Origin of the sequence: Bifidobacterium pongonis (assembly GCF_019331805.1) — a bacterium.
Taxonomy (GTDB): Bacteria; Actinomycetota; Actinomycetes; order Actinomycetales; family Bifidobacteriaceae; genus Bifidobacterium; species Bifidobacterium pongonis.
On record NZ_JAHBBE010000017.1, the window covers coordinates 1 to 53,376 of the forward strand.

General features: G+C 61.4%; 42 protein-coding genes, 1 tRNA gene and 1 pseudogene. 6 read left to right on the forward strand and 38 right to left on the reverse strand.

The window, feature by feature from the left end; translation table 11 throughout:
- Positions 1–539: 539 nt before the first annotated feature.
- On the reverse strand, positions 540–1,478 hold the full coding sequence (locus KIH75_RS05400; protein WP_219055757.1) for a nucleoside hydrolase: 939 nt from the start codon (positions 1,476–1,478) through the stop codon (positions 540–542).
- A gap of 84 nt (positions 1,479–1,562) precedes the next feature.
- Here KIH75_RS05400 and KIH75_RS05405 point away from each other — a divergent pair, with 84 nt between their 5' ends.
- Positions 1,563–1,790 (forward strand): hypothetical protein, encoded by a 228-nt coding sequence (locus KIH75_RS05405; RefSeq protein WP_219055758.1) that lies wholly within the window; start codon positions 1,563–1,565, stop codon positions 1,788–1,790.
- A gap of 79 nt (positions 1,791–1,869) precedes the next feature.
- On the opposite strand, the gene KIH75_RS05410 is transcribed toward KIH75_RS05405, so the two are convergent.
- From KIH75_RS05410 to purE, 9 genes are all read right to left on the reverse strand, one after another.
- Positions 1,870–3,195 carry a NupC/NupG family nucleoside CNT transporter gene (locus KIH75_RS05410; protein WP_219055759.1) on the reverse strand — a complete coding sequence of 442 codons (1,326 nt, stop codon included), beginning with the start codon at positions 3,193–3,195 and terminating at the stop codon, positions 1,870–1,872.
- 198 nt (positions 3,196–3,393) lie between these two features.
- Positions 3,394–4,374, reverse strand: coding sequence for a ribokinase (locus tag KIH75_RS05415; protein ID WP_219055760.1), 981 nt, complete (start codon positions 4,372–4,374; stop codon positions 3,394–3,396).
- A 135-nt stretch (positions 4,375–4,509) separates the two neighbouring features.
- The gene (locus KIH75_RS05420) at positions 4,510–5,952 is read right to left on the reverse strand and encodes an MFS transporter (protein ID WP_219055761.1); all 1,443 of its coding nucleotides are present in this window, start codon (positions 5,950–5,952) and stop codon (positions 4,510–4,512) included.
- A 41-nt stretch (positions 5,953–5,993) separates the two neighbouring features.
- Positions 5,994–6,950, reverse strand: a complete 957-nt coding sequence (locus KIH75_RS05425; RefSeq protein WP_219055762.1) for a nucleoside hydrolase — start codon at positions 6,948–6,950, stop codon at positions 5,994–5,996.
- A 219-nt stretch (positions 6,951–7,169) separates the two neighbouring features.
- On the reverse strand, positions 7,170–8,252 hold the full coding sequence (locus tag KIH75_RS05430) for a LacI family DNA-binding transcriptional regulator (protein WP_219055763.1): 1,083 nt from the start codon (positions 8,250–8,252) through the stop codon (positions 7,170–7,172).
- Positions 8,253–8,572: 320 nt separating this feature from the next.
- The gene (locus tag KIH75_RS05435; RefSeq protein ID WP_219055764.1) at positions 8,573–10,603 is read right to left on the reverse strand and encodes an LTA synthase family protein; all 2,031 of its coding nucleotides are present in this window, start codon (positions 10,601–10,603) and stop codon (positions 8,573–8,575) included.
- Positions 10,604–10,760: 157 nt separating this feature from the next.
- A complete protein-coding gene (locus KIH75_RS05440; RefSeq protein ID WP_219055791.1) occupies positions 10,761–11,168 on the reverse strand; it encodes a Fur family transcriptional regulator in 408 nt (135 codons plus the stop codon).
- Between the two features lie 8 nt (positions 11,169–11,176).
- On the reverse strand, positions 11,177–12,367 hold the full coding sequence (gene purK / locus KIH75_RS05445; RefSeq protein ID WP_219055765.1) for a 5-(carboxyamino)imidazole ribonucleotide synthase: 1,191 nt from the start codon (positions 12,365–12,367) through the stop codon (positions 11,177–11,179).
- Complete coding sequence (gene purE / locus KIH75_RS05450; RefSeq protein WP_219055766.1) at positions 12,351–12,848, reverse strand: 5-(carboxyamino)imidazole ribonucleotide mutase; 498 nt, start codon at positions 12,846–12,848, stop codon at positions 12,351–12,353. Before purE ends, purK begins: the two co-directional genes overlap by 17 nt.
- Positions 12,849–13,039: 191 nt before the next feature.
- Here purE and KIH75_RS05455 point away from each other — a divergent pair, with 191 nt between their 5' ends.
- Positions 13,040–14,896 carry a 1-deoxy-D-xylulose-5-phosphate synthase gene (locus tag KIH75_RS05455; protein ID WP_219055767.1) on the forward strand — a complete coding sequence of 619 codons (1,857 nt, stop codon included), beginning with the start codon at positions 13,040–13,042 and terminating at the stop codon, positions 14,894–14,896.
- A gap of 84 nt (positions 14,897–14,980) precedes the next feature.
- The gene (locus tag KIH75_RS05460; protein WP_219055768.1) at positions 14,981–15,346 is read left to right on the forward strand and encodes a phage holin family protein; all 366 of its coding nucleotides are present in this window, start codon (positions 14,981–14,983) and stop codon (positions 15,344–15,346) included.
- Between the two features lie 112 nt (positions 15,347–15,458).
- Here the strand turns inward: KIH75_RS05460 and KIH75_RS05465 are convergent, their stop codons facing one another.
- The 11 genes from KIH75_RS05465 to alr all read right to left on the reverse strand — a co-directional run bounded on the left by KIH75_RS05465 (position 15,459) and on the right by alr (position 26,360).
- Entirely contained in the window at positions 15,459–16,034 is a 576-nt protein-coding gene (locus KIH75_RS05465) for a DUF805 domain-containing protein (RefSeq protein ID WP_219055769.1), read from the reverse strand.
- Between the two features lie 278 nt (positions 16,035–16,312).
- Positions 16,313–16,386, reverse strand: a tRNA-Arg gene (locus tag KIH75_RS05470).
- Between the two features lie 150 nt (positions 16,387–16,536).
- Complete coding sequence (locus tag KIH75_RS05475) at positions 16,537–17,715, reverse strand: anion transporter (protein WP_219055770.1); 1,179 nt, start codon at positions 17,713–17,715, stop codon at positions 16,537–16,539.
- A 261-nt stretch (positions 17,716–17,976) separates the two neighbouring features.
- The gene (gene dnaG, locus KIH75_RS05480; RefSeq protein ID WP_219055771.1) at positions 17,977–20,040 is read right to left on the reverse strand and encodes a DNA primase; all 2,064 of its coding nucleotides are present in this window, start codon (positions 20,038–20,040) and stop codon (positions 17,977–17,979) included.
- Between the two features lie 221 nt (positions 20,041–20,261).
- Positions 20,262–20,891: an ABC transporter ATP-binding protein gene (locus tag KIH75_RS05485; protein WP_219055772.1), complete on the reverse strand. Its 630-nt coding sequence runs from the start codon at positions 20,889–20,891 to the stop codon at positions 20,262–20,264.
- A 21-nt stretch (positions 20,892–20,912) separates the two neighbouring features.
- The gene (locus KIH75_RS05490) at positions 20,913–21,560 is read right to left on the reverse strand and encodes a hypothetical protein (protein WP_219055773.1); all 648 of its coding nucleotides are present in this window, start codon (positions 21,558–21,560) and stop codon (positions 20,913–20,915) included.
- On the reverse strand, positions 21,557–22,282 hold the full coding sequence (locus KIH75_RS05495; protein ID WP_219055774.1) for a hypothetical protein: 726 nt from the start codon (positions 22,280–22,282) through the stop codon (positions 21,557–21,559). Before KIH75_RS05495 ends, KIH75_RS05490 begins: the two co-directional genes overlap by 4 nt.
- Positions 22,251–22,937: an ABC transporter permease gene (locus tag KIH75_RS05500; RefSeq protein ID WP_219055775.1), complete on the reverse strand. Its 687-nt coding sequence runs from the start codon at positions 22,935–22,937 to the stop codon at positions 22,251–22,253. The genes KIH75_RS05495 and KIH75_RS05500 overlap by 32 nt, the downstream gene beginning before the upstream one ends.
- A gap of 207 nt (positions 22,938–23,144) precedes the next feature.
- Positions 23,145–24,377 carry a sensor histidine kinase gene (locus KIH75_RS05505; protein WP_219055776.1) on the reverse strand — a complete coding sequence of 411 codons (1,233 nt, stop codon included), beginning with the start codon at positions 24,375–24,377 and terminating at the stop codon, positions 23,145–23,147.
- A gap of 1 nt (position 24,378) precedes the next feature.
- Complete coding sequence (locus KIH75_RS05510) at positions 24,379–24,981, reverse strand: response regulator transcription factor (protein ID WP_219055777.1); 603 nt, start codon at positions 24,979–24,981, stop codon at positions 24,379–24,381.
- A gap of 20 nt (positions 24,982–25,001) precedes the next feature.
- Entirely contained in the window at positions 25,002–26,360 is a 1,359-nt protein-coding gene (gene alr, locus KIH75_RS05515; RefSeq protein WP_219055778.1) for an alanine racemase, read from the reverse strand.
- Between the two features lie 286 nt (positions 26,361–26,646).
- On the opposite strand from alr, the gene KIH75_RS05520 reads away from it, so the two are divergent.
- The gene (locus KIH75_RS05520) at positions 26,647–28,155 is read left to right on the forward strand and encodes an amino acid permease (RefSeq protein WP_236028069.1); all 1,509 of its coding nucleotides are present in this window, start codon (positions 26,647–26,649) and stop codon (positions 28,153–28,155) included.
- 880 nt (positions 28,156–29,035) lie between these two features.
- Here KIH75_RS05520 and KIH75_RS05525 read toward each other — a convergent pair.
- The 6 genes from KIH75_RS05525 to KIH75_RS05550 form a co-directional block, all read right to left on the reverse strand.
- Positions 29,036–29,521 carry a GNAT family N-acetyltransferase gene (locus KIH75_RS05525; protein WP_219055792.1) on the reverse strand — a complete coding sequence of 162 codons (486 nt, stop codon included), beginning with the start codon at positions 29,519–29,521 and terminating at the stop codon, positions 29,036–29,038.
- 163 nt (positions 29,522–29,684) lie between these two features.
- On the reverse strand, positions 29,685–30,170 hold the full coding sequence (locus KIH75_RS05530; protein ID WP_219055779.1) for an S-ribosylhomocysteine lyase: 486 nt from the start codon (positions 30,168–30,170) through the stop codon (positions 29,685–29,687).
- Between the two features lie 147 nt (positions 30,171–30,317).
- On the reverse strand, positions 30,318–32,291 hold the full coding sequence (gene recQ / locus KIH75_RS05535; protein WP_219055780.1) for a DNA helicase RecQ: 1,974 nt from the start codon (positions 32,289–32,291) through the stop codon (positions 30,318–30,320).
- A 94-nt stretch (positions 32,292–32,385) separates the two neighbouring features.
- Complete coding sequence (locus KIH75_RS05540; RefSeq protein WP_219055781.1) at positions 32,386–35,229, reverse strand: ABC transporter ATP-binding protein/permease; 2,844 nt, start codon at positions 35,227–35,229, stop codon at positions 32,386–32,388.
- A gap of 291 nt (positions 35,230–35,520) precedes the next feature.
- Complete coding sequence (locus KIH75_RS05545; protein ID WP_219055782.1) at positions 35,521–36,702, reverse strand: cystathionine gamma-synthase; 1,182 nt, start codon at positions 36,700–36,702, stop codon at positions 35,521–35,523.
- A 140-nt stretch (positions 36,703–36,842) separates the two neighbouring features.
- Positions 36,843–37,853 carry a pyridoxal-phosphate dependent enzyme gene (locus tag KIH75_RS05550; RefSeq protein WP_219055783.1) on the reverse strand — a complete coding sequence of 337 codons (1,011 nt, stop codon included), beginning with the start codon at positions 37,851–37,853 and terminating at the stop codon, positions 36,843–36,845.
- Between the two features lie 575 nt (positions 37,854–38,428).
- On the opposite strand from KIH75_RS05550, the gene KIH75_RS05555 reads away from it, so the two are divergent.
- Positions 38,429–40,012 carry a hypothetical protein gene (locus KIH75_RS05555; protein ID WP_236028070.1) on the forward strand — a complete coding sequence of 528 codons (1,584 nt, stop codon included), beginning with the start codon at positions 38,429–38,431 and terminating at the stop codon, positions 40,010–40,012.
- 60 nt (positions 40,013–40,072) lie between these two features.
- Here the strand turns inward: KIH75_RS05555 and KIH75_RS05560 are convergent, their stop codons facing one another.
- From KIH75_RS05560 to hisS, 11 genes are all read right to left on the reverse strand, one after another.
- Complete coding sequence (locus tag KIH75_RS05560; RefSeq protein WP_219055794.1) at positions 40,073–40,849, reverse strand: ABC transporter ATP-binding protein; 777 nt, start codon at positions 40,847–40,849, stop codon at positions 40,073–40,075.
- On the reverse strand, positions 40,842–41,696 hold the full coding sequence (locus KIH75_RS05565; RefSeq protein WP_219055784.1) for an ABC transporter ATP-binding protein: 855 nt from the start codon (positions 41,694–41,696) through the stop codon (positions 40,842–40,844). Before KIH75_RS05565 ends, KIH75_RS05560 begins: the two co-directional genes overlap by 8 nt.
- Complete coding sequence (locus KIH75_RS05570; RefSeq protein ID WP_219055785.1) at positions 41,693–42,550, reverse strand: ABC transporter permease; 858 nt, start codon at positions 42,548–42,550, stop codon at positions 41,693–41,695. Before KIH75_RS05570 ends, KIH75_RS05565 begins: the two co-directional genes overlap by 4 nt.
- Positions 42,550–43,527, reverse strand: coding sequence for an ABC transporter permease (locus KIH75_RS05575; protein WP_219055786.1), 978 nt, complete (start codon positions 43,525–43,527; stop codon positions 42,550–42,552). The genes KIH75_RS05570 and KIH75_RS05575 overlap by 1 nt, the downstream gene beginning before the upstream one ends.
- 562 nt (positions 43,528–44,089) lie before the next feature.
- Entirely contained in the window at positions 44,090–45,745 is a 1,656-nt protein-coding gene (locus tag KIH75_RS05580) for an ABC transporter substrate-binding protein (RefSeq protein WP_219055787.1), read from the reverse strand.
- A 234-nt stretch (positions 45,746–45,979) separates the two neighbouring features.
- The gene (locus tag KIH75_RS05585) at positions 45,980–47,095 is read right to left on the reverse strand and encodes an amino acid ABC transporter permease (protein ID WP_219055788.1); all 1,116 of its coding nucleotides are present in this window, start codon (positions 47,093–47,095) and stop codon (positions 45,980–45,982) included.
- 6 nt (positions 47,096–47,101) lie between these two features.
- Positions 47,102–47,779 carry an amino acid ABC transporter permease gene (locus tag KIH75_RS05590; protein ID WP_219055795.1) on the reverse strand — a complete coding sequence of 226 codons (678 nt, stop codon included), beginning with the start codon at positions 47,777–47,779 and terminating at the stop codon, positions 47,102–47,104.
- The gene (locus tag KIH75_RS05595) at positions 47,779–48,606 is read right to left on the reverse strand and encodes a glutamate ABC transporter substrate-binding protein (RefSeq protein ID WP_219055789.1); all 828 of its coding nucleotides are present in this window, start codon (positions 48,604–48,606) and stop codon (positions 47,779–47,781) included. Before KIH75_RS05595 ends, KIH75_RS05590 begins: the two co-directional genes overlap by 1 nt.
- An 11-nt stretch (positions 48,607–48,617) precedes the next feature.
- The gene (locus tag KIH75_RS05600; protein WP_338024298.1) at positions 48,618–49,415 is read right to left on the reverse strand and encodes an amino acid ABC transporter ATP-binding protein; all 798 of its coding nucleotides are present in this window, start codon (positions 49,413–49,415) and stop codon (positions 48,618–48,620) included.
- A gap of 430 nt (positions 49,416–49,845) precedes the next feature.
- Complete coding sequence (aspS, locus tag KIH75_RS05605) at positions 49,846–51,645, reverse strand: aspartate--tRNA ligase (RefSeq protein ID WP_219055790.1); 1,800 nt, start codon at positions 51,643–51,645, stop codon at positions 49,846–49,848.
- Between the two features lie 29 nt (positions 51,646–51,674).
- Positions 51,675–53,054, reverse strand: coding sequence for a histidine--tRNA ligase (gene hisS / locus KIH75_RS05610; RefSeq protein WP_219055797.1), 1,380 nt, complete (start codon positions 53,052–53,054; stop codon positions 51,675–51,677).
- Between the two features lie 198 nt (positions 53,055–53,252).
- Between hisS and KIH75_RS10370 the strand changes: the two are divergent.
- Positions 53,253–53,376 (forward strand): annotated as a pseudogene (locus KIH75_RS10370) (amino acid--tRNA ligase-related protein); the annotation flags it as partial.

Consider the following 53,376-nt stretch of genomic DNA (forward strand, 5'->3'; position numbering starts at 1 on the left):
ACCTCCGCCCCCGACATCAAGGCCGCGCAGGACAAGATCTACGCGATCATCGACAAGCTCGACACGACGGGAATGTTCTACCGCCACGACATCGGCTCCAAAGCGCTGGGCGTGTGACGATGGCGCGTTGGCTTCGTTGCTCCTCGGTCGACATATCAACATATGCCTTCCCTCGGTGCGCCTTGCCACCGCGCGCATCGTCACACGCCCAGGCCACGCGGCATGGCACGTTGGCGGCGTTGCCCCTCGGTCGACATATCCAACATATGCCTTCCCTCGGTGCGCCTTGCCACCGCGCGCATCGTCACACGCCCAGGCCACGCGGCATGGCACGTTGGCCGCGTTGCCCCTCGGTCGACATATCCAACATATGCCTTCCCTCGGTGCGCCTTGCCACCGCGCGCATCGTCACACGCCCAGGCCACGCGGCATGGCACGTTGGCTAGCCAGCTAATGCACAGCGCAGCCGCATAACCGACCAACACCCGCAAGCCCCGACCGGTTCATCCGGCCGGGGCTTGCGTTTTCAGGGCAACCGATCAGTGCTCGTGCGCGTAGTGGCGGAACACGTCCTTCAGCATGGCCGCGAACGCGTCGCGATCCACCTCCATGCCCACCTTGTGCTTCGGCATACGCTCATCGTCGGGCGGGGCGATCACCGTCTGACCGATGTTCTCGGCATCGTCGCCGTCCTCCACATACACGTACCGTTCCTCGAACGTCACCAGATCGGGGTTGATGACGGATGCCACCGCCACCGCATCGTGGATCACATTGTTGTCGCTGCCGGGCACACGGCTGCGTTCCTCGGAGAACGTGGCCAGATCGTGCAGCATGCGGCTGGCGCGCGACTCGCCTTCGATGGCGAGCAGATCGCGGAAATCATCCTCGTTCAACGACGCGGCATGGGTGATGTTCAGACCGATCATCTCCACCGGCATCTGTTCGAACACCTCACGTGCCGCGGTCGGATCGATCCACGCGTTGAACTCGGCGAATTCGGTGATGTTGCCGAACGTGCCGCCGCCCATAATGCAGAACCGGTGGATGTACTCCGGCAGATCCGGATGTTCACGCAGCGCTATCGCGATATTCGTCAGCGGGCCGGTGGCGAACAGAATCAGCCGACCCTCCGCCTTCACCGCCTCCTCATAGATCACATCCCATGCGGGTTCCCTGTCGGGCTCCTTGACCGGCTCGCGGAACGCCACATTGCCCACGCCCGACGCGCCATGCACGTTCGCGGCGGTACGGTCATACGCCTTGCGCAGCGGCCGTTCGGCGCCGAAGGCCACACGGCAGTCGATGCCCAGCGTGTCGGCGAGGCACAGCGCGTTCCCTCGCGTCAGCAGCGCGGGCACATTGCCTTCCACCGCCGTGATGGCGACGATATCGAATTGCGGGCATGCCGCCGCCATCGCGATGGCATAGCTGTCGTCGACGCCGGGATCGCAGTCGATGATGATTGGGGTTGTCATGATGGTCGCTCCTTGTATTTCATGCATCGCATTGCCATGCGGATGCGGTTGACGTGATCGGTGTGATTCGGACCGATGCGGTTGATGGGATTGGGACTGATGGGATTGGGACTGATGGGATTGGGACTGATGGGCTCGGGACTGGTGTGCTCGGTGAGATTGATGGGATGGATGGGATTGGATGGATTGAAGGGACTGAAGGGGTTGAAGGAACTGGACGGATCGACCTACCCGATGGGACTGCTGCGGCTCGGACCGATGCTCGGACCGATGTGGTTGATGAGGTTCGTGCGGGCGGCAATCGGAAGATGAGAAGTGAGGGTGACGGTCGTTGGGTTCATTATGCTTACGCATGATTTGGCTCCATCATAGTATTCGAGTGTTCAGGTATTCAATGGACGAACAGGCCGACCATGCCGGCGGACAGCAGCGAAACGAGGATGCCCGAGATGAGCATGCGCCCGACCTGCTTGGAAATGGCGTCGTTCTTCTCCTTGGAGACCATGCCCTTGAAACAGCCGATGATCATGCCCAAGGTGGAGAAGTTCGCGAACGAAGTGAGGAACACCGTCAGCACCGCCTTATAATGCTCCGGGAACTGCGCAATGCCGCCGGAAATCTTCCCCATAACCACGAATTCGTTGGTGACGAGCTTCAATCCCATGAGCTGCGAGCAATCCCAGCTGGTCGTCGGGTCGAGGCCGAGCAGCCACGCGAACGGGTACATGATCGTGCCGAGGATCGATTCGAGTGACAACTGGTTCCAGATCATGCCGAGCAGCTTGTCGATCAGGGCCGCGAGCGCGACGAATGCGATGACGTTGGCGGCGATGATGAGCACGAGTCGCCCGGCGGAGAGGATGGAGTCACCAAGGAAGGAGAAGAATGGTTCCTTCGGGGCGGTCGAGGGGTCGCGCCGGTACAGTTTCCTGTGCCAGGGCAGCGCCTGGTAGGCGGCGATGGCTTGTTCCTTGGCTTCGCGTTCCTTGGCGTTCAGCCCGGCGAACACGTCCTTGTCCTCGTCGGCGGCGTGGATGACGTCCTCCTGTGCGCTGACGGCCACCGGATACAGCATGTGGCTGATGATGAGCGCGTTGATGCAGTTGAGCGGAATCGCGGTGATCACGTATTCGCCCGGCACCATCTGGATGTATGCGCCGACGATGGCTGCGGTGATGCAGCTCATCGACATCATGGCCAGAGTGACGTTGCGCCCCGCTTTCATACGTCGCAACTGTGTTTTGGAGATGGCGAGCGCTTCGGTGTTGCCGAGGAACATCATTTCGACGGCGAAGAAGGTTTCGAATTTCGGCCGCCGGGTGATGAAGCTCAGTCCTCGTCCGATCCAGGTGATGACCCATGGGAGGAAGCCGATGTAGGTGAGGATATCGAATAGCGGCACGATGAGGAGGATCGGCAGCAGTGCGCTGACGATGAAGTTGACCGGCGCGGGGTCGACGCCGTTCGCACCCACCCAGTTGCCGATGGCGAAGCTGATGCCTTTGAATGAGATGGCGACCAGCTGCGCGAAGCCATCGGCGGCGGCTTTCACCGCGTCACGTCCCCATTGGAAGCTGGTCAGCAGCCAAGCGACGGCGAGGTTGATGGCCACCATGAAGCCCACGGATGTCCAGTCTATTGATGCTCGGTCCCGTGAGAATACCCAGCCGACGGCTAGGAACACTATGAGGCCGAGGATGTTGATTGCCAGATACATGTCTCGTCTTTCTTTCACTCGTGTTGTGTTGCCGGGAACGAGCCGTGTGGAGATTCGGCCCGTTCATATGCGCTGTGGCCATGTCGGCTTCGCTGCCGACATCGCCCACGCATGTGTTCGGAGCATGAAAAAAGGAGCCCGTCCGTCATGACCTGCGCTGTCATGACGGACGGGCTCCCTACTTGGTTTGTGCCTCGTTTAGGCGAATCGCGCCTTGATCTGTGCCGCGTTCCCGTACGAGGCCTGAGCGCCGTAACCGGTGGCGGCGTAGGCCGATACGTACGAGGCGAGTCTCGCCGCGTCCTGGAGGCTGAAACCGGACGCGAGACCGGCGAGCACGGTGCCCATGAAGGAGTCGCCGCACCCGGTGGTGTCGACGGCATCGACCTTCACCGGGGCGATACGAGTGATACGTTCGCCTTCGGGGGCCGCGGTGTCGAGCACGACGGAACCGTCGCCGCCCAGGGTGACAATCGCCTCCTTGAATCCGAAGTCGGCCATGCAATCCGCCGCATGGTTCCAATCGAAGTTGTCCCAATCGTCGTCGTCGGGTTCGTCGATGCCCAGCAGCTGGGCCATCTCATGCTCGTTGACCAAGAGCACGTCGGCGGCTTCGACGAGTTCGGCGGGAATCACGGGGGTGAACGGGGAATCGTTCAGCAGCACCTTCACTCCGGCTTCGTGGCACATGCGTGCGGCCGCGGTGACGGTTTCGATGGGGCTTTCCAAGCACAGGCCCAGCACGCTGGACGACACCAGTTCGTCCTTCATGGACTGCACGTAGTCGACGGTGACCTGCGCGTTGGATCCGGGCGAATACACGATGATGTTCTCGCCGTCGGCGTCCACCACGATGACGGTGGTGCCGCTCGGCCCGAGCACGCGGCGCACGTTCGACACGTCGACGCCGGCGTTTTCAAGCTGTTCCAACAGGAAGTCGGCGTTGGAATCCGAGCCCACCGCGCCGAACATGCGCACGGTGGCACCTATTCTGGCGGCTGCGGCGGCCTGGTTGCCCGATTTGCCTCCGGGCAGCAGCTGCAGCGGGCCTCCGGTGATGGTCTCCCCCGGTCCGGGAAGACGCTGCGCGGTAACGGTGTAGTCGGCGTTCATGGATCCGATCACCGAGACCGTGCCGTGGATGCGATCCAATGCGGAAAGTACTTCGGGCGAGCTCATCGTGTATTCCTTCCTTGTGTGGGTTGTCTTTTGGTTTGTCTCGTCGGTGAGTGAGTTTGGGATTCGTCCGGCCCGGGCGGGCTGGTCTGGTCGAGATGGTCCGAAGACCCGCCCGCCCATGGTCGAACGTGGTGGCTACTTGGAAGCCTCGTCGCTTTCCAGCGCGTGGTTGCCTTCGTAGATCTTCTTCCTGAAGACGAAGAACACGATCAGGCCGAGCGCCGCGGATGCGGAGCCGATGAGCAGCAGGTTGGAGTAGCCGGCGGCCACACCGGTGGTGCCGACGATGGAGGAACCGCTGAGCGCGTTGGAGCCCAGGAGGCTGCCGATGATGGCGATGCCGATGGACGGCGACACGTTCATGGCCAGATCGTTCATGCCCACGCCACGTCCGGACTCATCCTTCTCGATGGTGCCCAGCACGGTGGAGACGACCGGGGAGTACATCATGCCGCAGCCGGCGTAGAACACGCAGGCCCACAGGGTGAGCACCACGAAACCGGAGTTCACGCAGAAGGCGGCGCCGGTCCAACCGATGAACATAAGGGTGCCGGCGGTCACGAGACCGGCCTTGATGCCGATCTTGCGGATGATCATGCCAGAGCAGGTGCCCACGACGGCGGCGACCACGAAGGCCCACACGATGTGCAGCGACACCTGGGTGGTGGTCATGCCGTAGATGTTGGTGCCGATGGCGTTGAAGATCGGGCTCAGCGCGTAGTTCACGAAGTAGAACACGAGGATCAGGCAGATGGCACGCAGCCAGCGGGTGTTCTTGAAGAACGCCGGGGTGATGAACGGGTTGGAGGCCTTGTTGATGTAGAAGCCGAACGCCACGAACAGCAGCACGGACACCAGCAGCATCCACCATGCCATGTAGGAGAAGAACAGGGTGAGGAACGCGGTGGCGAAGCCGAAGATCACGAAGCCGAAGCCGTCGACCTTCTGTCCGTTGCCGCTCTTGGACGGCAGCGTCTTGAGCAGGATGGGCAGGAACAGGATGGTCACCGAGGGGATGAGGAACAGGTACTGCCATGCGATGGAGCTGAGCATACCGGCTGCGAACACGCCGATGGAGGCGGACAGCTGGTAGGCGGCGGTGAACAGTCCGAAGAAGATCACCTTGAGATCGTTACGCAGATACTTGGTCGCCACCACCAGGAAGGCGGAACCGGCCACCTGCTCGCCTGCGGTTTGCAGGACTCTTGCGATGATGACGGTCCACAGGTTCGCGGTGAAGAAGAAGTTGGCGATGAAGCCGAACAGGGACCCCACGAACAGGGTGACCAGGCCGACGGTGACGAGCTTGCGCAGCGACACGAAGTCGCCCAGCGAGCCGTAGATGAAGCACACGATGCCGAGCACGATGCTCGGGAACGCGGTGATCAGGGATGCCTGGGCGGGTGCGCCCACATCGGCGCCGACCTGCTGGAATACCAGGTTGAAGCCCTGCAGGCACAGGGTGCCAAGCACGAAGGTGATAAGCAGCGGGATCAGGGCCCGGATGGCCATCTTATTGCTGGTGACCGGGTCGTCGAACGGATCCTTCGGCGCGACGCCGGTGGTTTCGTTGGTCATGGTCGTTCTCTCTTTCCGTTCCTAATACGTGTCTCTGTGGCTCAATCGGCGTTCTTCGCCAGATTGGTGATGCGGGTCATGAACTCGTCGAGGAAGCGCGGCACGTCGACGCCGACAGCGACCTTCATGGTCTTGACCGGGTCGTTGAGGCGGGTTTCGTCGCCGATGGTGCGGCCGCGGGTGGGGCCTTCCAGATCGACCTTCATGTTGATGTCGAGCGTGGTGACGAGGGTCGGATCGACGGCGACGCCCACTGCCAGCGGGTCGTGCAGGCCGCATCCGCCCAGATGCGGGGAGGTGGTCTCGTAGGCCTTGATGTAGAAGTCGGTCATGTCGGCCAGGAAGGTGCCGGCCTTGGTGCCGAGGTCGCGCCAGCGCTGCGTTTCCTTGTAGGTGAGGAGCGTCTGGAGGGTGACGTCGAGGCCGATCATGGTGGTCGGGGCGCCGGAACGGAACAGGTAGTCGGCGGCTTCCGGATCCTGGGAGATGTTGGCTTCCATGCAGGCGTTGCAGTTGCCGGGAACGGTGAGCGCGCCGCCCATGAGCACGATCTGGCCGATCTCATCCTTGATTTCCGGGGCCTTCTTGAGCGCCGCCTCGATGTTGGTCATCGGGCCGGTCGGCACGTAGACGAGGTCCTTGCCGTAGGTTTTGACCGCGTCGATGATGAAATCGACCGCGGACTGCGTTTCGACGGAACGGTTGGAGTCGGGGATGTCGACGTCGCCGATGCCGTTCTCGCCGTGGATGAACGCGGAGATGGGCAGGACGGAGAAGGATTCGGTGGTGCTGGAGTGCGGCAGGCCCTGGTAGACCTTCACTTCCGGGTGACCGAGCAGATCGGTGATCGCGAGTGCGTTGCGCACGCCCTGCTCGACCAGGACGTTGCCGTAGGTGCCGGTGATGCCGATGAGTTCGACTTCGGGGCTGCCCAGCGCATACGAGATGGCCAGAGCGTCGTCGACACCGGTGTCAAGATCAAGGATGAGTTTCTTCATTGGAGTTCGCCTTTCAACTTTGATGGCCCCGTCACTCCGTTAGGGAAATACGTGTGACGCTCCCTTTATGATAAAACGTTTTATCAATTTGACAAAGCACAGCGTGTCGCCTTATTTTCCAAGGAAAATCACCATTTTCGCCGCATTGCGTGGAGCGAACTACCGGCAAGCCGGAACAACGATTCGCGGACGCCCGGAACCCCGAACATCCGCGAATCCTCACCGCCCGCTCACCGTGGAACGCGAGACCAGATGCGGCGTGATCATGCCGACATGCAGCGGCGCATGCTGATCGTCGAACCTGCGTTTGAGCACGTCCCAACATTCCGCCGCCAACGCGTCCACGTTCTGCGAGATCGTGGTCAGATCGTTCGACAGGCCGAAGCGCGCCAGAATATCGTCGTAACCCACGATCGACACATCCTCAGGCACACGCAGCCCTCGCTCCTCCACACGTTTGCGCAAACCCATCGCCATCAGGTCGTTCGCGCAGAACACCGCGGTCACGCCGGCATCCAACAGCCTGTCCGCAGCCTCGTATCCGCTCGAATACCGGTAATCGCCCATCGCCATGCAATCGTCGTCAAGCGGTACGCCCGCACGCTGCAACGCCTCGATGAAGCCTTGGAGTCTATGGTCGACCATGCCGTCCGGGCGTTCGACGCCGATGCAGCCGATCTTCCCGGGCCGCAATCCCCCAGCTCCCCCAGCCGCACCGGCACCGGGAATCGGCTGCCCCTCGGCATCCACGCCAAGGGACGCGAGCAGCGCCTCGGCCGCCAGCCTGCCGCCTTCCGCGTTATCCACGCCCACGCCATCGCAGTACCCGGCATCCACCAGGCGATCCACGAACACCACCGGGCACGGGCATTCCTTCACATCGCGCCGCAGCGCCTCGCCATCCGCGCACGATTCCAAAGCGGGTACGAGGAACAGACCGTCGACGCCACGCGCCGCCACGCCGGTGATCAGCGCATGCTCACGTTCGCGCGAATCGTCGCTGTTGGCCACGATCAACGAATAGCCGTCGCGTATGGCCACATCCTCCAAGGTTTTGAACAGTGAGGAGAAGAACATGTTCTCGATGTCGGGAACCACAAGCCCCACCATGTTCGAACGGCGCGTGACCAACGATCGGGCCGCCTGATTGGCCCGGTAATGCATCGACGCGGCGACCTGCAGAACACGCTCGCGCCGTTCCTCCGAAATCCGCACCGGCCTGCCGTTGAGCACCAGCGACACCGTCGCCGGCGACACCCCAGCAGCAGCTGCGACATCCTTCAATGTTGCCCTGACCGCCATGGTCCGCCCCCTTTGCCGTTTCGCAACCGTTCGCCATGAGCCGCCGGGCATGGGCCTGTTCCCGCCCGCCAGGCGCACGGCAAAAATCTCGTTTCCTCACCAGCATACCGCCGGTAAAACGTTTAACTCACCGAAAAACCGCCATTCGGCACATACAAAAAACGGCGCATATCGGGCGCATACGCATACGCTAAGGGGCGCCTCCCGGCTCGCAGCCGGCGAAGCGCCCCACGCATCATCATCGCCCCAGCGCACCGCCCGTCATCACAGACATCACAGACATCACAAGTCTCACGGGCAGCGCAGCCGGCATGACAACATCACTGTTTCGGCAGGTCCATGAACCCAAGATCCTTCAGATAGTTCTTGCCCGTGGTGATGTCGTACTGGATCAGCTTGTAGTCGTCGACCAGCTGCTGGGTCTCCTTGTCGAAATCGCTTTCGACCATCGGCTTGCCCGACGAATCCAGGTACAGGCTCTGGCCTTCGGGAATGCGCTGCCAGCCTTGGATCTGGTTGACCACCGGAGGCTCCATGGCGGAGATCTTCCCGTGCATCTTGGTCAGGAACGCGATAAACGGCGACACCTTGGCATCCATATGCTCGGCCGCCTGCGCCATGAAGAAGTTCGGCGAGGTGTACTCGCTGTTCTCCACCTTGTTGCCCTGCGACGAGGACGCCTTGTTCGACCAGATGAAGTAATCGGTCAGGTGCAGCGCAAGCGAATTGTTCGCATCCGCGCTGGCCGTCGAATAGATGCCCGGCAGATGGTCGCCGTAGAAGACCACGGTGATGGGCTTGTCGATCTTATCCAGCTGCTCGAGGAACTTCTTGGTCTCCTTGTCGGTGATCGCGGCGCCCTTCTGGTAGGTCTGGATCGATTCCTTCTCGCTCTTGCCCAACGGGGTTCCCGTGGTGGATTCGGCGGTGAACTCGTTGTTCGGGTACCAATCGTGGTACGGCATGTGGTTCTGCATGGTGATGAGTTGGATGAACTGGTTGCCCTTGGTCTTGCGCAGCTCCTCCAGGGTGCTCTCATAGGCGGCGGCGTCGGAGACGTACGGGCTGGTACCCAGCTTGTCCTGATGGGAGATGATGTCCGGGCCGGTCAGCGTGTAGAAGTGCGAGAAGCCGAACTTCTTATAGTTGGTGGCACGCGAGTACATCGAGGACTCGTACGGGTGCACGCCGATGGAGTTCTTCGGCGCTCCCCACAGCTGGTTGACGGTCGGCGTCCAATGCTGGCCCGGCACCAACTGCTGGTAGGGGCTGGACAGCGAGGAGTCGAAGTTGGCCATACTCATGCCGGTCAGGCCCATGTATTCGAGGTTGGCGGTGCCGCCGCCGTAGCCGGACGACAGCATGTAGCCGGAAGTCGTATGTTCCTTGATCTTGCGGATGTTCGGCATGGAATCCTTGTTGACCTTCAGGCCCGGCACGCGGCTCGGGTCGGAGAAGGATTCGGACAGCACGTACACCACGGTCGAATCGTTCAGGTTGGCGGTGCGCTTGGCGTTGATGGTATCGGCGGCCTTACTGTACCGTTCGGCCACCTTCTTCATCGTCGCTTCGGAATAGTCGCTGGGCTTCTCCATCACCTTCGGGTTGAGCTGGCGCAGGAAGGAGACGATCGGGCCGTTGCGCTGCGCATCGTACACGGAATCCCACATGGACGCCTGATCGCCCATGGCGAGGTTGAAGTTGTTGGCCCAGGAGCCCACGGTTCCGGCCTGCATGGCGTATGCGCCGAGGAATCCCGCGGGAAGGATCACCAGCAGGATGCGCGCCGAGGCGTTCATCAGGGCGGTGCGACGATCGGAGGAACGGAACATGCGGCCGCGACGGGTGTCGAGATGATTGAGGCACAGGCACAGGGCGAGCAACACGAGGAATCCGGCGACCGCACCGAGGATGATCCAGTGCGCACCGGCCGGCATGAAGCTCATAAGGTTGCCTGTATCGGATTTCAGGAAACTCAGGTCGGACGGAAGGATCGCCTCATAGCGGATGACGATCTTGAAATGCTCGATGACCGCGATGATGATCGCAATCGCCAGATAGATCGGCGTGGCGACCCAGAATCGGTTGCAGATCATGAGCAGAATCAAGTAGACGATGCCGCATATCAGCAGATTCAGCACGGCGACGAAGTTCAAATTCGTCCACATTTTGGTGGCGAAACCCCAACCGATGGTGGGACTGGAGAGTTTGACGCGGGACGTCGCGCTCACGCCCCATTCCAGCACACCCACGCCGAGGGCGTCGAACAGGATGAACAGGACGCCGTACAACCAGCCCGGGAACGGCTTCCGAGGGCGTTTCAATGTGATCTTTGCTTCTTGGTTTTCCATACGCTTCTCTTCGTTCGAATCGAATACTCGCTTGCTAACGCATCATGTGCGGGGCACAGCAAAGGCCCTCTTGACTGTTCTTCTATTCCCTCTTGCGTTCTCTCAGCGTAGTGCATGGGCGCGGACCATACCCGTGCCCATGCGAATCAGCCACAGTTCATTCACCGTGTTCCGCGCTCCTACGGCAATCCGAGCACAGGCCGAACACCTCTATGGTGTGGCTTTTGATGGTGAACCCGTGCTTTTCCGCGATGCCTCGGAGCCAACTCTCCCCCGGCGATTCGATCTCCACGGTACGCCCGCAGTTGGTGCACACCATGTGATGATGATGCGCGTCGTCACCGCACAGACGGAACAGCTGCTGGCCGTCCAGCCGGATCGTGTCCACCGCGCCGGATTCGGCCAAGGAGTTCAACTGCCGGTATACGGTCGCCAAGCCGATGCGGATGCCGGAATCCTGCAGGCTGCGGTGCAGATCCTGCGCGGAGATGAACTCCTCGCAGCCCGCAAGTTGGTTCCTGATCGCATCCTTCTGCTTGGTTTGCCGTTCGATATGCTCCACCATCGCCGGCATCACGCCTCGCCCGCAGCCTGCGGGTCGAGATCGGCCCAGCAGCCGGTTTCCTCAAGTGCTTCGACCGTGGCGGCCGTGTCGTCGGAGAGCACTGTGATATGACCCATCTTGCGGTCGTGACGGACTTCGGCCTTGCCGTAATCGTGCACGTTCCACTCGGGGTGTGTGGCGATCAGCGCGCGCGTCGGCTCCACATGCTGGCCGAGCACGTTGACCATGACGGCGGGGCTCAGCAGCTTCGGCTGTTCCAGAGGCCAGCCGGCGATGCCGCGCACATGCGCGTCGAACTGGTCGAACGAGCAGGCTTCGATGGTGTAATGCCCGGAATTGTGCGGGCGCGGAGCGAGCTCGTTGACGATCACCTCGTCATCCTTGGTGATGAACAGTTCGATGGCGAGCGTGCCGGCGAGTTCGAAACCCTTGGCCAGGCGCAGCGCGAGCTCATGCGCCTTACGGGCGACTTCCTCGCTCACTTCGGCGGGCGCGATGGTCATGTGCAGGATGTTGTTGCGATGCTCGTTGCGCACGATCGGGAACGTGACGTAATCCTTGCCGTTGCCGGACACGAGGATGCTCGCCTCGAACGCGAAGTCCACGAAGCCTTCGAGAATGCTCGGCGGGAAACCGCCGCCACGGTCGCCGCGGGCGCGCACGCGTTCAAGATCGGCGTCCGACCTGAGCACGGTCTGCCCATGGCCGTCGTAGCCGCCGGAACGGGTTTTGAGCACCGCCTGGTAGTGGATCTCATCCAACGCGGCATCAAGCTCGTCGAAATTGTTGACTTCACGCCACGGTGCGGTCGGCGTGCCATGCTCGTTGATGAACCGCTTCTCGTTCACGCGGTCCTGCGTGACGCGCAGCAGGTCGGTGCCCTGCGGGACGGCGGCCAGGCCACGCACTTCGTCGATGGCGTCGGCGTCCACGTTCTCGAATTCGTAGGTGAGCACGTCGGATTTGACGGCCAGATCGTGGATGGCGGTTCTGTCGTCGTATTCCGCGGTGATCTGGAAGTCGGCGACCTGCGCGGTCGGGCAGTTGGGGGTCGGGTCGAGCACGCCGACCTTGAAGCCCATGTATCGCGCGGACAGCGCCATCATGCGGCCGAGCTGCCCGCCGCCGATGATGCCGATGGTCGAGCCGGGCATCAGGCGTTCAACGCGCCCGTTGGTTTCTTCAGACAAGCTGGGCATTGGATTCCGCCACCTTCTCCTTCAGCGAATCACGGTAGTCCTGCAGCGCCTGCGCGAGACGCTCGTCGGTGGTGGACAGGATGGAGACTGCGAGCAGGCCGGCGTTCGTGGCGCCGGAGTTGCCGACCGCGGTGGTGGCCACGGGAATGCCGCCCGGCATCTGCACGATGGACAGCAGCGAATCCCAGCCGGACAGGGCGTGAGAGCGCACCGGCACGCCGATGACGGGGAGCGTGGTCTGCGCGGCGATCATGCCGGGAAGGTGGGCGGCGCCGCCCGCTCCGGCGATAATGACCTTGAATCCGTTACCGCGTGCGGCGTGAGCGAATTCGCCCATCAGTTCCGGCGTGCGATGGGCGGAAATGACCTGCTTGTGGTACGGGACGTCGAACTGGTCGAGGACCTCGCAGGCGTGCTTCATCGTCTCCCAATCGCTGGAAGAGCCCATGACCACGGCAACCTCGGGCGTGCTTTCGCTCATTATCATTTACCTCCGTTTATTGAGAATACGCTCTCACTCTACCCTCGCCGCCAGTCATTGGGAAGGCACCCCCGTATGTGGGGAAAATTGGAAGCATTTGCGGAATCGTCGGGCGCTGCGCCGCCCGCGACTGTATGATGTGCCATTTGGAGTGAGGAACACCGAAATACCGCACGAGAAGGAGAAGGCACATGACCGATGGGCTGTTGCGAAGCATCACGGGACCTGATGATGTGAAGGCCCTGAGAGGCGATCAGCTGCCCGATCTGTGCGCCGAAATCCGCGAAACGCTGCTCGGCTATGGGCATCGTCATGGCGGGCATATCGGTTCCAATCTCGGTTTGGTGGAGGCCACCGTCGCCCTGCACCGCGTGTTCGACTCCCCCCGCGACCGCATCGTGTTCGATGTGTCGCATCAAAGCTACGTGCACAAAATGCTGACCGGCCGTGCGCAGGCCTATCTCGATCCGGCCCGCGCCGGCGAAACCACCGGTTTCACGAATCCGGAGGAAAGCGAGCATGACCAGTTCGTGCTCGGTCACACCGGTACCTCCATCTCCCTGGCCTGCGGTTTGGCGAAGGCGCGTGATGCCCGTGGCGAGAAAGGCAATGTCATCGCCGTGATCGGCGACGGCTCGCTCAGTTCCGGCGTGGCGTTCGAAGGGTTGAACAATGTCGCCGAGCAAGGCGGCAACCTCATCATCGTGTTCAACGACAACGAGATGTCGATCGCCGAGGATTTCGGCGGCATGTATGGTCCGCTGGCCCGTCTGCGCGAATCGGGCGGCACCGCGCAGCCCAATATCTTCAACGCGTTCGGCTTTGACTACCGGTATGTCGAGCAAGGCAATGACGTGACGGCGCTGGTCGAAGCGTTCACCGAGGTGAAGGACATCGACCACCCGGTCGTGGTGCACATCCATACGCTTAAGGGGCTTGGTCTGCCCGCCGCCGACGACCGCCATGAGGTGGATCATTGCGACCTGTCGGGCAGCGAACCGCATGCCGGGCGTTGCGAGGCTTCGCACTGGCAGACGCCGGACGCCGCGCTGGGCAAGCCGGATGACCCGCGCAAGTATTACGGCAAACTCGCCATGGCCGCGCTGGAACGCCGTTTCGCGGCGGAGCCGGGGCTGACCGTCATCTCCCCCGCCACGCCGGGTTCCAACGGCATCACCCGTGAATTCCGCGAGCGCGCGGGTTCGCATTATGTGGATACCGGCATCACCGAGTCCCATGCGGTGGCGTTCGCCGCCGGCATCGCCCGGGCCGGTGGCACGCCCGTTGTGGCGACCACGGCATCGTTCTTCCAACGTGCCTACGACCAGTTCTTCCAGGAGATGGCGTTGAACCGCCAGCCGGTCACACTGCTGTCGTTCCTGAGCGGCCTGTCCGGTTCGGACAACACGCATTCCGGCGCGTATGACATCGCCATGTTCGGCAATATTCCGGGGCTGATCTGCTTGGCTCCCACGAGCGGGTACGATTTCCTCGGTATGCTCGACTGGGCCACCGATCCGGCCCGCCGTGATTCGGCGCATTCCGACCCGATTATGATTCGTGTGCCCGGCGAGACGGTGCTTGCGGCGGATGCGCAAAGCGTGTACCGGGCGACGTGTGAAAGCCGTGGGGCTGCCGGCGCCGATTGGCTGCGCTGGCATACCGTGCGTCATGGTTCCGAAGTGGCGATTCTGGGGTTGGGCAATACGCTGCCGTTGGCGTTGCAGGCGGCGGATGCGTTGCCGTTCGACGCGACCGTGGTCGATCCGCGTCAGTTCGGTTCGTTAGATGAGGATGCGTTGGATGCCATCATGGAATCCCATCGTCTGATCGTCGCGCTTGAGGACGGCCAGAGTGAGGGTGGCTGGGGCGAGAAGGTCGCCGCCTATTGCGCCAACCGCCGTCTGCCGCGCGCCGTCGCCCCGCATGTGTTGACGTTCGGCGCGATCAAGGAGTTCACCGATCGCGTGCCGTTGGACGAACTGGACGAGCGCTACGGGCTTACCGTCGAATCGGTGGTCGACGCGGTGCTGGGTCTGATCGACTAGTTTTCAGGCAGTCCAAGGAATCCCACACGATTTCCGCACGCCGACGGGGCGGAACGGCGCGCATCCGGTTCTACGATGGTGCCTATGGCTCATTTCATCACTCGTTGGTTCGTTATGACCGTCGCGGTCGCCGTGACGGTGCTGCTGCTTCCCGGCATGGAGGTCGTCGGCAACCCGCCGGTGCTCGGCATCGCCGCGTTCGCCCTGTTCATGGCGCTGATCAACGCCTCCATCAAACCGGTCGTGCATATGATCGCCTTGCCGTTCTCCGTGCTGAGTCTCGGCATCGTATCGCTTATCATCAACTGGCTGTTCATGCGGCTCGCCTCCTGGCTGGCGATCAGCCTGTTCGACGTGGGCGTGAACGTGCGTGGATTCTGGTGGTCGGTGCTCGCCTCCATCATCATTTCGATCGTTTCGGGCATCGTCTCCACGATCGTCGGCGACTGACGGCGACTGACAACGCTCCCGACTTCTGCCGGCGCAACCGGCCTGTACGCATATGGGCGGTGTGGAATTGCATCCACACCGCCCATATATTTGGTTCGGTAAGGTTCCGCGACTACTTGTCGTATCGTGCGCCTTCCGGCTTGCTCGGCCTCAAGCCCAGCGCAATCTGCCCGGCCACCGCGGCGACCATGAGCAGTATGCCGATGATCACCACCGCGGTCGAACCGCCGCCGATCTGCTGTATCGCGCCCTTGAACGCGGTCCCCGCGAACTGCACCGGGTCGGTGATGCCCAGCGCGATGATCACCTTGGCGACGGGCGAAGCCGTCAGCCACCCGCCGATAAGACCGACCACCCACGGCAGCGCGGCCCACCAGCCCGGCATATCGGCGTCATGCAAGCGGCGCACGGTGAGCGCGAGCTTCGGGATGATGACGACTATCAGCCATCCCACAAGCGCGTATTCGAAGCTATCGTAGAAGAAATACATCACCAGGAATATGGCGTTCACCGCCCAGATGTACAGCACGGACCACCAGTATTCGGCGAGGGACGCGCGTCCGGAGAACACACGCCACTTCTTGAACATGCGTACGTATGCTTCCTTGAAGGAGATGTTCGGGTACGGCTGGTCGAGTGCGGGTTCTCTGGTGCCCGCCGCATTGGATTCGGTATGGTTTGCAGTCATGCGATGCCCCTTTTCGAATGGCCAAAAGCTTCGTTGCGCAGCCCACTATACCCGAATACTGCGCGACGTTTCGTATATCCGTCCGCCTGTCGGCGCAAACACGGCCCTCATGGTGCAAACGTTGCCAGAACGACCGGAACGGGTGCCGCCCCGGCAAGCCCTTCCCTCCCCCGCAGGAAGCGAGGTGACCGGCACCCGCCGTCACGCACAAATACGCCGCATGAAAATTGGACAATACGCAAAAGTCCTTGGAATCATTGGATTCCAAGGACCAATCGTGACCCCGGCCGGGCTCGAACCGGCGACCCTGAGATTAGAAGTCACATGCTCTATCCAGCTGAGCTACGGGGCCAAACCACACCCATCATAATGGGGGGTATATAAATAGACACGCTGCGCATGTGCCTGTTTTCCGTATTCCGGACTGCGTTCCTCCACGCCCGGCGCACACACGCGGTCCTCATGCCAGACCCCTTGCGGCGCCCCTTACTCGCCTTGCCCGTTACTCGATGATCCAGCTCAATCCGACGAGAACGATGAGGAACAGCACGTTCACCGCGCTGTACACGGCGAGATAGCGGCCCTTGCGGTCCGGATACTGGCGCACCACGTTCTTGTAGGAGATGAGCGAAGCCATGGACGCGATCAGGGTGCCCATGCCGCCGAGGTTCGTGCCGATGATAAGCGGACGCCACTGGTCGCAGAAGCCGGACAGCAGCAGCGTGGTAGGCACGTTGCTGATCACCTGGCTGGACACGACGGCGACCTCCAGCGGGTGGCCGCCGACCAGCGACTGGGCCAGCTGGTAGAACTCGGGTACACGCTTCATATTCCCGATGAAGATGAAGAACATGCAGAACGTGAGCGGCAAGCCCCAATCCACGTAACGGAACACGCGACGGTCGGTCACCAGGAAGGTGGCCACGACGATCACGCACATCACCCACAGCGGGATGAAATCAGACACCGCCAGCAAGCAGACGATGAACAGCACCGCGTACACCACGGTACGCCAACCGCCATAGCCCGCACCGTAACCGGTGATGCGAATCTCGTCGGGCTGATGCTTGCCGCGTTCGGGGGCGAGCACGCCGGTTTCCAGATTGCTGAGCTCGGAAACGGGGAGTTTGGGGAAGGCGAAGAAGATGACGATGAGCAGCAGCACCGCGGCGGACGCGGAATACGGTGCCATGATGCCGATCATCTCGCCCGCCGGCATGCCGGTGAGCGCCTTGAGGTACAGGTTGTGCGCGTTGCCGATCGGCGTGAGCATACTGCCCACATTCGCGCCGATGGTCATCAGCGTGACCACCAATATGGTTCTCTCACCCATGTCCGCCATGAGCAGCACCGCCACGGCGAAGGGGACGAAGGTCACCAGGGCGACATCGTTGGTGATGAGCATCGCGGAGAAGAACGTCAGCGATACCAGTGTGACCACCAATCCACGCAGACTTCCCACATGCTCCAGAAGACGCGAGCCGATGATGCGGAACACGCCGATGCGCTGAAAACCACAGACCACGATCATAAGGCAGATCAGCTGCGAGATGGTGCTAGCGTGGATGTACCCCGCGTATTCACCGTCCGGGGGAACGATGAAGCACGAGATCAACGCGAGTATAGAAGCAACGACGAGAATGGTCTCATTCTTCAGGACGTTGACCACCAAATGCCGCATCCATTCCTCCATGCACTCCCGTGGCACACCCCTTGTGTGCCACGGGCTTTCTTTTCAAATGCCGTACTTACTTTACTCGATGCCATGCCTACACGTCACTCCGGCGTTGCTGGCGGTTCACCCGCCGTCCACCCCTCAGCCACCTGATAGACAACCGCCGGGCAACTGTTGGGACAGCCGTTATGCAACTGTTGACTATCCGATGCGAACCCGACGATTCAAGCGAATCTGTCGAATCTGTCGAATCTGCAATCTGCCGATTCAGTCCACGTTATTGCCGTGCACCTGATTCTGCAGGTTCTTACGCGACGCCTCCATGGACGTGATCGTGCCGAGCAGCGCGATCTTCTCCTCGCCATCCGGCAAACGCGACATACGCGCCTTGGCCGAGGCGATGCGACGCATCAGACTCATATCCAGCAAGCGGGCGAGCAGTTCCGAAGCGTACTGCAATTCGGCCTTGGTCGCCGGCGCGGGCCCCTGCATACCGTTCTGCGCTCCCCCGTTCCCGGAGCCGTCGCCATTCGCGGAACCGTCCGCAAGCGGCAACGGCATGACGGCCAGCTCGTTGATCGCCGATTCAAGCATCGGACCACCCGCCTTGGTGAGATTATGCATCCACAGCCCTTGCGGGGTGGTGACCTCCGGCAGACCGCCGGCCGCGGCCACCGCCTGGAACAGCGTACGGAAAATCGGGGTTTCGAAACTGGACGGCGTCAACGAGGCGAACCATTCGCGGTTGATGGCGTTGGGAATCTGGATGAGCACGGCCATGAACTGCTCTTCGGCGATGAACACGGCATCATCCATACGGTAGAACGTCTGCCGTTCCGCATTCCCACGCTCGATAAGCCGCCTGCGTTCGGGCGTCATGCTCCTGTCATCCCGCTGCGGGGAGGAGAAACGGCGTTTCGGCGCATACGCGTCCTCGTCACGCACATGCATCTGCCGCTTGCAACGCTCCACCTCACGGCGCATCATGTCCAGATCGATGCCGCCGATACGTCTGACCGCCTGCCGCATATACAGGTCGACCTGCGAACGGTCGCGGATCTGCGCGATCAGCGGGGCCGTGGCCTTGACCGCGCCCAGACGACCCGTACTGTAACTGGTGTCGAAACGCTCGATCGCGGCGTCGATGACGAAATCGTACAGGGGTTTCGCATTGGTGACGAGCGCGCGAACCGCCTCATCACCCTGTTCGATGCGCAGATCGCACGGGTCGAGATTGTTCTCGGCCACCGCCACGAACGTCTGCGACAGGAACGCCGGATCCAGACCGAACGCGTGCAACGCGGCCTTCTGACCGGCGGCGTCGCCATCGAACGTGAACACGATGCGCGAACTGATCGGCTGACCGTCGACCTTCCGCGGGCCCACCAGCTGGATCGCGCCCATCGAATCATCCGCCACCAGCCTGCGCACGATCTTCGCGTGCTCCTCGCCGAACGCGGTACCGCAGGTGGCGATCGCCGTATCCACGCCGGCCAGATGCATGGCCATCACATCGGTATACCCTTCGACGATCACGGCCTGACGCTTCTTCACAATGGCCTGCTTGGCCAGATCGATGCCGTACAACACCTGGTTCTTGTGGTACAGCTGCGTGTCCGGAGTGTTGATGTACTTCGCGGCGATCTGATCGTCCTCATACAGTTTGCGCGCACCGAACCCGAGCGTACGGCCCGTCGAATCGCGGATCGGCCAAGTGACACGCCCACGGAAATAGTCGTAAATGCCACGCTGACCCTGCCTGGCCAAACCGGCGTCCAGCATCTCCTGTTGCGTGAACCCCTGCGACGCGAGATGACGCACCAGATTATCCCAACCCTGCGGCGCATACCCGCAGCCGAAGCGCTCGCAATCAGCCTGCGTGAAAGTGCGCCCACCAAGCAGCTTGCGTGCGGCGAGTGCCTCCTTCGTCATGATCTGGCTGACGAAGAACCGTTGGGCGGCCTCGTTCGCCTCCAGCAGCCTGGCGCGTTTGGAACCGGAGTGTTCGGCGCGTTTGGAACCGTTCTGCTCGTAATGCAGTTCGATATGGTATTTGTCCGCCAGCAGTTCCACCGCTTCGCGGAAGTCGATGTTCTCCTGCTCCTCCACGAACTTGAAGACGTCGCCGCCCAGACCGCAGCCGAAGCAATGCCACACGCCGAGCGCGGGACGCACGTTGAAGCTGCCGGTCTTCTCGTCATGGAAGGGGCACAATCCGACGAAGGTCCCGGTTCCCGAAGGCTTGAGCGAAACGGAGGCGGATACGATGTCGTAAAGGTCCGCGGCCGCGCGCACCTTTTCCACATCCTCTTTCAGAATCATTCCCGGCATAATCCACCACCCTAGCAGCCAACCGCCCCACGTGCCGGAAGCGACGTGGGGCGGTCGGGAAGGCCGCCTCGCCATATGGCTACGCTGGGAAGCCGTCAGCGTAGCCGAACCGGGAAGGCATCGCCAACTCGCTACGCTTACGCCCAGTCAGCGTAGACAGATGGCGACGCCCCGCCCGAATCCCCTTGCACCCTTCTGTCGGGCACGCACACCTTCAGCAATCAGCTCATAACCCGGCCATTTTCCACATACAAGGTATGGTCGGCGATCTCCTGCAACTCCGTTCCCTGATGCGAGGCGATAATCACCGCGTTTCCACGCTCCTTCTGCCGTCTCATCTCCTGCTGAAACGCCGCCACGGATTCACGATCCAACCCATTCATCGGTTCATCAAGCAGAATCAGACGCTGATGCTCCATAAGCGCCTGCACAATCGCCAACTTCTGACGCATGCCCAGCGAGAACGATTTCACCTTGTCATCGCGATGCTGCCACAAACCAAACACCCTCATAAGCCGTTCCGTCTCCGCCTCATCAAACCCACCGTCAAGTCCGGCAAGATAGTTCAAGTTCCCCCAAGCCGTATCCGCCCCGATGAACCCGGGATGCTCGATGAGCACGCCGATTTTCTCCGGCAACGCCTCATTGAACACCACCGGCTTGCCTCCAATGAGCACCCGCCCGTCGGTAGGCCGGATGAAACCGCATATCGCTCGCAGAAGCATGGTCTTGCCGGAACCGTTTGGCCCCACCAACCCATAGATCTCGCCGCGTTCGAACCCGCAATCCACACGGTCGAGCACGGTTTTACGCTTGATTACCTTGGTGTACTCATGGACCTCAACATACATGGTTTCTCTCCTTTGATAACTTCAGATGATTTCCATCCGCCTGCATAGCGGTACGAAGGAAGCGATGACCGTCATCGCGGCAAGGTTGAAGACGATCAGCCAATACGGCAATCCGCAAAACGAGTCGGTCATCAGCCATGATTCAACCGGCTTCACCGACTCCAGGATCACGCAGAGCATCAGAGCCGCGACATATCCTGCCGCACGATTGCCGAGAAGTATCCCCACATCACGGATTGCGATGACAAGCAACAATTGCAATGCCGCACAGACGGCAGTACCTATCAGAGAGCCCCCTTCGCCCCATCCTCCGATGGCGCTCGCCGTCAACAGCAGCGGAACACCGGTGAAAGCCAGGCAATATGCAACCAGACGAATCAGATAACGCCAGACTTTCCTACACACGCCACGCCTCCGTATGCATGCCATCGCGTTATTCGACAGCAAAATCGAGCAGGGCCATTCCATGATGATCAGCATGCCAAATACCAGAAACGCCAGAGGCACCCTATTGGCGAGCAACGGCCAGTCGCCAGTATCGTCCGCATTGCCGAAGCATCCGAGGAAAACCGATTTCGAAGGTTCTCGAATCAAATATTCGAAAACCACAGCGGCATACGGAACGCACAGAAGGCCACGGCATACGACCCGTTGCATGGCCCTACTCACAGCGAACCACCTTTCATATGGTCTTTTCGCCCGCACACCGCCCTGTTCGATATCGAAAGCACCGGGTACACCACGATGAAAACCAGGCATTTGACGCCGATCGCCATACGGATATCGCCCGGCATGGGGTAGGAAAAGAAAAACGCCAACTCCAGCCAAATATCAGGCAAGCCGGTCAAAGCCCACGGAAGCAGCACCACGGCGGCGAGCATCACGGGCATCACCCGCCCCCACGCAACGCCAAAGGCAATCATGAGGTGCATCACCGATCCAAGCACGACCAAGGCGAGTAGCGTCTGCACGAACAGCCACAACGGCCAGAAGCCGTTTGCGGACGGCAATGCGCCCTTACTCATCGCCCGGCACAGCACCGCATAGAACGCACTGTAATAGCAGGAAACCAACGCCGCCGCACACCATAGCCACGCGTTGTTGACACGCGATTGCGAAGAGGCGGAACGTCTCGTCAATTCCATCGGCGAACGGTCCACCGTACCAAACCACAGCAGGAATATGAAAGTCGGCGCGACCCACACACCCCAAAACGTGGGGCTAAGAAAGCCTCCAACCACGTTCCCCGCTGCCAGCGATTGCGGAACATATGCCACCATGCGCAACGATGACAATACGACAACCACGGCGCACAGCGCCCTCTCCCACAGCGGAGAGAATCTCCATAAGTGCCGCCATTCATAGAGCATCTCTGCGAAGTTCAATCTCATACAATGCTCCAGCAAGAATAAGAAACAGCATTACGTTGGCCCCAGCGCCCCATACGCCATAGGATCCGGAATCGGCGCTGAAATTCAGGAAAACCACCTGGCTGAATTCGTTGGCGACCAACTGGGCACGCAACGGCAGAATCGCAGGCAACAGCCAGATCAGCAACGACACCGCAAAAGGAACCAGTATCTCCACGTATCGTTTCCCGATGAACGCCGACGCGCCGATCGCAAGGCAGGCATACGCTCCGGAAAGCATGAATATCAGCGCGAAGACAACCACCAACATCAGCGGCTGGCTGGTTTCGTATAGGGGATACAGCCATGAGTCCGCCCGGATGACCGGGTAGTACGTGAAATACGGGTTCGTCGCAATATGATCGACGCCATCGATAAACGACATGTGCGGCTGACGAATAACCGCGATCACCAGATTGAGCAGCAGAGGAAGAACCCCACCCAATCCTCCCAGCACAAATCCGGCACAAAACGATGAGCGCAGCACGTCGCGCCGCCCAGTACGGGTGAGCATCATACGCAAACGGCCGCTGTTCTTCTCATCCGAGTACAGTCCGCCACCAGCCAAAGCCGCGATGCACGGCAACAGCATGCAATATATGGCACCACCGGCGCCCACATCGCTGAACAGCATCATGTAGCGGAGGAACGTGGGCTCGGATTCCGGTAATACGAATGTGGCGTGAAATGTCGTCCAATAATTCAGCGCTATCAGCACTATTCCGATGCCGGCGATGGCAGGGAATCTCCAACTTCGGAGCGTTCTGGACAGCTGTTGGCGCACTAATGAAACACTCATACCGCAAAGATAAAAAAAGGCGCGGCAATGCCGCGCCCGCAATAATCATACGAATGGGCAGACTTTGGCCCACGGTAGTTCTATCGCGATGGACCATTCGCCATCCTCCGTGCACCATTCGGCAGTGCCTCCGGCATTGCGAACGATATTCGACAGGTCACGCAGTCCGAAACCCGAGGAGAGCACACCCTCCCCGCATGTCTTCCCCACTCGACTGCCATCACCGCATCCGTTGGACGACATAATCGTCGTCCGATCCGCGTCAATCACCACAGTCATGGCGTAATCACCGGGAACGGCATGCTTTGCGATATTCGATCCCAGTTCGCCGACAATGGTGCATACCAGTCGGCCCCACTGCCGGGTAGGACAGCCGCCACGGTCGATCAGCATGGCCTCGCCGGTAAAACCGAGCGCGGCCAGCCGGTCGCTCACCTCTTTCAATACCGCTCTCACCTCGCCCGTGCGGGAACGATCATCGTCACGGCTCGTATCCGGCATGCTCGCCTTTGACAGCGCTCCCATGCTTTGCGCATCAGTATCATCGATTCGATTCGTAACCGGAACGATCACCTCCGAGCGCAAGGCTTTCAACGCCTGCTCTACAAGTCGTTCGACCCGCTCATCATGCTCGCCCTGCTCGCTACGGCACAGCAGAACCGCATAGCTCAACGTATTCGCCACGGAATCGTGCAACGTATGCATCATGCGCAATTGTTCTTTCCGATAGGCGATCTCGCGATCAGCCAACCGTTGACGCAACAGCAGACCCTGCCATTCGCGCACCACCAATCCGCAAAGCAACGCGACACAATACGGAGCCAAAACGGTAAGCAGCGAAACCGGATCCGGAAAGTAACCATCGCTCTTCGTCAAAAGCACGGCAACGGTTCCGGCAAGAACGACAGCCAGACATGCGCAGGCCTTCCTCCGACTCCCCCGCCAAGCCAGCAACGCCAACGCATAACACGTTCCGATATATTCCGGCCCATTGCCCGGAATCGGGGCGGCGAAAGCAATCACGTTGAACACGCATATCGCATAAGCGGCGGCGATAGGAGCACATGGCAGAGCCAGATACAGGATCACACGCGCCACCGCCAACGCCCATGGCGCCCATGGCACAAGCATGGATATGCCGCTGGAATCCCCATACAGCCCCCAGGCGGAACATGCGGCGTAGATGATGCCCACGCAGGAGACGAGGATATCGACGAAATTGACATCGTTCCTCATCCTCCGGAAAATCAGGCGAACGTCATGAGAGCCTTTGCCCACGTCAGATGATTCCCTTTTTGACGCACAAACCAATCGCCTGCGAACGATTATGAACACCCAACTTCTTATAGGCACTATTCATGTGCGTTTTCACGGTCCCCTCGCTCATGTGCAACTGCCGTGCCACTGCCAGAACCGTTCGGCCTTTAAGAAAAAGCGTCAGCACCTGCCGTTCGGTTTCGGTAAGCGTGAGGTTGGCAGCCGACACGCCACCATCAATCCACTCAATCGCTTCCTCGTCATGTGCCGCCGCACCGATACGATGCACCAATCGTTCGACTGGCACATCCTTATGGACGATGGAACTCATCCCGACATCATGCATTCGCGCGGTGTCGACGGCAAAAGCGGTCATACCGACAATAACGAGACCCGGCCAACGTCGATGCAGCGTTCCGGACAGCGCGAAACCATCCGCTCCTGGCATCTCCATGTCCGTCAGCACGACATTCGGACGGCATGAATCGCGGTTGCACAGGTCAATGGCGTCAGCAGCACCGGTAACCGACCACAGCACCTTCAAAGGTGCCTGACGCTGAATGAGAACATTCTCAATGGCCTGCGCAACCAAGGGGTCATTATCGACAATGCCCAACGAAAGCATACCGCCAGCATTCCTCGCGTTTACAGGATGCTTGCCGGGTCGAGCTTGGCGAGATCCTCGGCGGGCAGCACTTCGGGCGCATGCTCATACAGGCGAGGAATGCGATTGCGCAGGCAGGTGAAGATCTCATAGCTGATGGTGTCGGCGGCGCGAGCCCAATCGTCGGCCGTGGGCTCGCCATAATCCTCGCCACGACCGGGGCCGAACAGCTCCACCGTATCGCCTTCGGCGATGCCCAGCTCGGCGGCGGAACCATGCAGATCGAGAATGAACTGATCCATGCACACGCGACCGGACACATGGTAGACGCGCGGCCCCTGCGTGGTCATCACACGCACCGGGCCACCCGGCTTCTCCACATGCTTGGCACCCTCCATATCGAAACCGGACGCGGAACGGTGAATGCCATCCGCATAACCCAACGGCACGATCGCGGTCGACGTGTTCTCCGGGGTCAAGTACGTGCGGCCATACGAAATGCCATGCCCCGCTTCGACATCCTTGACCGTGCCCAACTGCGCCTGCAACCGCATCGCCGGCTTGAGCTTATAGGTATTCGGCGTACCCATCGCCGGATCCGGCTCATAGCCGTACAGGCCGATACCGGGGCGGGTGAGTTCGAAATGGATCTCCGGACGATCCAACGTGGCCGCCGTATTGGCAAGATGACGGATGCTCGGCGCGATGCCGGCCTGCTTCATGCGATCGGTGAACGCGTTGAAATTCGCGATCTGACGTTCGGTGGATGCCACGAATTCCGGAACATCCGGACTGTCGGCCACGGCGAGATGGCTCCACTGGCCGATGACCTCGATCACACCCTCCTTGGCCAACGGCACCAGCTTGTCAAGCGCCGCACCGAAACCCTCCGGCGTGAAACCGTTACGGCCGAAACCGGAATCGACCTTCACATGCACGCGGGCCGGCTTGCTCATCTTGCGCGCAGCCTCAGCCACGGCATCAATGCCCGGCAAGGAACCGACCGACACGTCGATATCGTTATCGATAAGCTCATCGAACGGCACCGCAGTGCCGTTGTACACCCACGTGAGAATGTGGCAGCGGTCAGCACCGATGCCAAGCTTGCGCAGCAGCAGCGCCTCGTGCGATTGCGCGGTGCCAAGCCATGTGGCGCCTCCCGCCAGAGCGGCGAGCGCCGACGGCAGCAGACCGTGGCCGTACGCGTCCGCCTTGACCACGCCCATCACGGCAGTACCGGAATCCGGCCCGCCCACCGTGGCGACGAGGTGACGCATATTGTCACGCATCGCCTTGAGATCGACGATCGCCTGCGCCGGGTACTGGCGGCAGGCGGCCTCATAATTGGCTTTACCTTGTTCGGATGAAAACGCGATTTCTGGTGCTGCATTCATACTCATGGTTCCCCATTGTCGCGCGCCCCGGTAACAAATACGCGCAAGAATCGCCAAAACACGAGAACAGTTCCATATATGGCGTATATGGCAAGGCGGCGGGACATATGGCGAGACATATGGCGAGACGCGACGGCCGTTTTTCCGCCCGGGCACGTAGACTACGGAACCATGTCGCGGTTCGCCCCACGCAAGGCACCGCGCCGTTGATTTCTGGCGTTGAGGCGTGCCAGAGTCCCGGAACACCGTCCGGTTCCTGCCCAAATTCCGCTTGTTTTCGAGAGAGAAACCAATGGATTTATTCCGCAAAAAATCGGTGGACCAGCTTGTTTCCGAAGCGACGCCGCTGAAAAGAACCCTACGAACCTTCGATCTGACCATGCTCGGCATCGGCGCGATCATCGGCACCGGCATCTTCGTCCTCACCGGCAAGGGCGCACTCACCGCAGGACCGGCACTCTCCGTATCCTTCCTGCTCGCCGCCGTCTGCTGCGGCTTCGCCGGACTGTGCTACGCCGAATTCGCCTCCATGGCGCCCGTATCCGGATCCGCCTACTCCTACGCCTACCTGGCGTTCGGTGAACTCGTCGCCTTCGTGATCGGCTGGGACCTCATCCTGGAATACGCGCTGCAAGCCGCCACCGTTTCGGCCGGCTGGTCCGGGTATTTCAACAAACTGCTTGAAGGATTCGGCCTGCACCTGCCCGTCGAACTCACCGCAGCCTACGGCACCACGCCCGGCGTCACCACCTACTTCAACCTGCCCGGCTTCATCATCGTGCTGCTCATCACCTGGCTGCTGTCCATCGGCATCAACCAGACCAAGAAAACCAACGACATCATGGTGATGATCAAACTCGTCATCATCGTCCTGTTCATCATCTGCACCGTCTGGTACGTGAACCCCGCCAACTGGAAGCCGTTCTCCCCGTACGGCATCTACACCTTCCAGCCCGGATCCACGCAGCCCTACGGCATCGTGCCCGCAGCCTCGATCGTGTTCTTCAGCTTCATCGGATTCGACGCCGTCTCCTCCTCCGCCGAGGAAACCATCAACCCGAACAAGACGCTGCCGCGCGGCATCCTGCTGTCGCTGGTCATCTCCACCGTGCTGTACATCGCCATGACCTTCATCATGACCGGCGTCGTGCCCTACAAGGAGTTCGCCAAGTTCGTGGACGCCCCGGTCGCCGGTGTGATCCTCGCCACCGGCCTGAACTGGCTCGCCGTGATCGTGAACCTCGGTGCGCTCATCGGCATGACCACCGTCATGCTCGTGCAGCTGTACGGCCAGTCCCGCATCTGCTACGCCATGAGCCGTGACGGCCTGTTCCCGAAGTTCTTCGGCGAAGTGCATCCGAAGTACCACACCCCGTTCAAGGGCACTTGGTTCTTCGGCATCCTCACCGCCATCGCCGGCGGCTTCATCAACATCAACGTGCTGTTCGAGCTGGTGAACATCGGCACCCTGTCCGCGTTCATCATCGTGTCCGCGGGCATTCTGTGGATGCGTAAGACCCAGCCGGACGCGCATCGCGGCTTCCGCGCCCCGGGCGTACCGTTCACGCCGATCTGCTCGATCGTGTTCTGTCTGATTCTGATCGGCGGACTCAACTGGGAGACCTGGCTGCGTTTCGCCATCTGGTTCGCGCTCGGCCTCGTGGTGTACTTCACGTACAGCCGCAAGCGTTCCAAGCTCAACGGTTCCACGGGTGACGGCGCTACCGCAACCGCTGCCAAGGCTGACGCTGCAGCTGCAACCGCAACCGCAACCGCTTCGGCAGCAACCGCCGAAGCCTAGGCGAATCCTGATCAACGCACATCAACGGCCCGTCCCGAGATTCATCCGGCACGGGCCGTTCTCATATCTACGGCTCATCACAGGCAGATGCCCCCTCTCAACCCCATACTCCATTACCGAAATCAGACAAAAACAGGGCAAATTTGTCTGATTCCGGAGAAGAAACCCCACCCCCCCCTCATTACCAAAATCAGACAAAAACCGCCCAAATTTGTCTGAAAACGGTAGAAGCAACCCCAAGTCCCCCATTACCGGAATCGGACAGAAACAGCCCAAATTTGTCTGATTTCGGAGAAGGGACTCACAAACCTCCGCCCCCCATTACCAAAATCAGACAAAAACAGCCCAAATTTGTCCGATTTCGGAGAAGGGATTCCCAAACCCACGCCCCCTCATTACCGAAATCAGACAAAAACAGCCCAATTTTGTCCGATTTCGGAGAAGGGATTCCCGAACCCACGCCCCCTCATTACCGAAATCAGACAAAAACAGCCCAAATTTGTCCGAAAACGGTAGGGACAAAGCCAAGTCCCCCATTACCAAAATCAGACAGAAACGGGGCAATTTTGTCTGATTTCGGAGAAGGGTCCCGAATTCCTAGTAATGGCCGGGCAGCGTGGAACGTGTTCGACACACTCAAGGCCGTTTGGCCAAGCTTACAGTCTCACACGCTCCACGCTGCCCTCTCGGCCCCTGCTTAGCGTAGACGGTCAGAGAAAGAGTCTCCATATAGCTACGCTGAGAAGCCGCCAGCGTAGACGAACAGCGAAGGCATCACCGGATGCCCACGTCGGAAAGTCAACAGCGTATAAACGAACGCCCTCGGCGTTGCCGTATGGCTACGCCGAGGGCGTCAAAAAAGAAAACCAGCGAACCGAAATCACCACTCGTGGCGCTGATAGGCGATGCGCGTGGTGTCGATGGGGCGGTCGAGCAGCTGAATCAGGCCGCAGCGGGCGAAACCGTTCGATTCGAGCACATGCTGCATGGCCTTGTTGTTCGGATGCGTGTCGGCGCGCACATTGCCGTAATGCTCGATGCACCAGTTGATGCACTCCTTGGCCGCTCCACGAACAAGCCCGGAGGAGGCGACGCGATGGATCGTCACATACGGGTCGTCATCCAGCCAGGCGCCATCGATATGCACGTACGTCGGATCGATGCCCGTGCACAATGCGAATTGGGCGAGCACGCGTTCCTTGCCGTCAACCGTGTCGACGAGCAGCATGGTGCGCTGCGATTCGATATCGTCACGGATCACTTCCTCGCGCGGGAACTTGTCCCCCCACTGCGTGGGATTCCCACTGGCCGCCATCAGTTCGCGGGCACGCTGATAGATCGCGTGTATTGTCGGCAAATCATCCATCGTGGCATGGCGGAAACGTCTCGTAACGGTATCGTCGTTCACAGCTCACCTCGCTCGCATCATGTATTACCGAGCGATAAAGCTAGCACGTTCGGTGCACATCACCAAGTATCACCGTCATGCCCCCGTCCGCCCATCGAGTCGACGCGCCGAATGTCGGAAATCAGACCACCTTGCGTTCGAACGGATCCGAGCTGATGCCCTTGGCGAGAATGTCCTTGCACCATTCCTTCGCCGTGAACAGGCTGTGGTCACGGTAGTTGCCGCAGCTTTCGACGGTCGTGGCGGGAACGTCGTCCCACGTCGCCTCATAGGCGATGAATTCGAGCGCTTCCTTGAGCGCACGCGCCACTTCCTCGGTGGGATGCGTGCCCCAGGTCAGCAGATGGAAGCCGGTACGGCAGCCGAACGGCGAGCAGTCGATGTAGCCGGGGATGCGTTCGCGCAGCAGCACGGCGATGGTGTGTTCGATGGTGTGCAGGCCACCGGTGGGGATGGCGTTCTCGTTCGGCTGCACCAGGCGCAGATCGTAATTGGAGATCACGTCGCCGTTGGGACCGGTTTCGGTGTCGATGTAGCGCACGTAGGGCGCCTTCACCTTGGTGTGGTCGAGCTGGAAGCTTTCGACTACCGGCTTGTTATCCGTCATGATTGTCCTTTCTCATATTCGCCGCTGCCACGGCCAGTGCCACGGCGAGGCGCCACTACGATGGCATTTCTACCACTGTGGCCGTTTCGCGCGGCCAAGTCAATCCGTTCGTTATGCGTTTCCCCGATCACCGGTTATCAAAGCCCATCACCGGTTGCCCTCGTCCGCATCCCGCGTTTCCGAACCGCCCGCCGCAGGCGGCTCCTCCACCGCACGAATCGCCTCCAGGAAGCGCTCGCCATACCTGCGCATCTTGACTTCGCCTACACCGCTGATCTCCAGCATCCGCGCATTGGTGGTCGGCCGTACGCGCGCCATGTCACGCAACGTCTTGTCGCTGAACACGATGTACGGCGGTTTGCCGATTTCGCGGGCGATGGCGAGACGCAGTTCGCGCAGTTTGCCGAACAGTTCTTCCTCGGCCGGGCTTGCACCCCAATCGCCGCCCTGCGACTGCGACAGCGGGCGCACCTGCGATTGCGTGCGGGCGCTTCCGCCCTGCCCCGCCGAACTGCGGGCGATGCGTTTCATCTCATAATGGAAATCCGGTTGCACGGTTTCCGCGGCACGCGCACCGAACATGACGATCGGCATGCGTCCTTCGGAGATGCGCAGGAACCCGTCGGCCACCATCTGGTTGAGCACGTCGCGCACGCGCGCTTCGGGAACGTCCTTGAGTTTGCCGTACGTGGCCATGGTTTCCGGGTGCCATACCGCGAGATCCTGCGATTTCGAACCGCGTAGGATCTTCACGATCTTGCCCATGCCTACTTTCTGGTTCACATCATGCACGCACATGCTGATGGCACGCGCCACGTCGGTCGCGTCCACGGTTTCGAAAGTCTGCCCGCAGTTCGCGCATCCACCTTCGCACATGCCGCCGTGCGCATCCGCCTGCTCCCCGAAATACCGCGTCATATAGCCATGCAGGCATTCGGTGGTGCGGCAGTAGCCGACCATGCCGTCGAGCAGCCGACGCTTCGACTGGCGTACGATCTCCTGCTCCTCCGGCGTGAGACGTTCGTTTTCATAATCCGAATCCATGAGACGCCGCCGCGTGACGATATCGGATTCGTTCCACAGCAGCGTGCATCGGCTCGGTTCGCCGTCACGCCCGGCACGCCCGGCCTCCTGATAGTAGGCTTCGATGCTTTCGGGCATGTTGTGGTGGATCACGTACCGCACGTTCGACTTGTCGATGCCCATGCCGAAGGCGTTCGTCGCGACTACCACCGGCACGCGGTCGTTGACGAAGTCGCGTTGCGCCTGCTCCCTCACGTCCGGCGACATGCCACCATGGTAGGCGACGGCGACGCGCCCTTCCTGAGCGGATGTGCCGAGCAGTATGGGCACGGTGTGGTTCAGCGATGCGGCGAGGCTTTCGGTTTCCTTGCGCGTGGCGCAATACACGATGCCCGATTCGGACGCATGGTCCGCCACGTATCGTGCGATCCAGGCAGCCTTGTTCTTGGTGTCGAGTTTGAGGATGTCGAAGTAGAGGTTCGGCCGGTCGAATCCGGTGACCGTGACCTGCGGGTTTGTAAGGCCCAGGATGCCGATGATGTCGCGGCGGACGCGTTCGGTGGCGGTCGCGGTGAACGCTGCCACGATGGGGCGAGTGGGAAGCCCGGCGATGAATTCGCCGATGCCCAAGTACGAGGAACGGAAGTCCTGGCCCCATTGGGAGACGCAGTGCGCCTCGTCCACGGCGACCATGGAGATGGGCGTTCGGCTGGCGAAGTTCCGGAAACGTTGCGTTTCCAAGCGTTCCGGGGCGACATACAGCAGTTTGGCCTGACCGTTCGCGGCCATGGACAGGGCGAGATCCTGCTGGTCGGGCGTCTGCATGCCGTTGACGAACAGGGCGGGGATGCCCGTGTCGTTGAGCGCGTCCACCTGATCCTGCATGAGGGAGATGAGCGGCGAGACGACGATGGTCACGCCCGGCAGCAGCGTGGCGGGAATCTGGTAGCAGACCGATTTGCCTGCGCCCGTAGGCATGACTCCGAGCACATCCCGCCCGTCGAGAATCGCGTTGACGATGCCTTCCTGCCCCGGTCGGAAGGCATCGTAGCCGAAGAATGTGCGTAGTGCGCCGCGCGCCGCCGTAGTATCTGCCATACGCGACAGTCTAGTCGGCGACGCGCGGTGCACATATCACGCACTCACGCGGTACGCAACCATCGCACACTCACGCGGTGCAACCGTCACGCACTCACTCGGTGCGCAGCGCGGTGGCGGGATCGCGCTTGGCCGCGCCACGCGACGGGATAAGCCCGCCGATCAGCGTGAGCACGACGCTGAGGATCACCAGCGCGATGGCGTTACCGACCGGCAGCACGGCGCTGACCTCCGTGGTACCCATGAAGTAGTGCAGCACACTGTTGATCGGAATGTTGAGCAGCACGGTCACGCCCACGCCGATCAGACCTGCCAGCAGGCCGATGATGCCGGTTTCCGCGTTGAACACGTTCGACACGTTGCGCTTGGAGGCGCCCATGGCGCGCAGAATGCCGATCTCCTTGGTGCGTTCGAGCACGGAAATGTAGGTGATGATGCCGATCATGATCGACGACACCACCAGCGACACGGCCACGAACGCGATGAGCACGTAGGTGATGACGTTGATGATGGTGGTCACCGAGTTCATCATCAGACCCACGTAATCGGTGTAGGTGATCTTGTCCTTCTCCTTGGCGGTCTTGTTGTAGTCGTCGATGGCGTCGTTGATGGAGTTCTTGTCTTCGAAACTGTCGACGTAGATGTTGATGGAGCTGGGCGCGCTGCGGCTGACCACGCCGAAATCGGTGAGATTGTCGTTGTAGGAGCCGGTGGACACGTACTGGTTGTAGATGGCGACGAGCGTCGTCTGATCGGCTGTGGCGATGTACGCGTCGAAGCGTTCGGCGAGCTGCTGTTCGCTCATCTGCGCGAGGCTTGCGCCCTGCTGGCCTGCGGCGGCCTGCTGATCGGCGGAACCGGTCTGCCCCGCCGCACCGTTCTGGCCGGCCGCGCCTTGTGCGGACGCCATGAGGTTCTGCGCCATCTGCGCCTTCTTGCTCACGCCGAGGGACGCGATATAGTCGCGCGCATCCTGCGCCTTGGTGGCGTCGTCGGACGGCGAGAACGTCATGCCGTTGAGCACGTTGTGCGTCTTGTCGGCCTTCTGTTCGGCGACGATTTCGCTGGATTCGGCGCGGTCGATGAGGGCATCGGTCAATGCGCGCGTATAGCCCACGCCGGAGGCCAGCGGTGTCGCGTCGGCGTCCTTGATCGGCTTGACCACGCCCACGATCTTCAGATCGATGGCCTTATCCGTGTCGATCAACGAATCGATCCGGTCGGCGTCGTCGCCCACGTAGTTCCAATGGCCGTCATCGCCCTTGACGTACTGGTCGCAGGCGGGCAGCAGTTTGAGCGTGCGTCCGATGACGTCGGTGTAGTTGATCTTCTTGGTGTCGGTTTTCACCTTGTCGCCGGAGTTGAGCTGGTTCATCATGTCGTGGTATTCGTCGGCGGATTTCAGGCCCAGCTCGTACACGGTGGTCAGCGACAGCGCATTGTTCTCGTCGAGTACGACCACGACTTCGTTCTTGTTCTTCGGCCAGGATCCCTTGACCACCGTGTAGTTGTCGGAAACGACCTTGCCGACGTTCTGCTTGCCGTCGGCGCTCGGCATGATCTCGTGGAACGAGCTCGGCGCGGCGTTCTGATCGGTTTTGCCGGTGAGCATGCTCACACGCGTGGAGGTGAAGGTGGTGGAGTCGGCGGACATGAGCGAACCATTGGCCATCTGATCGGCCATCGACTTGGAACCGCTGCCGCCCACGGTCACACCGTCCGCGTCGACCAGCGTGCCATCCGCGTCATGCGAATACACGGAGAACTTCGTGTCGTAGGAGTACTGGATTCCCGCGGCGCCGACATACTTGTTGATCTCGCTGTCCTTGTTGTCCAAGTATTTCTTGAACGCGCTCAGATTGTTCTCGGTGATGCTGCTGGTCATCGAAGCGGTGCCCTTGATGGCCGTATCATCCGGGTAGATCGCGTCGCTGCCATGCTTCTTGCCCTGGTTTTCCGCGCTTTGCTTGCCGGAGTTCATCATGCTGGTCAGATCGAAGGTCTGTTCGTCGATGGTGATCGGGTAGGCGGTCATCGTTTCGCGCTGGATGTTGGCGATGTATGTGTTCACGCCGGCCGAAACGGACATGATGAGCGCGATGCCGATGATGCCGATGGATCCGGCGAACGAGGTGAGGAACGTGCGCCCCTTCTTGGTGCGCAGGTTGTTGAAGCTCAACGCGATGGAGGTGAGGAACGACATGGAGGCGCGGCCCATCGTCCTATGCACCGGGGCTTCGGCCGATTCGTCGGCGACCGGTTCGAACGGATCGGAATCCGAACGGATCACGCCGTCCTTGAGTTCCACGATGCGCGTGGCATACTGGTAGGCCAGTTCGGGGTTGTGCGTCACCATGACGACGAGACGGTCCTTGGCCACGTCCTTGAGCAGTTCCATGATCTGCACGGAGGTTTCGGAGTCGAGTGCGCCGGTCGGCTCGTCGGCCAGCACGATGTCCGGATCGTTGACCAATGCGCGGGCGATGGCCACGCGCTGCATCTGGCCGCCGGAGAGCTGGTTCGGCTTCTTGTCGATATGATCACCCAATCCCACCTGTTCGAGCGCCTTGCGTGCACGCTGGCGTCGTTCCGAACGCGGAACGCCGGAAATGGTCAGGGCGAGTTCCACATTGGACAGGATCGTCTGGTGCGGGATGAGATTGTAGCTTTGGAACACGAAACCGATGGTGTGATTGCGGTAGGAGTCCCAGTCGCGGCTCTTGTACTGCTTGGTGGAGATGCCGTTGATCACCAGATCGCCGGAATCGTAATGGTCGAGTCCGCCGATGATGTTGAGCAGCGTGGTTTTGCCCGATCCCGAAGGTCCGAGGATGGCCACGAACTCGCTGTCACGCAGGTTCAGACTGACATCGTCCAACGCCTGTTGCACGAAATCGCCGGTTTTGTATTGTTTGGAGATGCCTTGGATCTGCAGCATGCCGCCTCGTCTCGCTAATCGTCGTCCCCTCCCCGGTGCGGGGTGCGCCCTTGGCGAGCGCGGACGTTGTCGAAAGCATTATAGGGCGGCACCCCCGTCATAACAATGGTCGGGAAAGCAATGCAATATGTTTCCCTAAGCGCATCGCATACGAGAGGGGCCGTGCGAACCGGACCTGCGATCCGGCTCGTACGACCCCTCACGTTCCCCTGATTACCCCCTAGCTTTCGGTGGTCCCGCGGCTCCCTCGGCTCCCCCGTTACCGCGAGTTGCCGCGCCTTCCACGTTCCGTCAGATGCGCTGGAACGCCTGCTCGAGATCGGCGATGAGATCGTCGGCATCCTCAAGGCCGACGGACAGGCGGATCAGGTTGGCGGGCACTTCGAGCGTGGTGCCGGCCACGGAGGCGTGGGTCATGGCGCCCGGATGCTCGATCAGCGACTCCACGCCGCCCAGCGATTCGGCCAGGGTGAACACCTGCGTGGCTCCGGCGAAGGTCTTGGCCGCTTCGAACCCGGCGGCGATCTGCACGGAGATCATGCCGCCGAACCCGCCGTGCATCTGACGTGCGGCGATCTCATGGCCCGGATGCGATTCGAGGCCCGGGTACCACACGCGTTCCACTTCCGGCCTGGTTTCGAGCCACTGCGCCACCTTCATCGCGTTGCGGCTGTGCTGCCTGACGCGCAGGTCAAGGGTTTTGAGGCCGCGGATGTCCAGCCACGAATCGAACGGGGAGGGCACGGCTCCCGCGGCGTTCTGCAGGAAGGCGACCGCGTCGCGCGTCTCCTCGTCGTTGAGCACCACCGCGCCGCCAACCACGTCGGAATGCCCGCCGATGTACTTGGTGGTGGAGTAGACGACCACGTCCGCGCCGTCGTCCAGCGGGTGCTGGAGCACCGGCGAGGCGAAGGTGTTGTCCACCACGACCTTGGTGCCGTGCGCGTGGGCCACGGCGGAGGTGGCGGCGATGTCGGTGATGTTGAGCAGCGGGTTGGACGGGGTTTCGACCCAGATGTACTTGTACTGCTTGCCCGCGAGCGCCGCGGATACGGCTGCGGTGTCGGTGATGTCGACCACGTCGAGGCCGATGCCCCACGGCACGAACACCTTGGACAGCAGACGGTAGGTGCCGCCGTACACGTCGTTGCCGAGCAGGATGTTGTCGCCGGGCTTGAGCGTGGAGCGCAGCAGCACGTCGATGGCCGCGAGTCCGGAGGAGAAGCTCAGCGCGTATTTCGCGCCTTCGACGCTGGCGAGCTGTTCGTCGAAGCTGTTGCGGGTCGGGTTGATGGAACGGCTGTAATCGTAGCCGTTTCTCAGGCCGCCGACGCCGTCCTGTTTGAAGGTGGAGGTCATGTAGATCGGCGTGACCACGGCGCCGGTGGTCGGATCGGGTTCCTGACCGGCGTGGATGGCGCGGGTGGCGAGTGCGGAGGCGTTCAGCGCTTCGGTGTTGGTGGAGATGGTCATGATCGGTGTCCTTTGCTTGGTCGTGTTCTGCGGGTGTTGGTTGAGATTGTTGGGACTATTGGGATTGTTAGGTGGGAGTTGCAGGTATTGGGATTGTCGGGGTTCGGGTCGGGGCCGTGTTCAGGCCGCGCGTTCCGCCGTCACAGGTACTGTTCGGCCAGGCTCGGCTTGGTGGTGCGTTCCACCACGTCGCCGAACCCGTTGTCACGCATCCAATCATCGTTGAAGATCTTCTCCAGGTAGCTGCGCCCGGAGTCGGGAAGCAGCACGACGACCGTCTGATCGGCGCCGAGCTCGTGTTCGCGCGCATACTTCAGGGCGGATACGACGGCCATACCAGCCGATCCGCCGACCAGCAACCCTTCCTCGGCGGCGAGGCGACGGGTCATTTCGAAGGCTTCGGCGTCGGTGACCTGCACGATCTCATCCGGCAGATCGCGGTCGAAGGCCTTCGGGTAGAAGTCCTCGCCCACGCCTTCGATCTTGTACTGGTGCACGTCGTCGGGATTGGAGTAGATGGAACCTTCCGGATCGGCGCCGATCACCTGCACCTTGCCGTCGGAAACCTCCTTGAGGTAACGGCCGGTGCCGGAAATGGTGCCGCCTGTGCCGATGCCCGCCACGAAATGCGTGACCTTATGGTCGGTGGCCTCCCAGATTTCCGGACCGGTGGTGTGGTAGTGGCTCAGCGGGCCGTTCGGATTGTCATACTGGTTCGGCTTGAACGCGCCGGGAATGGTGGAGGCGAGACGGTCGGACACGCGGTAGTAGGAGCGCGGATCGTCCGGCTCCACATTGGTCGGCGCGACCACGACTTCGGCGCCGTAGGCACGCAGCACCGCACGCTTGGATTCGGAAACCTTGTCCTGCACGACGAAGATCGCACGGTATCCGCGCTGCTGGGCGACCATGGCCAGGCCGACGCCGGTATTGCCGGAAGTCGGTTCGACGATCACGCCGCCGGGCTTGAGTTCGCCGCTGCGTTCCGCCGCGTCGATGATGCGTTCGGCGATGCGATCCTTGGCGGAGCCGCCGGGGTTGAAGTATTCGACCTTGACGGCGATGGTGGCTTCGATGCCGTCCGTCACATGGTTGAGCTTGATGAGCGGGGTGTTGCCGATGAGTTCCGAGGTGCTGTTGTAGATGGTCATGACGTTTCCTTTGGGGTTTTGCGGTTTCGTGGGTTCGGGTCGGGGTGCGTTCCCGGGAAGCCGCGTCGTCATGTGCAGCGGTTGAAACAGGACCTGCTGGGATTCCCGCGTTTGCGCGGAATGCGATGTATGCGGTTATGGTTCGCCGTATGCCGAAAGCCGGGCGCTTACGCCGATACATGCCATGGAAAATCCGAAGAATCGATACGCCGGCGACCACGCCGTGCGTTCTGGAATGTCCTATCTCAAGTTGTGCGTCGATGAACCACGCGCCCCCTCGGGCGGTTGGTTAGCGACAGCAACAACAAGAGCGATTGAACATGTGGCTTACAATACCACTCCCCTAGACATCGGCATGTCGTCGGCGTTCATCATGTGGACGCACCCCTCGCCCATATCCCCCGGAACAGGCTCGTCAGCATCCTTCAAAAACCGCGACATACCAAGCTTTAGCAGTATCCCGAACCTGACGGATATCATCGCGTCCGCGTGATATACAGTGAATCATGCACACAACCCCCGATCACACCGGGAACCCCCTTCACACCACCCGTACAGCGCGCACGGCTGTCAGCATGGACGGCAATCGTTCCCCGCTCACATCGAAATCCGATCGCACCGGCCGTGAGCGCCGTCACACATGGGCTCCCTTCGTCACACTCTGGGCGGTGATGTCGGCAATCCTCATACTGCTGACCATATCCACGCATCCTTCCGACAGCGTCTACACCCTGCAATACCAAGGCGGCACCTTCCTGGTGGACCGAGCACAATACCAGCAGCTCGCCGACGCGTTCCTGCATGGCAGAACCTGGATCGACGCTCACGTTCCCGACTGGCTCGCGGCCATGAGCAACCCGTACGATTCCCAAGCCAGAGGAACCCTTGGCGCACAAAGCGGCGACCCGTCACGCTGGGATTGGGCCTTCTACCATGGGCGCTACTACTGCTATTTCGGCCCACTACCGGCGCTCCTGCTCTTCGCACCATTCAAAGCGTTGACCGGAACCGACCTGCCGACCGCCACGGCATGCGCGTTCCTCGCGATACTGGCATGCGCCTCACTCATATTCCTCATCGAAACACTGTGGAAACGCTACTGGCGCGGCACCCCCAGATGGCTCGCGCTGCTCGCCTGCACCGCAATCGTAGCGGCATCCGGATTGACGTATCTGGTGCTCGTCCCCTGGTTCTATTCGATACCCATCCTCGCGTCGCTCGCGCTCGCGCCTGCGGGCATCGCATTATGGGCACGCTCCTCCGGCGACAGCCATCACGCCCCACGCGTTTCGTTCATCGCCGGCGGCTCGACGCTTGTCGCCCTCACCATCGCATGCAGACCAACGTTCGTCTTCACCGCGGTGTTCGGCATCATACTCCTGTGGAAGCAGATCCAAGCCCGGGAAATCTTGTCCATCCGTTCCAGACAGGCCCTACTCGCCACCATTGCGGCGATCTTGCCGTTTCTGATCATCGGCTGCGCGATGATGGCATACAACATGGCCCGTTTCGACAATCCGTTCAACTTCGGAGCGCACTACAATCTCACCGGATGCGATCTGACGCAACGTCACGTCAGCCTGAAAGCACGCCTGTATTCCGTACTGCTGCTGTTCCTCACCCCGATCGGGTTCACGAAGGAATTCCCGTTCACCATGGACGTATTCTCGTTGGATGACTCGAACCCATGGGGTTTCCTGTTCCGCAACCGCAACATCATTCCGGAACAGTTCGCCGGCGGACTCGTCGCGCTTTCGCCGATCTGCCTACTCGCCCTGCCCGCAGCCATCCGGTATGTCATCCGGCTGCGGCGCAACAGAAGCTCCCAAGCGACCCAGTGCGGCGCGATAGGGCTCGCGTTCCTCATCCTCGCCGTCATCATCGCCTGCATCGACGGACCATTCGGCGTGAACGCGCGTTACCTGTGCGATCTGACCTGGCTGGCACTCATCGGCACCATGTGCCTGCTGTTCACATGGAACGCCGCCGCCCGTGAAAGCGGGCGCCGTTGGCTGACCATCACGATCACGGTTCTGCTGATCATCGGCATCGTCCTGCAACTGCTCTGGCTGATGACTCCGGGTCGAAGCGAAAGCTGGAATGTTTCAAACCCGGCTCTGTACGACTGGCTGCGCAGACTGTTCACCTTCACGCTCTAGACGCGCCCAACCGTTCCATCCTGCCTTGTTTCAGCAGGTCACCTTCCCGCCCGACCCGACTCACAGGGAGGCGGCTTCAATAAGCGAGCGCGTGTACGCGGAACGAGGGTGTTCCAGTATGTCCGCGGTCGTGCCGCTTTCCTCCACACGCCCCTCATGCAGGACGACGATCCGGTCGGCGATATGCCGTACCACGCCGAGATCATGCGAAACCATGACGAGCGACATGCTCGGATTCGCCTCGCGGATGGCGGCGAACGCGTCGAGGATCAGCACGCGTGCGGCGACATCGATGGCGCTCATCGGCTCGTCGGCGAGGATCAGACGCGGATCGTCCACGATGGCGCGGGCGATGGCCACACGTTGCGTCTGACCGCCGGACAGGTCGGCCGGGTAGCGCGAGGCGAACACGTCCGGTTCAAGACCGACCATGCGCAACGCCCGATTGACCTTGGCCGCGATCTCCCCCTCCGGCATACCCTTATGGCGCAGCCGCAACGGTTCGGCCACGGAACGCGCCACACGCCAACGCGGGTCGAGCGAACCGGACGGGTCCTGAAACACCAGTCCCGTTTCGCCGCGCAGCGTGCGGGAAACCTGCGATGCACGCGCATGGGCGAGCGCACTCCCCCGGTATTCAATCACACCGGCATCCGCCTGTTCCAACCCGAACAGCACGCGCGTCAGCGTCGACTTGCCCGAACCGGACGCGCCGATGATCGCCAGACACTCCCCCTCGCGCACATCCACATCCACGCCGAACAGCACCTGCCGGCGATCGCGCCCGGAACCGAACCATTTATCAATACCGCGCCCTCGCAGCAGAACATCACTCATCATCGTCTCCATTCATGGCAGGCGAAACCGCCGAATCCGCAGGTTCGCCAGCCGAAACCCGATCGGCCGAAGTCCCATCGGCCGCAAGCGTGAGCCGCTTGGCCGCGCCGACCAAACGCCGCGCAACCTCACTTTCCGGCCCATGCAGCAACGCATCCGTCGCCCCGGATTCAACGATCGCGCCACCGTCCAACACGTAGCACCGCGTGGTAGCGCGTGCAAGCACCGCGAAATCATGGGTGATGAACATCATCGACGCGCCGGAACCGTCGACCAGCGACGTCAGCAGGTCGACGATCTGCCGTTGCGTAATCGAATCCAAAGCGGTGGTCGGCTCGTCGGCGATGATGAACCGCGGCGAACCGATCAGCGCCGCGGCAATGCCGACACGCTGACGCTGCCCGCCAGACAGCTCATGCGGATACTTACCCATCACGTCACGCGGCAACCCCACCTTGTCGAGCATCATCCCGACACGTTCCAACCGTTCCTTATCGGACAGGTCATAGTGCAAGCGCAACGGCAAAGCGATCTGGCGGGCGACCGTCAACACGGGATTCAACGCTGCGGTCGGATTCTGGAACACCATGCCCATATACCGTCCACGCAAATCGGCCATGGTCGCATCGTCGGCGCCGACCAGCTGCACGCCGCCCGCGACGATCGAACCGCTCACACGAGCATTGCCCGGCAGCAAACCCATAATGGCCTTCGCGATCATGGATTTGCCCGAACCGGACGACCCGATCAGACCGACCCGCTCCCCGTCCGCGATATCCATGGATACGTCGCGCACAATGCTCTTACCGCCGATCGCAATATTCAAATCACGGATCTCAACGCTCATGCCGTCTCCCTCAATTCCGCATTGGCCAGCGGATCGACCGCGTCACGCAGCACGTCGCCGAACAGGTTCAACGCGATCACCGCCAACGTCACGATCAAGCCGGGCCACACCACGGTCATCGGATAAATGCTGATGAACTTCACCGACGTGGCCAGGGAATGCCCCCAACTCGGCGCGCCGGCGCCCACGCCCACACCCAAATACGTCAACCCGGCTTCCGCCAACACCGACGTGCCGGCGCTCATCGACAACTGCACCACCAGCACCGGCAGCGTATTCGGCACGATATGCGTGAGGAACACGCGCACGCCGGACGCGCCCGACCACAACGCCGATTCAACATAAGGCGAACGCGCGGCAAGCATGGCCGCCGGCCTGAGCACACGAGCCAAATTCAACCCGTACGCAAACCCGCAAGCGGCCACAATCACGGCCGCCGATGCGCCGAACGGTACGGCGAGCATCAACGCGACCAGCACGGTCGGAATGGAAATCAACGCGTCGACCACAACCACCGACGTGGAAGCGAACGCGGAAACACGCGACGTCATGGCCGCAACCAGCAGCAGGCCGAACGCCGCGGCCACGATCACGGTGAGCAACGCGATCAGCAGATTCGTGCGCGACCCCGCCATCAGCCAGCTCAACACGTCGGCGCCAACACCATCCGTACCCAACGGATGCGCGGCGGTCGGAGTGGCCCACACGTGGAAACCGTCGGTCTCCAACAAGCCGTGAGGCGTCCAAACCAACGACACCAACGACACCAACACCCACAAGCCGAGCACGATCAGCGCGTATTTTCCCGCGGCCTTACGCCACATCGAACGCATAACGATACGCATGGTACGCATCACAACACCTCCCCCGAGCCGACGGACGCGCTCTTCAACCTCGGGTCGAGCGCACGATGCGCCATATCGACCAGCAACCCCAACAGCAGGAAGAACGCGGCCAGCAGAAACAGTTCGCTTTGCACCGCAATCAGATCACGATTGCCCACATCGGTGACGAGCATCGCACCCAACCCCGGCAAAGCGAACAGGTTCTCAACCACCATCACGCCGGTCACCATCTGCGCGAACGTCAACCCGACCACCGACACCAGCTGCGGCATCGACAAACGCAACCCCACTTTAAGCAGCGCCTGCTTGCGCGTCATGCCACACGCCATCGCCATGGCCACAGCCTGCGATTGCGCCGCATCCCCCAACGCGGCACGCGTATAGCGCATGATCCCCGCACCCGCGGTAATACCCGTCGCCAACGCAGGCAACGTCAACGACGCCAACGCCTGACCGGGATTCGACCATCCGCCGGCCGGAAACCCCTGGGAGGGGAACAATCCAAGCAGCCCGGAACCGCGCGAAAACAGCAGAATAAGCAGCAAACCGCTCCACAACGCGGGAACGGCGCCGCCCACAATGGCAATCGCATGGAACACGCCACGCAGCCGCTCATTACGGGTGATCACCGCCGCACAGCCAAGCGGCAGCCCGATAAGCAGGGCGATGATAAGACCACAGACGATAAGCGGCATGGTGACCATGGCACGCGAACCCACCTGGGAGGCGACCGACTTGCCGCTGATGACCGACGCGCCCAAATCGCCGTGCAACAGGCCGGCAAGCCAATCGAAATACTGTGCGACAAGCGGGCGATCAAGCCCCATTTCGGTGCGCAATGCGGCGATGCGTTCGGAGGTGGCGTTGGTGCCGGCCATTACGGTCGCCACGTCGCCGGGCAGTATGCGCAACGCCACGAACACCACAATCGAAATGCCGATCAGTGCCGCAGCGAACAATCCCAGCCGTCGTATCACGAATCTCATACGTCCATCATCCTTTCATCCCTCCCCCTTTCGGCTCGCTCACCCGTTCCCTCCCGTTACCCCGCCACCACAATCAGAGCCGCATCACGACGATGCCGGAAGAACGCCAAATGACGACGATGACCGCGGGAGGCCCGCAACCCTATTCTCATGCCCAGTACTCTCTGGCGCTCTAGGGGTGGGTCGCGGGACTCGACGTCCGACACACTCAAGGCCGTTCGGCCAAGCCTACGGTCGGCCATCGAGCCCCGCGACCCAAATCCCAAGGTATTGGCAGACTTCCAGTGAAGAGCCTCATACGGAACCTGCCAAGAGCTGGGAGCGGGAGGTTCGCAGGCCCCTGTGGCCGACCGTAAAGACTTGGCCTGAGCGGCCCGGAGCGTGTCGGACACAGGGGCCTGCGGGCCTCCCGCGGTCATCCGTCTTATGCTCGGCAGCATCTTGCGCTCGTCCATCATCTCGCAGACAACCATCGCCTTAAGCGCGGCTATCTTGCGCTTGTGCGCTCGGGGAGGCTTCTGTGCGACGTGGGAGAGCGTGGAGCGGGGAGCGTGGGCGTGGGTCACTGGGCGAGGGAAATCCGCCACAGGGGCAGCACGGTCTGGCTCAGCTTGTCGGGGAAGCCTTGCACGGTTTTGCTGCGCGCCACGGTGACGCGGTAGCCGAACAGCCAATCCGCGGGGGCGTCTTCGCTGACCTGCTTTGCCGCCTGCTTGAGGTAGCGTTCGCTTTCCTTGCTGTCGGTGGAGGCGAGCGCTTTGGCGTACAGCGACTGCACGGTCTTGCTGTCGTAATGGTAGTAGTAGTCGGGTGTGGTCCACTTGTAGAAGTCGTGGCTTTCGGCGTGGTCCACGAGGGAGAGCTCGTAGTCGCCGTTGGCGTGCACGTCTTGCAGCCAGGTGGAGAATTCCACGTAGTTGATGTTCAGGGTGATGCCGATTTTGGCGAGTTGGCTGCGCAGCTGGTCGCCAAGTTCGGTGCCGTAGGTGTTGGCGTAGGTCAGGGTGAGTTCGAGCGGATGACTGGTGGAGTATCCGGCTTGGGCCATGAGGTTTTTGGCTTTGGACACGTCGTATGGGTACAGGTCGGTCAGGTCTTCGTATCCGGGGTCGACGGATGGGATGGGTCCGCCGAGTGTGGAGTCGACGTTGCCGCGCGAGGCGATGATCTCCTTATGGTTGATGCCGTATCGTATGGCTTGGCGTACGCGCTTGTCGGAGAGCTTGCTGTTGGTGCAGTTGAAGGCGAGTACGAATTTGTCGCTGCCGTCCGCCACGGACACCTGGTATTTGTCGGTGTCGAGCGATTTGGCGAGGGTGGCGTCGACGGGCGACAGTACTTGCACGTCACCGCTTTTGAGCGCGTTGATGGCGGCGTTGTCGTCGGTGATGAATCGCAGCACCACATGCTTGGTTTTGGCTTGGTGTTCGCTGCCCCAATAGTTCGGGTTGGCTTCGAGCACCATTTTGCTGCCGGAGTCGAAGGAGGTCACCGTGTAGGGGCCGGAGCCTACGGCTTCGGTTTTGGCGTCGTAGGTGGCGTTGCGGTCGAATACGAGTCCGGGGCGTCCGCTCAGGTACCACAGCAGGTTGGAGTCGGGGGTGCTGAGCGTGAGTTTGAGGGTGTTCGCGTCGACGGCTTCGGCGTGTTCGAGGCTGGCTACCTGGTTGGCGTTGTAGTACTGCTTTTCTTTGAGCTGGTTGATGGACCATGCCGCGTCTTCGGCGTCGAGCTTGTCGCCGTTGGAGAATCGCATGTTTTTGTTGAGGTGGAAGGTGTAGGTTGTGCCGTCGTCGGAGATTTCCCAGCTGGAGGCAAGTCCCGGCTGCACTTTGTTGTCGGAGTCGCGGCTGACGAGGCCTTCGTACACGTTGCCGATGAGTACTTGTTCGATGGCCGATCCGGATTGGTGGCGGATGTCAAGGCTGACGGGCGCGAGTTTCAAGCCGATGGTCACGGTGTCGTTGGAGGCTGCCGTTTCGTTTGTTTTCCGGTTGTTGATGACTGCGATCACGCCGATGACGATGGCGATGACGGCCACGATGGCGATGATGATGGTGATTCGTTTGTTCGGTTTGCCGCTGTGCGGGGTTCTGACGCGGGCGTTGAGGCTTGCGTCCGTGCTTGCCGTGCCGTTCGCGTCTTGTTTCGCTGGTTTCGTCGGTTCCGCTGTTGTGGTTGCGTCGGGTTCTCCGTACGCACCTGTGGGTGTTGACATGGTGTTCCTTTATGTGATTATCCGGGATTGGACGTTGCCATATGGCCCGTTTCCCGTGTTTGTTGGTTTGGCTGACCGCCCGCTGGGGGTCGATCGCCGCCTTTCAGTATACGCGTGTGAATGCCGAGGCCGCCCGGCCGAAGCGGTGTGCTTCGATCGGGCGGCCTTGTTGTGCGATTCGCCGGGTTCGGCGTGATTCCGGCTCACTGCCGGTTGGCTGAGGGGCTGGCGGGCTTATTGCTCGCCGTTCTCCTTATCGCTCTCCTTGTTGTGGGAGCGCTTGGTGTGCTTTCCTTTCTCGCTGTCTTCCTGCGGTTCGGGATGCACCACGTCGTACCCTTGCACGTACTTGGTTTTCCTCCACTGGTGGATGGAGGCGTTGGTGCCGCGGTGATGCACGTGGTATTGGCGGTCGGTGCCGCCGAGCGGCAGTTCTTCGACTTCCTTGGCCACGGCGATCTGGTTCACGTTGGAGGGATCGCCGGCCGCGATGGGTGCCACCGGTTCGGGTTCGGTGGGTGCGGCGGTGTGCTGTTGGAGCCTGGACGGCAGCCATTCGGCCAGTCGGGACAGCAGCCAGCAGGCGAAGAAGTAGATCACGCCGGCCACGACGAGCGTCTGCAGGATGTTGAAGTACATGGAGCCGAGACGGCGGGACTGCTGCAGCAGGTCGGTGTACATGATGATGGAGCCGAGGGCGGTATCCTTCAGCACCACGACCAGCTGGGTGACTGCGGCGGGCAGCATGGCGACGATGGCCTGCGGCACTTCGACTTGCATGAGGGACTGGGTTCGGGTCAGGCCGAGTGCGAGCGATGCTTCACGCTGGCCGTTCGGCAGATTGCCTACGCCGGATCGGACGAGTTCCGCCACGACGGAACCGTTGTAGATCACGAGTGCGAGCACGACGGACCAGTAGGCGGGGCTGGGCACGCCGACGAAGGCGAACCAGCGCCAGAAGAAGATCATGAGCAGCAGCACGGGCACGGCCCTGGCGAATTCCACGATCGCACCGGAGATGATGCGGATCGGGGCGTTCGGGATGAGTCGTCCGATGCCGAAGATGAGGCCGAACAGTACGGCTCCGATTACGGCGAGCACGGTCGCGCGTACGGTGGCCCACAGGCCCGGCAGGTAGAAGTCGGTCCATGCTTCGGCGTCGAGTGCGGGCTTCCACAGTTCCCAGCTCAGCTGGTTTTCACCGTCCGGCGGATTGTGCAGTCGCATCAGGATCAGCACCACTACGATGGCGAAGATGATGCCTGCGATCCAGTTGACGATGCTGATGATCTTGCGTCCTTTAGGGCCGGGCTGGTCGAACAGTACGGCGCTTTCATTGTTTGCTGCCATCAGGTGTCACCTCCTCACCGCGAGCTTGTTGGACAGGTAGGTTGTGAGCATGCCGATCGGGATGATCAGGATCACGTAGCCGAATGCGAAGATGAGGAAGATCATCACGATCAGGTCGGCGTGGTATTCGATCATTTCGCTCATCATCGTCGAGGTTTCGGTCGCCACGGAGGCTGCCGCCGCGACGGTGGAGTTCTTGAGCAATGCGATGAAGGTGTTGCCCAGTGGGGCGACAGATCCGCGGAATGCCTGCGGAAGGATGATCTGCACGGCGGACTGGGTGAAGCTGAGGCCCAGCGCGCGTGCGGCTTCGGCTTGGCCGAGCGGCACGGTGTTGATGCCGGAGCGCAGCGATTCGCAGACGAAGGCCGCGGTGTATAGGCTCAGACCTGTGACCGCCAGCCAGAAGAAGTTGGTGGCAAAAATGTCGGAGAAGCCGATTTTGAGCTGCGCGTAGGCGCCGAGCACCATGAACACCATGATGATGGTGAGCGGCAGGTTCTTGAACAGTTCGACGTAGGCGCTGGCCACGCCGCGCAGTGAGGCGATCGGCGAGATGCGCATCATGACGAGGATCACGCCGAGGATCATGGAGAACAGGGCGGACCAGAGGGTCAGTTCGATGTTCACCAGGAAGGCGCCCGGAATGTTGTATTCGGAGAACAGCATCATGAGGTCTTGCATCACTTGTTCCCCTTTCCGTTCGGCACCGGCGGATTGTACTTCGGGTTCGGCGTGTAGTCGACGCCCTTGGTGTTGTCGTCCACGAAGCGCTGCCAGGAGCCGTCCTTTTCCATGTCGCGGATGGCTGCGTTGATCTTGTTCTTCAGTTCGGTGTTGCCTTTCTTGACGCCCACGCCGTAATACTCCTGGGTGAAGGGGTTGCCGACCACGCGGATGCGTCCGCGGGATGCGGAGGCGAGACCGGCGAGGATGATGTCGTCGGTGGTGGCGGCGTCCACGATGCCGGAGAGCAGCGCGGTCGCGCATTCGGCCATGCCCGGCTGTTCCATGAGCTGGGTTTGCTTGGCGAATTTCTGCTTGACGTTCACGGCGGATGTGGTGCCGGTCATGGAGCACAGACGCTTGCCGTTGAGGTCCTGCGGGCCTTTGATGTCCTTCTCGTCCTTGCGTACCAGCAGGTCTTGGCCGGCTACGAAGTACGGTCCGGCGAAGTCGACGACTTTCTTGCGTTCGTCGGTGATGGAATAGGATGCGACGATGTAGTCGACGTCGCCGTTCTGCAGCATGGCTTCACGCTGCTTGGATGGCGCTTCCTTCCAGACGATCTCGTCTTCGGAGTAGCCGAGTTTCTTGGCGATGTATTTGGCCACGTCGACGTCGAAGCCGACGTAGGTGCCGGACTTTTTGAAGCCCAGGCCAGGCTGGTCGAATTTGATGCCGACGCGAATCTTGCCCTCTTCGGCGGCGGAACCGCAGCCCGCCATCGATACCACGCAGGTCAGCGTGCATAATGCCGCCAACGCGCGTTTGAACCATGTCTTCCTCATGTTCTCTCCCGTCAGTGGGTCAGGATCTTCGACAGGAAGTCCTTGGCCCTGTCGGTCTTCGGATGTTCGAAGAACTCGTCGGGCGAAGCCTGTTCCAGAATCTGCCCGTCGGCCATGAACACGACTTTGTCGGCCACCTTGCGGGCGAAGCCCATCTCATGGGTGACGCACAGCATGGTCATGCCTTCGCGGGCCAGCTGCACCATGACGTCGAGCACTTCGTTGACCATTTCCGGGTCGAGTGCGGAGGTCGGCTCGTCGAACAGCATGACTTTCGGCTTCATGGCGAGGGCGCGGGCGATGGCGACGCGCTGCTGCTGGCCGCCGGACAGCTGGGACGGCATTTTGGAGGCCTGCGAGGCCACGCCGACGCGGTCGAGCAGGTCCATGGCCATGTCTTCGGCCGCCTTCTTGTCCATGTGGCGGACCTTGATCGGGGCGAGCGTGACGTTGTCGAGGATGGTTTTGTTGGCGAACAGGTTGAAGGACTGGAATACCATGCCCACTTCGGCGCGAAGGTTGGCGAGTTCCTTGCCTTCTTCGGGGAGGGGCTGTCCGTCGATGCGGATGACGCCGGAGTCGATGGTTTCGAGGCGGTTGATGGTGCGGCACATGGTGGATTTGCCCGATCCGGACGGTCCTACGATGACCAGCACTTCGCCTTTGTCGACGGTGAGGTTGATGTCTTTGAGAACGTGGAGGTCGCCGAAATGCTTCTCCACGTGGGTGAGTTCCACGAGCGGCTGACCGCTTTCCTCAGTGCCCGGCACCAGCGGGCGCTTGATGTTGAATTCATTCATATCTGACATAAGTGCACAGTATAAACGAAGTATGTTTCCACCCGGCATTTGTCTCACCGTTGCACATATTCCGTGGGCAACGGGGGCTTTCGGCGGTTTTTCGGGGGTTTCAGCCAAGCATCAGCAGTCGCAGCACCGCGACGATGATGGCCGTGACGGGCACCGCCGCCCCTACTGCCATGAAGAACACTCGTTCCGGCACGTTCCGGACGAACCAATCATGTATGCGATTCCATAGGTAACCACTCATGCGCCCCACGCTAGGCGTGCAAGATGTTGCCACGTATGCACGCGGGGAAACGGCGGGTGAATTCCTTGGAAATACCTGATATCACCTGATATCAACGGTGTGCGGGGGTGGAAAAACGGCAACGCCAGGCCGCGGTGTGCGGTCTGGCGTTGCTCTTATCGATTCATACGGGCCTGCAGGCTCTGGGAATCAGTCCTCGTCCTCGTCCGGATCGTAGTCGACGCCGGTTTCGGCGCGCTGCTCGTCGGAGATCGGAGCCGGGGCGCCGGTCAGCGGATCGCGGCCGCCGCCGGCCTTCGGGAAGGCGATGACGTCACGGATGGACGGTGCGCCGGCGAGGATGGACACGGTGCGGTCCCAGCCGAGTGCGATGCCCGCGTGAGGCGGTGCGCCGTACTTGAAGGCTTCCAGCAGGAAGCCGAACTTGTCTTCGGCTTCTTCCTTGCTGATGCCGAGCACGTTGAGCACGCGGTCCTGGATGTCGTCGCGGTGGATACGCACGGAGCCGCCGCCCATCTCCTCACCGTTGCAGACGATGTCGTAGGAGTCGGACATGGCGTGTTCCGGATCCTGATCGAACTTGTCGATCCAATCCTTGGACGGCATGGTGAACGGGTGGTGCATGGAGGTCCACTTGGAGTGGCCGACAGCCACATCATCGTCGTCCGGATCGTCGGTCGGCTTGAACAGCGGGAAGTCCACAACCCAAGTGAAGGCGAACTTCTTCGGGTCGAGCAGACCGGCGCGGGAGGCGAGCTCCACACGGGCGGCACCCAGCAGCAGCTGGGAGGATTCGCGGGCACCGGCGGCGAAGAACACGGCGTCGCCGTTCTCCGCACCGACGGCTTCCTTGAGGCCTGCGCGCTCCTCATCGGAGAGGTTCTTGGCGACGGGGCCCTTGAGTTCGCCGTCGTCGGTGAACTGCACGTAGGCGAGACCCTTGGCGCCGCGCTGCTTGGCCCAATCCTGCCATGCGTCGAACTGGCGACGCGGCGTGGAGGCGCCACCCTTGAAGAGGACGGCACCCACGTACGGGGCCTGGAACACGCGGAACGGGGTGTTCTTGAAGTAGTCGGTCAGCTCGATGATCGGGTTGCCGAAACGCAGATCGGGCTTGTCGGAGCCGTACTTGTCCATGGCTTCCTGCCAGGTGATGCGCGGCAGCGGCAGCTGGACCTCATAGCCGGCGGCCTTCCAGATGGCGGCGATGACCTTTTCGGCCATGGCCATCACGTCTTCCTGGTCCACGTACGCCATTTCCATGTCGAGCTGGGTGAACTCGGGCTGGCGGTCGGCGCGGAAGTCCTCGTCACGGTAGCAGCGGGCGAACTGGTAGTAGCGTTCCACGCCGGAGACCATGAGCAGCTGCTTGAGCAGCTGCGGGGACTGCGGCAGCGCGTACCAGGAGCCAGGCACCAGTCGGGCCGGGACGACGAAGTCGCGGGCGCCTTCCGGGGTGGACTTGATGAAGGTCGGGGTTTCGACTTCGGTGAAGTCGAGATCCTCAAGCGCGTGACGGGCGGCCTTGGCCATGTCGGAGCGCAGCTTCAGGTTGCGCTGCATGCCGGGGCGGCGCAGGTCGAGGTAGCGGTACTTGAGACGCACTTCCTCGCCGGGCAGCTTGTTCTCGGACTCGTTTTCGAGCGCGGTGGACACCTGGAACGGCAGGGCGTCGGACTTGGCGAGCACCTCGATGGTTTCGGCCACGACTTCGATCTTGCCGGTGGCGAGATGTTCGTTCTCGTTGCCTTCCGGACGCAGGCGCACTTCACCGGTGACCTGGATCACGAACTCGGAGCGCAGCGGACGCGCCTGCTCCTCGTCGTAGATGACGACCTGCACGAGGCCGGAGGAATCGCGCAGATCGATGAAGGCGACTCCACCATGGTCGCGGCGGCGGTCGACCCAACCGGACAGGGTGACCTTCTGGCCGACGAGAGCCTCGGTGACTTCAGTGGCATGATGTGTTCTGTATGCCGTCTGGCTCATGCTTTGAATACTCCCAATTATTCGATTAATCAATCAATAACAACGGTTTGCCGGGCATTAACAGTATCCGGCTCCCACGACGTGCGATCGGCCGGGTTCTGCTCGCCGGAGACGATGTTCTTCACCTCGTCACCCGCGCCTTCCTGACCGGGGAACCACACGTACGGGATACCGAGCTTGTCGGCGTATTTGATCTGCTTGCCCAGTTTGGCGGCGGTCGGTGCCACGTCGGCGGCGATGCCGCGTGCGCGCAGCGCGTTGGCGATCGCGTTGGATTCGGCGCGTTCGCTTTCGTTCCACACGGCGACGAGCACGCTGGCCGGGGACACGCGGTTGGCGTGTGCGCCTGCGGTGTGCAGCATGTAGCTGACGAGTCGGCTCAGGCCGATGGACAGGCCAACGCCCGGGTACTTGCGGTTGCCCTGCGAGGCGAGGTTGTCGTAACGGCCGCCGGAGCAGATGGAACCGAGGGATGCCGCGCCGTCAAGGAAGGTCTCGTACACGGAACCGGTGTAGTAGTCCAAGCCGCGGGCGATCTTCAGGTCGGCGATGACGGAGCCGGGGCGGATCGCGGCCGCCTGGTCGACGATCATGCCCAGCGTGCTCAGGCCTTCATGCGCGAGCGCGTAGGCTTCGGACTCCTGGGAGATGCCGTGCTTGGCCGCGAGCGCGTCGAACTTTTCGGCGAGTTCGGTGCCGTTGGCGGCGGTGAGCTCGGCCAGTTCGAGGCAGGCGCGGGCCTGCGCGTCGGTGGCGCCGCAGGTTTCGACCAGCAGTTTGGCCACTTCGTCGGCGCCGATCTTGTCGAGCTTGTCGATCTCACGCAGCACGCCTTCGATGTCGTCGAGGCCGAGACCACGGTAGAAGCCTTCGGAGAGCTTGCGGTTGTTCGCGTGCACGGTCGCCTTGGGCAGGCCGAATTCGCGCAGTCGTTCCAGCGCGGAGACCATGACCAGCGGCAGTTCCACTTCGTAGTGGTCCGGCAGGTCGCCGTTGCCGATCACGTCGATGTCGGCCTGGACGAACTCGCGGAATCGTCCTTCCTGCGGGCGTTCGCCACGCCAGACCTTCTGGATCTGCCAACGCTTGAACGGGAAGGCGAGGTCGCCTGAATGTTCGACCACGTATCGGCTCAGCGGCACGGTGAGGTCGAAGTGCAGGCCGAGTCTTTCCTCGATCGGGGTGTCGGATTCGTTGCCGACGTCCTGCAGGCGGCTCAGCAGGTAGATCTCCTTGCTGGTCTCGCCTTTCTTCAGCAACGAAGCCCCGGTTTCCACGGCTCTCGTCTCGATGCCTAGGAAGCCGTTGAGCTCGAATACTTCACGGAGCGTGTCGATGACACGCTGCTCCACAACACGTTCAGAGGGGAGCCACTCTGGAAATCCTGATATTGATGCGCCTTTAGCCACGGAATCAATATAATAGGTGAAGGTTGCGTCAAACATCCCTGTTCCGTCAGGATGTGAAGCGCGATGCACACACTTCCAAGCTGTAAGGAGCTGGCCATGGCCGACGAGAACGTCACCAAGAACGAAACCACCACCGAGACCACCGCACAGGAAACGCAGGGAGCAGCCAAGGCACCGAAGCCCGCCGCCCCGAAGCCCCACGCGCTTGAGGATCTCGACTTCACCGAAGTCGAAACCCCGACCTTCATCAAGTCCACCCCGGAAGGCGCCCGCGACTTCGTCGTCCCGGCCCGACTGGTGCCTGGCTCCTGGTACGCGCTGC

Bases quoted from the DNA above. Each gene is read 5' to 3' on its own strand.
- KIH75_RS05540 (WP_219055781.1), bottom strand. From the start codon at position 35,229: ATGCTGCAGATCCAAGGCATCTCCAAACAATACAAAACCGGCGATTTC.
- purK (WP_219055765.1), bottom strand. From the start codon at position 12,367: ATGCCCAGCTTGTCTGAAGAAACCAACGGGCGCGTTGAACGCCTGATG.
- KIH75_RS05485 (WP_219055772.1), bottom strand. From the start codon at position 20,891: ATGTATGTTGAGGTCCATGAGTACACCAAGGTAATCAAGCGTAAAACC.
- KIH75_RS05560 (WP_219055794.1), bottom strand. From the start codon at position 40,849: ATGAGTGATGTTCTGCTGCGAGGGCGCGGTATTGATAAATGGTTCGGT.
- KIH75_RS05590 (WP_219055795.1), bottom strand. From the start codon at position 47,779: ATGCAAGACCTCATGATGCTGTTCTCCGAATACAACATTCCGGGCGCC.
- KIH75_RS05530 (WP_219055779.1), bottom strand. From the start codon at position 30,170: ATGACGGATAACAAGCCGGTAGTCGAAAGCTTCCAGCTCGACCACACC.
- KIH75_RS05440 (WP_219055791.1), bottom strand. From the start codon at position 11,168: ATGGTGGAGCATATCGAACGGCAAACCAAGCAGAAGGATGCGATCAGG.
- KIH75_RS05550 (WP_219055783.1), bottom strand. From the start codon at position 37,853: ATGACCATCTACAACAGCACCTCGGAACTCATCGGCAACACCCCGCTC.
- KIH75_RS05570 (WP_219055785.1), bottom strand. From the start codon at position 42,550: ATGCGTACCATGCGTATCGTTATGCGTTCGATGTGGCGTAAGGCCGCG.
- KIH75_RS05510 (WP_219055777.1), bottom strand. From the start codon at position 24,981: ATGCTTTCGTTGGGCATTGTCGATAATGACCCCTTGGTTGCGCAGGCC.
- KIH75_RS05430 (WP_219055763.1), bottom strand. From the start codon at position 8,252: ATGGCGGTCAGGGCAACATTGAAGGATGTCGCAGCTGCTGCTGGGGTG.
- KIH75_RS05520 (WP_236028069.1), top strand. From the start codon at position 26,647: ATGGATTTATTCCGCAAAAAATCGGTGGACCAGCTTGTTTCCGAAGCG.
- KIH75_RS05565 (WP_219055784.1), bottom strand. From the start codon at position 41,696: ATGAGCGTTGAGATCCGTGATTTGAATATTGCGATCGGCGGTAAGAGC.
- KIH75_RS05425 (WP_219055762.1), bottom strand. From the start codon at position 6,950: ATGAAGAAACTCATCCTTGATCTTGACACCGGTGTCGACGACGCTCTG.
- KIH75_RS05595 (WP_219055789.1), bottom strand. From the start codon at position 48,606: ATGAGGAAGACATGGTTCAAACGCGCGTTGGCGGCATTATGCACGCTG.
- KIH75_RS05585 (WP_219055788.1), bottom strand. From the start codon at position 47,095: ATGGCAGCAAACAATGAAAGCGCCGTACTGTTCGACCAGCCCGGCCCT.
- KIH75_RS05460 (WP_219055768.1), top strand. From the start codon at position 14,981: ATGGCTCATTTCATCACTCGTTGGTTCGTTATGACCGTCGCGGTCGCC.
- KIH75_RS05410 (WP_219055759.1), bottom strand. From the start codon at position 3,195: ATGTATCTGGCAATCAACATCCTCGGCCTCATAGTGTTCCTAGCCGTC.
- KIH75_RS05400 (WP_219055757.1), bottom strand. From the start codon at position 1,478: ATGACAACCCCAATCATCATCGACTGCGATCCCGGCGTCGACGACAGC.
- KIH75_RS05575 (WP_219055786.1), bottom strand. From the start codon at position 43,527: ATGAGATTCGTGATACGACGGCTGGGATTGTTCGCTGCGGCACTGATC.
- KIH75_RS05600 (WP_338024298.1), bottom strand. From the start codon at position 49,415: ATGTCAGATATGAATGAATTCAACATCAAGCGCCCGCTGGTGCCGGGC.
- KIH75_RS05475 (WP_219055770.1), bottom strand. From the start codon at position 17,715: ATGCGGCATTTGGTGGTCAACGTCCTGAAGAATGAGACCATTCTCGTC.
- dnaG (WP_219055771.1), bottom strand. From the start codon at position 20,040: ATGCCGGGAATGATTCTGAAAGAGGATGTGGAAAAGGTGCGCGCGGCC.
- KIH75_RS05420 (WP_219055761.1), bottom strand. From the start codon at position 5,952: ATGACCAACGAAACCACCGGCGTCGCGCCGAAGGATCCGTTCGACGAC.
- KIH75_RS05495 (WP_219055774.1), bottom strand. From the start codon at position 22,282: ATGAGATTGAACTTCGCAGAGATGCTCTATGAATGGCGGCACTTATGG.
- KIH75_RS05465 (WP_219055769.1), bottom strand. From the start codon at position 16,034: ATGACTGCAAACCATACCGAATCCAATGCGGCGGGCACCAGAGAACCC.
- alr (WP_219055778.1), bottom strand. From the start codon at position 26,360: ATGAGTATGAATGCAGCACCAGAAATCGCGTTTTCATCCGAACAAGGT.
- KIH75_RS05435 (WP_219055764.1), bottom strand. From the start codon at position 10,603: ATGGAAAACCAAGAAGCAAAGATCACATTGAAACGCCCTCGGAAGCCG.
- KIH75_RS05455 (WP_219055767.1), top strand. From the start codon at position 13,040: ATGACCGATGGGCTGTTGCGAAGCATCACGGGACCTGATGATGTGAAG.
- KIH75_RS05580 (WP_219055787.1), bottom strand. From the start codon at position 45,745: ATGTCAACACCCACAGGTGCGTACGGAGAACCCGACGCAACCACAACA.
- aspS (WP_219055790.1), bottom strand. From the start codon at position 51,645: ATGAGCCAGACGGCATACAGAACACATCATGCCACTGAAGTCACCGAG.
- recQ (WP_219055780.1), bottom strand. From the start codon at position 32,291: ATGGCAGATACTACGGCGGCGCGCGGCGCACTACGCACATTCTTCGGC.
- KIH75_RS05525 (WP_219055792.1), bottom strand. From the start codon at position 29,521: ATGGATGATTTGCCGACAATACACGCGATCTATCAGCGTGCCCGCGAA.
- KIH75_RS05555 (WP_236028070.1), top strand. From the start codon at position 38,429: ATGGACGGCAATCGTTCCCCGCTCACATCGAAATCCGATCGCACCGGC.
- KIH75_RS05405 (WP_219055758.1), top strand. From the start codon at position 1,563: ATGGGATTGGGACTGATGGGATTGGGACTGATGGGATTGGGACTGATG.
- KIH75_RS05545 (WP_219055782.1), bottom strand. From the start codon at position 36,702: ATGACCATCTCCACCAACACCGAAGCGCTGAACGCCTCCGCACTCGCC.
- purE (WP_219055766.1), bottom strand. From the start codon at position 12,848: ATGAGCGAAAGCACGCCCGAGGTTGCCGTGGTCATGGGCTCTTCCAGC.
- KIH75_RS05500 (WP_219055775.1), bottom strand. From the start codon at position 22,937: ATGATGCTGTTCAGCGATGTGGGCGCCGGTGGTGCCATATATTGCATG.
- KIH75_RS05415 (WP_219055760.1), bottom strand. From the start codon at position 4,374: ATGAGCTCGCCCGAAGTACTTTCCGCATTGGATCGCATCCACGGCACG.